Source organism: unidentified bacterial endosymbiont (genome assembly GCF_918797525.1).
Lineage (GTDB): Bacteria > Pseudomonadota > Gammaproteobacteria > Enterobacterales > Enterobacteriaceae > Enterobacter.
The window spans coordinates 685,654-743,324 of sequence record NZ_OU963893.1; the positions used below are offsets into that span (position 1 = coordinate 685,654).

Sequence of the window (57,671 nt, forward strand, 5' to 3'; positions counted from 1 at the left end):
TTCGTCATCGTTAGTAACGGCAATAAAAAGATCAACCTGATCGATATGCTCTTCGGACAGCAATTCTTGATCCGATGCATCGCCATAAAACACGATGGTATTCTGTAACTTTTCAGCGAGTTCAGAGGCACGTTGCTGATCGCGCTCGATCAACTTCACGCTGTAATCTTTTTCCAGACGATGGGCCAGACCTGCGCCGATATTACCGCCCCCGACCAGCATGATGCGTCTATAGGGCTTCTCGAGACGTTGAAGCTCGCTCATAACCGCACGAATATGCTGAGATGCTGCAATAAAGAAGACTTCATCTCCGGCTTCAACAATGGTGGAACCCTGGGGGCGAATAGGCCTGTCGTGACGGAAAATGGCCACGACCCGCGTGTCAATATGCGGCATGTGCTCCCGCATTGTCGACAGGGCGTTACCGATCAATGGACCGCCGTAATACGCTTTAACTACTGCCAGGCTTACTTTCCCCTCAGCAAAGTTCACGACCTGGAGAGCGCCCGGATATTCGATTAGGCGGTAAATACTATCAATGACCAACTGTTCTGGCGCAATAAGATGGTCAATAGGTACGGCTTCTGAGTTGAACAGTTTCTCCGCGTCCCGGACATAGTCTGGTGAACGTATCCGTGCGATCCGGTTTGGCGTGTTGAAAAGCGAGTAGGCAACCTGACATGCAACCATATTGGTTTCGTCGGAACTGGTGACGGCAACCAGCATGTCTGCATCATCGGCGCCAGCCTCACGCAGTACCCGCGGATGTGAACCGTGCCCCTGCACCACGCGGAGGTCAAACTTGTCCTGCAAAACGTGCAACCGATCGCCATTGGTATCGACAATCGTAATATCGTTATTTTCGCCAACAAGATTTTCTGCCAGCGTTCCACCAACCTGTCCTGCGCCCAGAATGATAATTTTCATATCGTGTGACCTGTTCTCAACATCACTCTTTGATTAGCTTAGCGTAAAAGAAGCCATCACCCTCTTCGCTACCCGGTAGGTTTTGTAGGCCTGGTTGTTCCGGCGTTCCCGTATCATGCAGTGCAGCATCAGGCGTACGTTTCAGGAAGGCCGCTATTTGCTGGCTGTTTTCTTCCGGGAGGACGGAACAGGTCGCATAGACCAGCGTTCCGCCTGATTTAAGTTGTGACCAAATGGCGTCGAGAATTTCGGACTGCAGCTGAGCAAGTTCCTTAATATCACGATCGCGGCGTAGCCATTTGATATCGGGATGACGACGAATCACGCCTGTTGCAGAACAGGGAGCATCCAGCAAAATGCGATCGAACTTAGCCTCACCGCACCATTCTGATGGTTTACGCCCATCCCCTTGTTTAACCTGTGCTTTCATACCCAAACGCTTCAGGTTGTCATAAACGCGTGAGAGGCGCTGCTCGTCAACATCCACGGCCATCACGCTTGCCAGTGGCGCAACTTCCAGAATATGCGTCGTTTTGCCGCCAGGTGCAGCGCAGAGATCGAGGATCTGTTCACCATTTTTGGGCTCAAGCCAGGCCATGCAGCCCTGTGCCGAGGCATCCTGTACGGTTACCCACCCCTCTTCAAAACCGGGTAACATGTGTACCGGGGCAGGCGAGGCTAAACGTACGGCATCTGAATAAGCTTCATGCGTGAAACCACTCATACCAGCTTCTTCAAGCAATGCCAGCCAGGCGTCACGCGTATGGTGATTGCGGTTGACGCGAAGCCACATCGGCGGGCGTTGATTATTGGCATCTGCGATCGCTTGCCACTGCTTCGGATACGCTTTTTTAAGGCGGGCAAGAAGCCAGTCAGGATGCAGGAAACGTTTTTCACTCTCAGCGAACTCAGCCTGAAGCTCTTCCTGCTGTCGCTGGAACTGACGCAATACGCCATTGATCAACCCTTTCAGTTGAGGACGCTTAATCGCCACAGCACCTTCTACCGTCTCGGCCAGGACTGCGTGAGGGGGAATGCGCGTATAAAGAAGCTGATAGAAGCCCACCATGATTAAATAATGCACGGTACGCTGTTTACCTGCCATTGGGCGCGACATCAGCTTATTGATCAGCCATTCAAGCTGAGAAAGGGTGCGCAGGACGCCAAAGCACAGCTCCTGAAGCAGAGCTTTGTCCTTATCAGATACTTTTTGCTGCAGGGGGGGCAGGACATTGCTCAGTGACTGCCCTTGCTCAACCACTTTTTCAACGGCCTGAGCCGCCAGACTGCGTAGATTTTGTTTTTTCATAACCGTAAAAATAAAAATGCCCGGAAACTCCGGGCCTTAAGAATGAAAGGGTCAGGCAAGACGGTTGCCAGGGATAAACCATTCACGACGAGAATTTAGCAAATCCTGGGCACTCATCGGTTTCTTACCTGCTGGCTGTAGAGACTCAAGATTTAAAACACCTCCCGCAGTGGCAACCTGGATGCCGTGCTTGCTCGCCTCGAGAATGGTGCCGGGTTCGGCCGTAGTCTTGCTATCAATTACCGAAGCTTTCCAGATTTTTACCGGCTGCTCATCAATTATCATCCAGCTCATTGGCCACGGATTAAAAGCGCGGACACAGCGTTCGAGCTGTGCGGCAGTAAGCGACCAGTCGATCCGGGCTTCTTCTTTGCTCAATTTTTCAGCATAGGTTACCCGCGTTTCATCCTGGACTTCAGGTTTCGCGCTGTTATCAGCGAGCTGTCTTAGTGTTTCAATGAGTCCCTGAGGGCCAAGTCCAGCCAGTTTGTCGTACAGGGTGGCGCTGGTATCGTCTGCAGTGATTGGACAGGCGAGCTTATACAGCATATCGCCCGTGTCTAAGCCTACGTCCATCTTCATGATCGTGACGCCTGTTTCTGCGTCGCCAGCCCACAGCGAGCGCTGAATAGGTGCCGCCCCGCGCCAGCGTGGGAGCAGAGAGCCATGTACGTTGACACAGCCCAGGCGTGGCATATCAAGTACGGCTTTTGGCAAAATTAAGCCATACGCTACCACTACCATCACGTCGGCTTGTAGGTCAGCAACCAACTGCTGATTTTCCTGAGGGCGTAACGATGCTGGCTGAAATACCGGTAATCCATGTTCCTCAGCCAATACTTTTACCGGCCCTGGCATCAGCTTTTTACCGCGACCTGCCGGGCGATCGGGCTGAGTAAATACGCCGACAACCTGGTGACCCGAAGTTAACAGCGCGTCCAGATGACGCGCTGCAAAATCAGGGGTTCCGGCGAAGATAATACGTAGTGTTTTAGACACGTTGATCCTTGTCTCCGGAGGACGTTATGCGCGTGAACGCATACGATCCAGTTTCTCGACTTTCTGACGAATACGCTGCTGCTTCAGGGGAGAGAGGTAATCGATAAACAGTTTACCGACCAGGTGATCCATTTCATGTTGGATACAGATCGCCAGCAGTTCGTCTGCTTCCAGCTCGAACGGTTTGCCGTCACGATCCAGTGCGCGAATCTTCACTTTCTCTGCACGCGGCACGAGAGCTCGTTGCTCTGGGATAGACAGACAGCCTTCCTCAATACCTGTTTCGCCGCTCTTTTCGAGCAGCTCAGGGTTGATCAGCACCAGACGACCTTCACGATTTTCAGAAACGTCGATAACGATAATGCGCTTGTGAATATCCACCTGCGTGGCTGCCAGACCGATACCTTCTTCCGCATACATGGTATCGAACATATCATCGACGATACGCTGAATTTCTGCATTCACTTCATTAACCGGTTCAGCGACGATGCGAAGGCGCTCGTCCGGAATATGTAACACTTGCAAAACTGCCATAAATTTCCAGAGTCGTGTTCAGGAGTTGATAAGAATACTCTCTCTATTCTAGACAAATCCCCTATCGATTGACAGCATCAGTGACCAATCGCAATGATTGCGGAGGCTGCTTATGGCAAGGGAAAGGATGACATCTACTGAGATATGGCTCCGGCTAATGAATATAGGTTCGCTATGTGGTGATGCTATGCTGGAAACGGCTAAGCAGCTGCTTAGTAAGGCCACGATTGATGACGTAGCGACCGCCGAAGCCGGACTCCCGGTAAAGCAGGCGGCGAGATTTTTTGCGCTCGCGGAAAGTGAGCTTGAACGCTGTTTGATGTGGCTTGAACAGCCGGGGAATTATCTGTTAACCGCCGATCAGCCTCTTTATCCCCCTTTACTTCGCACTGTGGTTGATTATCCCGGGGCATTATTTATCAGAGGCAACCCTGATTGCCTTAAGGCGATTCAACTGGCGGTCGTCGGTAGCCGTTCGCCTTCCTGGTATGGGGAACGCTGGGGAAAGATTCTGTGTGAGCAGCTTGCGCAATCAGGGTTCACGATAACCAGCGGGCTGGCGTGCGGCATTGACGGTGTCGCTCACAACGCCGCGTTGACGGCAAAAGGCCGCAGCGTGGCGGTTCTGGGTAATGGGCTTTTTAGCGTCTACCCCCGGCGGCATCAGTCCCTCGCTGAGCGAATTATCGAATCTGATGGCGCGATAGTCTCGGAGTTTTCTCTCGCCACTCAACCCAGACCGGGTAATTTTCCCCGTCGTAATCGAATTATTAGCGGGTTGAGCCAGGGAGTGCTGGTGGTTGAAGCGGCGTTACGCAGTGGCTCGCTTGTTACGGCAAGATGTGCGCTTGAACAGGGACGCGAAGTGTTTGCCTTGCCCGGTCCGATAGGTAACCCTGGATGTGAAGGCCCTCACTGGCTCATTAAGCAAGGCGCCACACCGGTGACGTGCGTAGAAGACATACTTGAAAATTTACAATATGGCTTGCACTGGTTAACAGATGTACCCGAAAAGCGACATTATTCGTCAGATCAGCAGGAGGTGGCATTGCCATTTCCCAAGCTCCTGGCTAACGTAGGAGATGAGGTAACACCTGTTGACGTTGTCGCTGAACGTGCCGGCCAACCTGTGCCAGTAACGGTAGCACAGCTACTTGAACTGGAGTTAGCAGGGTGGATCGCAGCTGTACCCGGCGGCTATGTCCGATTAAGGAGGGCATGCCATGTTCGACGTACTGATGTATTTGTTTGAAACTTACATCCACAACGAAGCAGAAATGCGCGTGGATCAGGACAAATTAACACGTGATCTGACCGATGCAGGATTCGAACGGGAAGATATTTACAATGCGTTGATGTGGTTAGATAAGCTGGCTGATTATCAGGAAGGCCTCGCCGAACCGATGCAGCTCGCTTCTGACCCATTGTCTGTACGCATTTATACAGCTGAAGAGTGTGAAAGGCTGGACGCCAGCTGCCGGGGATTCATCTTATTCCTTGAGCAGATTCAGGTGCTGAACCTCGAAACGAGAGAAATGGTGATAGAGCGCGTCATGGCGCTGGATACGGCAGAGTTTGAACTGGACGATCTTAAATGGGTGATCCTGATGGTTCTGTTTAATATTCCAGGCTGTGAAAATGCCTATCAGCAAATGGAAGAATTACTCTTTGAAGTGAATGAAGGTATGCTGCACTAAATCAATGAGCATCACCAAGAGTTGTTATGGCCAAATCAGTACTGTTCACGGTGCATAAAAACGAGCCCTGCCCACAGTGTGGGGCTGAACTTGTCATTCGGTCCGGGAAACATGGCCCATTTCTCGGTTGTTCATATTATCCGGAATGTGCTTATGTCCGTCCCCTGAAAAGTCAGGCGGACGGGCATATCGTCAAAATTCTGGAGGGGCAGATTTGTCCGCTTTGTGGCAGCGAGTTAGCGCTACGTCAGGGCCGCTTCGGCATGTTCATTGGCTGTAGCCGTTACCCTGAATGCGGACATACAGAACAAATTGATAAGCCCGACGAGACGGCAATTGCTTGTCCTCAGTGCCAGCGGGGGCAACTGGTGCAGCGTCGTTCTCGTTTTGGTAAGACCTTTCACTCCTGCGATCGCTATCCTGAGTGCCAGTTCGTTATCAATTTTAAACCGGTAGCGGGGGAGTGCCCTCATTGCAATTATCCGTTACTTATAGAGAAGAAAACGGCGCAAGGTATTAAACACTTCTGTGCCAGTAAACAATGTGGAAAGCCGGTGTCGGCGGATCAAACCAGTGAATAATTACCTGCAATTAGGATCCATTGCGCATGCTGTGGACGTCCTGAAAAATGAAGAAGTCATCGCCTATCCAACAGAAGCTGTCTTTGGCGTCGGTTGCGACCCTGACAGCGAGACGGCCGTAAGCCGCCTGCTTGCTTTAAAACAGCGGCCTGTTGAAAAAGGGCTCATTTTAATCGCGGCCAGCTACGAACAGCTCAAGCCCTACATTGACGACGCTATGCTCACCTCGCCACAGCGAGACGCTATTTTTAGTGCGTGGCCCGGGCCTGTGACCTTTGTTTTCCCAGCGCAGCCGACGACGCCGCGCTGGTTGACCGGGCGCTTCGATTCCCTCGCGGTTCGCGTTACCGACCATCCGCTGGTGGTGGAGCTCTGTCTTGCGTTTGGTAAACCCCTGGTGTCAACCAGCGCAAACCTGAGCGGATTACCTCCGTGTCGAACGACTGACGAGGTGCAGGCTCAGTTCGGGAGTGATTTTCCGATCGCTGTCGGCGAGACAGGAGGGCGGCTTAAACCGTCGGAAATTCGCGACGCCTTGACCGGGGAACGTTTTCGCCAGGGGTAATATGATGGAAACTTACGCTGTTTTTGGTAATCCGATCGCACACAGCAAGTCGCCCTGGATACATCAGCAATTTGCGCAACAGCTGCAGATTGAACATCCTTATGGTCGTGTGCTGGCGCCTGCAGATGCATTTGTGACTGCGCTGAATACTTTTTTCCAGGGGGGCGGTAAAGGTGCGAATGTTACAGTACCTTTTAAAGAGCAGGCTTTTGAACGGGCGGATGAGTTAACCGAGCGTGCTTCTCTTGCGGGAGCGGTGAATACGCTTAAACGGCTTGAAGATGGTCGGCTTTTGGGTGACAACACCGACGGAATTGGGCTGTTGAGCGATCTGGAAAGGTTGTCCTTTATCAAACCCGGCTTTCGGGTACTACTGATTGGCGCGGGTGGGGCATCACGAGGCGTACTGCTTCCTCTCCTTTCACTGGATTGTGCGGTGACCCTGACCAACCGAACCTTTTCACGAGCGCAAGAGTTGGCAGCACTGTTCGCACATACCGGCAGTGTGAGTGCCGTCGCGCTTGACGATCTTGCCGGTCACGACTTTGATCTTGTCATTAATGCCACGTCCAGCGGTATTGGAGGCGAAGTTCCGGCAATTCCTGCAACGCTTGTTAAAAATCATATTTATTTCTATGACATGTTCTATCAAAAGGGAAAGACGCCTTTTGTCAACTGGTGCGGACAGCATGGCGCAAAGCATCTGGCAGATGGACTGGGAATGCTGGTGGGGCAGGCGGCGCATGCGGTTTTGCTCTGGCATGGTATTTTGCCCGCTGTAGAATCGGTAATCGATAAACTGAAACGGGAACTGAATGCGTGAATCAGGCTATCCATTTTCCCGACAGAGAAAACTGGGATGAGAGTAAACAAGCGGTCTGTTTTCCGGTGCTGGTGCATGGAATGCAACTAACGTGTGCGATTACCGGTGAAACGCTGCTGCGCCGCTTTGGTGGTTCAAACCCGTTAACGGTATTTTGCGAAAATCGCTGGGATCTGGAAGAGGAAGCCAGCGATTTAATTCGCGATCGCCAGGAAGACGCTCAGGGCTGGGTCTGGTTGCCCTGAGCCAGATAGTCGTTTTTCCATTTCACGTAATTGTTCGCTGAGTATTGTAAACCTTCGATTTCCGCTTCATTTAAGGGGCGGATCTGTTTTACCGGGCTGCCTAAATAGAGAAAGCCGCACTCCAGCCTTTTGTTTTGCGGGACAAGGCTCCCGGCACCGATCATTACATCATCTTCAACGATAACACCATCCAGTAAAATGGATCCCATACCAACCAAAACCCGATTTCCGATCGTGCAGCCGTGGAGCATCACTTTGTGACCGACGGTAACATCCTTTCCGATGATCAGGGGATTGCCCTGTGGCTTCATTAAGGATTTGTGTGTCACGTGTAGAACGCTACCATCCTGAATATTAGTGCGTGCGCCCACAGCTACGTAGTTAACATCTCCCCTGATAGCCACCAATGGCCAGATACTCACGTCATCGGCTATTCGGACATCACCAATGACCACAGCGCTGGCGTCGATCATCACGCGATCGCCTTTTTGGGGAAACAGATCTTTATAAGGACGTAATAGTGCAGTCATACCTACCTCGACAGATGAACGCTATATAGAAGACTTTGATCGTATTATGTGGCCGAGGCAAGGCTAAATGCGTCAATAATTAAGCAGATCGGGCGGGATTTCAGCGAAAAGCGCAGAAAATCAACGGTCAGAAAAAAAGATCTAAAAAATGCTTGTGCTAAAAACTGGGATCCCTATAATGCGCCTCCATCGACACGGCAGATGTGAATCACTTCACAAACACCCCGGTCGGTTGAAGAGAAAAAATCCTGAAATAACGGGTTGACTCTGAAAGAGGAAAGCGTAATATACGCCACCTCGCAACGGTGAGCGAAAGCCGCGTTGCACTGCTCTTTAACAATTTATCAGACAATCTGTGTGGGCACTCAAAGTGACATGGATTCTTAACGTCGCAAGACGAAAAATGAATACCAAGTCTCTGAGTGAACATACGTAATTCATTACGAAGTTTAATTCACGAGCATCAAACTTAAATTGAAGAGTTTGATCATGGCTCAGATTGAACGCTGGCGGCAGGCCTAACACATGCAAGTCGAACGGTAGCACAGAGAGCTTGCTCTCGGGTGACGAGTGGCGGACGGGTGAGTAATGTCTGGGAAACTGCCTGATGGAGGGGGATAACTACTGGAAACGGTAGCTAATACCGCATAACGTCGCAAGACCAAAGAGGGGGACCTTCGGGCCTCTTGCCATCGGATGTGCCCAGATGGGATTAGCTTGTTGGTGAGGTAAAGGCTCACCAAGGCGACGATCCCTAGCTGGTCTGAGAGGATGACCAGCCACACTGGAACTGAGACACGGTCCAGACTCCTACGGGAGGCAGCAGTGGGGAATATTGCACAATGGGCGCAAGCCTGATGCAGCCATGCCGCGTGTGTGAAGAAGGCCTTCGGGTTGTAAAGCACTTTCAGCGGGGAGGAAGGCGGTGAGTTTAATAAGCTCACCGATTGACGTTACCCGCAGAAGAAGCACCGGCTAACTCCGTGCCAGCAGCCGCGGTAATACGGAGGGTGCAAGCGTTAATCGGAATTACTGGGCGTAAAGCGCACGCAGGCGGTCTGTCAAGTCGGATGTGAAATCCCCGGGCTCAACCTGGGAACTGCATTCGAAACTGGCAGGCTAGAGTCTTGTAGAGGGGGGTAGAATTCCAGGTGTAGCGGTGAAATGCGTAGAGATCTGGAGGAATACCGGTGGCGAAGGCGGCCCCCTGGACAAAGACTGACGCTCAGGTGCGAAAGCGTGGGGAGCAAACAGGATTAGATACCCTGGTAGTCCACGCCGTAAACGATGTCGACTTGGAGGTTGTGCCCTTGAGGCGTGGCTTCCGGAGCTAACGCGTTAAGTCGACCGCCTGGGGAGTACGGCCGCAAGGTTAAAACTCAAATGAATTGACGGGGGCCCGCACAAGCGGTGGAGCATGTGGTTTAATTCGATGCAACGCGAAGAACCTTACCTGGTCTTGACATCCACAGAATTCAGCAGAGATGCTGAAGTGCCTTCGGGAACTGTGAGACAGGTGCTGCATGGCTGTCGTCAGCTCGTGTTGTGAAATGTTGGGTTAAGTCCCGCAACGAGCGCAACCCTTATCCTTTGTTGCCAGCGGTTAGGCCGGGAACTCAAAGGAGACTGCCAGTGATAAACTGGAGGAAGGTGGGGATGACGTCAAGTCATCATGGCCCTTACGACCAGGGCTACACACGTGCTACAATGGCGCATACAAAGAGAAGCGACCTCGCGAGAGCAAGCGGACCTCATAAAGTGCGTCGTAGTCCGGATTGGAGTCTGCAACTCGACTCCATGAAGTCGGAATCGCTAGTAATCGTGGATCAGAATGCTACGGTGAATACGTTCCCGGGCCTTGTACACACCGCCCGTCACACCATGGGAGTGGGTTGCAAAAGAAGTAGGTAGCTTAACCTTCGGGAGGGCGCTTACCACTTTGTGATTCATGACTGGGGTGAAGTCGTAACAAGGTAACCGTAGGGGAACCTGCGGTTGGATCACCTCCTTACCTTAAAGAACCTGCCTTTGTAGTGCTCACACAGATTGTCTGATGAAAAATAAATAGCAAGGCGTCTTGCGATTGAGACTTTAGTGTCCCCTTCGTCTAGAGGCCCAGGACACCGCCCTTTCACGGCGGTAACAGGGGTTCGAATCCCCTAGGGGACGCCACTTGCTGGGTGTGAGTGAAAGGCACAACCAACCGATATCTCAAAACTGACTCAGTGAGTCACGTTTGAGATAGTTGCTCTTTAAAAATCTGGATCAAGCTGAAAATTGAAACGACACACAGTTATGTGTGTTCGGGTCTCTCAAATTTTCACAATCAGAGGCGAAACAGCTTCGGGTTGTGAGGTTAAGCGACTAAGCGTACACGGTGGATGCCCTGGCAGTCAGAGGCGATGAAGGACGTGCTAATCTGCGATAAGCGCCGGCGAGGTGATATGAACCTTTGACCCGGCGATGTCCGAATGGGGAAACCCAGTGTGATTCGTCACACTATCATTATGTGAATACATAGCGTAATGAAGCGAACCGGGGGAACTGAAACATCTAAGTACCCCGAGGAAAAGAAATCAACCGAGATTCCCCCAGTAGCGGCGAGCGAACGGGGAGCAGCCCGGAGTCTGAATCAGCTTGTGTGTTAGTGGAAGCGTCTGGAAAGTCGCAGGGTACAGGGTGATACTCCCGTACACGAAAGCACACTTGCTGTGAACTCGAAGAGTAGGGCGGGACACGTGGTATCCTGTCTGAATATGGGGGGACCATCCTCCAAGGCTAAATACTCCTGACTGACCGATAGTGAACCAGTACCGTGAGGGAAAGGCGAAAAGAACCCCGGCGAGGGGAGTGAAAAAGAACCTGAAACCGTGTACGTACAAGCAGTGGGAGCCTCTTTATGGGGTGACTGCGTACCTTTTGTATAATGGGTCAGCGACTTATATTCTGTAGCAAGGTTAACCGTATAGGGGAGCCGAAGGGAAACCGAGTCTTAACCGGGCGTTAAGTTGCAGGGTATAGACCCGAAACCCGGTGATCTAGCCATGGGCAGGTTGAAGGTTGGGTAACACTAACTGGAGGACCGAACCGACTAATGTTGAAAAATTAGCGGATGACCTGTGGCTGGGGGTGAAAGGCCAATCAAACCGGGAGATAGCTGGTTCTCCCCGAAAGCTATTTAGGTAGCGCCTCGTGAACTCATCTTCGGGGGTAGAGCACTGTTTCGGCTAGGGGGCCATCCCGGCTTACCAACCCGATGCAAACTACGAATACCGAAGAATGTTATCACGGGAGACACACGGCGGGTGCTAACGTCCGTCGTGAAGAGGGAAACAACCCAGACCGCCAGCTAAGGTCCCAAAGTCATGGTTAAGTGGGAAACGATGTGGGAAGGCCCAGACAGCCAGGATGTTGGCTTAGAAGCAGCCATCATTTAAAGAAAGCGTAATAGCTCACTGGTCGAGTCGGCCTGCGCGGAAGATGTAACGGGGCTAAACCATGCACCGAAGCTGCGGCAGCGACGCGTATGCGTTGTTGGGTAGGGGAGCGTTCTGTAAGCCGTTGAAGGTGGCCTGTGAGGGGTGCTGGAGGTATCAGAAGTGCGAATGCTGACATAAGTAACGATAAAGCGGGTGAAAAGCCCGCTCGCCGGAAGACCAAGGGTTCCTGTCCAACGTTAATCGGGGCAGGGTGAGTCGACCCCTAAGGCGAGGCCGAAAGGCGTAGTCGATGGGAAACAGGTTAATATTCCTGTACTTGGTGTTACTGCGAAGGGGGGACGGAGAAGGCTATGTTAGCCGGGCGACGGTTGTCCCGGTTTAAGCATGCAGGCGGAGGTTCCAGGTAAATCCGGTACCTTATTAACGCTGAGGTGTGATGACGAGGCACTACGGTGCTGAAGTAACAAATGCCCTGCTTCCAGGAAAAGCCTCTAAGCATCAGGTAACACGAAATCGTACCCCAAACCGACACAGGTGGTCAGGTAGAGAATACCAAGGCGCTTGAGAGAACTCGGGTGAAGGAACTAGGCAAAATGGTGCCGTAACTTCGGGAGAAGGCACGCTGGCGCGTAGGTGAAGTGACTTGCTCACGGAGCTGAAGCCAGTCGAAGATACCAGCTGGCTGCAACTGTTTATTAAAAACACAGCACTGTGCAAACACGAAAGTGGACGTATACGGTGTGACGCCTGCCCGGTGCCGGAAGGTTAATTGATGGGGTTAGCTGTAAGGCGAAGCTCCTGATCGAAGCCCCGGTAAACGGCGGCCGTAACTATAACGGTCCTAAGGTAGCGAAATTCCTTGTCGGGTAAGTTCCGACCTGCACGAATGGCGTAATGATGGCCAGGCTGTCTCCACCCGAGACTCAGTGAAATTGAACTCGCTGTGAAGATGCAGTGTACCCGCGGCAAGACGGAAAGACCCCGTGAACCTTTACTATAGCTTGACACTGAACACTGGTCCTTGATGTGCAGGATAGGTGGGAGGCTTTGAAGCGTGGACGCCAGTCTGCGTGGAGCCATCCTTGAAATACCACCCTTTAATGGCTGGTGTTCTAACGTAGACCCGTAATCCGGGTTGCGGACAGTGTCTGGTGGGTAGTTTGACTGGGGCGGTCTCCTCCCAAAGAGTAACGGAGGAGCACGAAGGTCAGCTAATCCTGGTCGGACATCAGGAGGTTAGTGCAATGGCATAAGCTGGCTTGACTGCGAGCGTGACGGCGCGAGCAGGTGCGAAAGCAGGTCATAGTGATCCGGTGGTTCTGAATGGAAGGGCCATCGCTCAACGGATAAAAGGTACTCCGGGGATAACAGGCTGATACCGCCCAAGAGTTCATATCGACGGCGGTGTTTGGCACCTCGATGTCGGCTCATCACATCCTGGGGCTGAAGTAGGTCCCAAGGGTACGGCTGTTCGCCGTTTAAAGTGGTACGCGAGCTGGGTTTAGAACGTCGTGAGACAGTTCGGTCCCTATCTGCCGTGGGCGCTGGAGAATTGAGGGGGGCTGCTCCTAGTACGAGAGGACCGGAGTGGACGCATCACTGGTGTTCGGGTTGTCATGCCAATGGCACTGCCCGGTAGCTAAATGCGGAAAAGATAAGTGCTGAAAGCATCTAAGCACGAAACTTGCCCCGAGATGAGTTCTCCCTGACTCTCTGAGAGTCCTGAAGGAACGTTGAAGACGACGACGTTGATAGGTCGGGTGTGTAAGCGTAGCGATACGTTGAGCTAACCGATACTAATGAACCGTGAGGCTTAACCTTACAACGCCGAAGCTGTTTTGGCGGAGAGAGAGATTTTCAGCCTGATACAGATAAAGAATTTGCCTGGCGGCTGTAGCGCGGTGGTCCCACCTGACCCCATGCCGAACTCAGAAGTGAAACGCCGTAGCGCCGATGGTAGTGTGGGGTCTCCCCATGTGAGAGTAGGGAACTGCCAGGCATCAAATTTAGCGTGCTGATATGGCTCAGTTGGTAGAGCGCACCCTTGGTAAGGGTGAGGTCCCCAGTTCGACTCTGGGTATCAGCACCACTTTATACTTAGGTTAAAGTTCGGCAAGAAGTAAAAGAATTTGTCTGGCGGCTTTAGCGCGGTGGTCCCACCTGACCCCATGCCGAACTCAGAAGTGAAACGCCGTAGCGCCGATGGTAGTGTGGGGTCTCCCCATGTGAGAGTAGGGAACTGCCAGACATCAAACAAGTAGAAAGGCCATCCGAAAGGATGGCCTTTTTGCGTTTTAAAGCGTATCAACGTTCAGGCGCTGGTAAACCCGGCGCTGCCGGGCAGAGAAAATGACTAGTGAATGACCTGCGACAGGAATGCCTGCGTACGTTCTGATTTTGGATGGGCGAAAAATTCATTCGGTGGTGCTTGCTCAACAATCTCACCTCGATCCATAAAGATCACTCTATCAGCCACGGTCCTGGCGAAACCCATCTCATGCGTAACACAAAGCATCGTCATTCCGGATTGCGCCAGCCCAATCATGGTATCCAGAACCTCTTTGACCATTTCCGGATCCAGTGCAGATGTCGGTTCATCAAACAGCATAATTTTCGGTTTCATGCACAGTGAACGGGCGATAGCAACACGCTGCTGTTGACCGCCTGATATCTGACCCGGAAATTTATTGGCATGTTCGGCGATACGCACACGTTCGAGGTAGTGCATCGCCAAAGCCTCAGCTTCTTTCTTCGGTATCTTTTGCACCCAAACTGGCGCCAGTGTACAGTTCTGCAGGACGGTCAGGTGCGGGAATAAATTAAAGTGCTGAAACACCATCCCCACTCCCTGACGCACACGTTCAATATTACGAATATCTTCATTCAGCTCGATACCATCAACAACGATGCGACCTTGTTGATGTTCCTCAAGGTGGTTAATACAGCGTATTGTCGTCGATTTTCCCGATCCTGAAGGGCCGCAAAGTACGATTCGTTCACCCTGTTTGACCTTGAGATTGATGTCTTTCAGGACGTGAAACTGTCCATACCATTTATTGACGTTTTCCAGCGTAATCATCGTGTCGGCAGGTGTCATTGTAATCTGGCTCATAATTTCCTCAGTGCGGCGTACGTCCGGTGTTAAAGCGCTTTTCCAGATGTTGGCTATAGCGCGACATGCTAAAACAGAAGATCCAGTAGATCAGGGCGGCGAAAACGTATCCCTCGGTAGACATACCCAACCAGACGGGATCAACGGTCGCCTGCTGCACGCTGCTAAAGAGATCAAACAATCCGATGATGATCACAAGGCTAGTATCTTTAAAGAGAGCAATGATAGTGTTAACAAGCCCAGGGATGACCAACTTGAGTGCTTGCGGGAGTATCACCAACCCCTGCGTTTTCCAATAGCCGAGAGCCAGTGATTCCGCTGCTTCGTACTGACCTTTAGGCAATGCCTGCAGGCCGCCGCGCACAACCTCCGCAACGTAAGCAGACTGAAATAAAATCACCCCGACCAGAGCCCGGATCAGTTTGTCTATAGTTGTGCCTTCCGTCATAAACAGTGGCAGCATGACAGACGACATAAATAGCACGGTGATAAGCGGTACGCCCCGCCAGAATTCAATGAAAATGACGGAAAGTATACGAACAACCGGCAATTTTGAACGTCGGCCAAGCGCGAGCAAAATCCCCCACGGCAGAGCACCGGCGATCCCGACCGATGCGATAATCAGCGTCAGCGTCAATCCCCCCCACTGACGAGTTTCAACCCGTTCCAGCCCAAAAAAACCGCCATACAACAACACCCATACGATAATGGGATAGACGACAGCCCAGCAGGCAATGTAACGCCCACGTTGAGGAAGTTTTTTCCAGAACATGACGAAAATGGAGGCCAGGCCAATGGCCAGCGCCAGATTAATCCGCCAGCGCTGTTCGTGAGGGTATAAGCCGTACATAAACTGACCAAATCGTTGGTGGATAAACACCCAGCAAGCGCCTGCTTTTGTGCAGTCTGCGCGAGTTGAGCCTACCCAGTTAGCCTGTAAGATTGCCCAGTTGAGCAGTGGCGGTATCAGCTCCCACATGAGCCACAGGCAGGCAATGGTCAGCAGGCTGTTACTCCAGCTGGAGAACAGATTCTTACGCGCCCAGAGAATGAAACGTCCACCCATCGAGCTGGCAGGACGCGGGGCGTGCGACACTATCGCTTTTGACATCAGAATTCCTTAGCGCTCAACCAGTGCGATACGCCGGTTATAAAGGTTCATTAACAATGAGATCGCCAGGCTGATAATTAAATAAACAGACATCGTGATAGCAATAGTTTCAATGGCTTGCCCAGTCTGATTAAGCACAGTACCGGCGAAAAGGGATACCATGTCGGGGTAACCGATGGCGGCGGCCAGCGATGAATTTTTGACAATGTTGAGGTACTGGCTGGTCAGTGGTGGAATGATGACCCGCAAAGCCTGCGGGATGATCACCTGACGAAGCGTCACCGTGTTGGGCAAACCGAGCGAACGGGCAGCCTCATGTTGTCCAAAGGGTACAGCCTGGATCCCGGAGCGGATGATTTCCGCAATAAATGCCGAGGTATAAATTGACAGTGCCAGCGTCAGCGAGGCCAGTTCCGGGATTAAAACCATTCCTCCCTGGAAGTTGAACCCCTGCAGATGTGGAATATCCCAGTGAAACGCTGCACCAAGCAGCCAGTGCGCCAGTATCGGCAGGCCGACGAAAAGTAGGACTGCGATCGGCCATGTCTTACGCAACTGACCTGTTTTAATTTGATATTTACGGTTATAGAGAAATAACCCTGCAGAGAGAGCAAGAGCGATCGCAAGAGCAGCGACAAACGCTAAAACGCCTTCGGCTATTTGTGCAGAGGGTATATATAAGCCGCGGTTACTCAGGAAAAAAAGATTCAAACGCTTCGACTGCCTGGCGTGGGCCTGGAAGATTACGCAGTACGGCGAAATACCAGAAGAAAATCTGCAACAACGGCGGAATATTGCGAAACATCTCTATATAAAGGGTGGAGAGTTTTCTAAGCAGCCAGTTTTCTGAGAGCCTGGCAAGCCCAATAAAAAATCCCAGTACAGAAGCGAAAACAATACAGAGAACGGAAACCAACAGAGTATTAAGTAAACCAACCAAAAATACGCGACCGTAGGTATCTCCTTCCTGATAATCAATGAGATGCTGAACAATACCAAAACCCGCGCTGCGATCCAGGAAGGCAAACCCGGAAGTGATCCCACGATTGTTCAGGTTAGTAACGGTGTTATGAATTAGATAAACGGCGATAATCACAATTGCGAGGATAGCAATAATCTGGAATAACCAGGCGCGGACCGCGGGGTGAGAAAAGGATATCGTGCCTTTTATGGCAGAGCGGCGATGGAACATAAACAAACCTCGGTAACCATGTCTCTGGACTGGGCACTGAATGTACAGTGCCCGTTACAGCAAATACTTAACGTACTGGCGGTGCGTACTGAATGCCGCCGTTGTTCCAGAGATTATTTTGACCGCGTGTGATCTTCAGCGGGCTTTCCGATCCAACGTTGCGCTCAAAGATCTCGGCGTAATTACCCACCTGTTTGACAATGTTGTACGCCCATCTGTTGTCCAGCTTCAGATCCTTGCCGAAATCACCCTCTTTACCCAGCAGGTGGGCCATATCCGGCGTGGATGGGTTGGCGGCCTTTTCATCAACGTTTTTCGAGCTGATACCCATCTCTTCGGCATTCAGCATAGCGAACAGCGTCCAGCGAACAATGGAGAACCACTCATCATCGCCGCGCCGTACGACAGGTCCCAGAGGTTCTTTGGAAATCACTTCAGGCAGGACAATCCATTCGGCAGGGTTGCTCAACTTGATACGCAGGGCGTAAAGCTGTGACTGATCTGACGCCAGCGTATCGCAACGTCCAGATTCCAGCGCTTTTGCCGATTCATCAGAGCGATCGAAGGTGACCGGGGTATACTTCATCTTGTTCGCTTTGAAGTAATCTGCGACGTTGAGTTCAGTATCGGTGCCAGCCTGAATACAAACGGTCGCACCGTCCAGTTCTTTGGCGCTTTTCAGACCGGCTTTATTGTGGGTGAGGAAACCGATACCGTCGTAATAGGTCACGCCAGTAAATGACATCCCCATGCCTGCGTCACGGGAAGAGGTCCAGGTGGTGTTGCGTGAGAGCATATCAACTTCGCCGGACTGGAGAGCAGTAAAACGTTCCTTCGCCGTTAGTGGAGTATATTTTACTTTACTGTCATCCCCGAAAATGGCGGCAGCGACGCCACGGCAGACATCAACATCAATACCGCTAAATTTGCCGTTAGCATCGGCATAAGAGAAGCCAGGCAAACCGTCGCTAATACCGCATTGCACAAAACCCTTCTTTTTAACGGCATCCAGCGTCGTCCCCGCATGGGCTGAACCGGCTACAGCAAACAACATGCCCGCGGCGGTCAGGCTGGCTATCATCGTCTTTTTCATTCTGCATCCTGTGTGGCGAAATTTATCGTTATAGAGGCGTTTTTAAACGCTTTTACCTGTCTGTGGCTTTGGCCAACGTTCATAAAGCAAACGTAATGCCAGGTTTCGCGCTCGACAAAATAACGGACAATTGAGCGCATAAGCTGAGTGTAGACAGGGTTAAAAAAATTGAATGCCCTTAAAGAGTGCGAAACTCCAACCTGCGCCACAAATTAGAGCAAAAGTTCATTAAGGATGGGAAAAGTAGAAAGGAGTCAACGGCGAGAAAAATGCTTTATTATTCTTTCAGGGAATAGAATGTTAATTAGGAATAAAAGCGCGGCCAGCGCCGCGCTTTCAAAAGAAATCCGACTAAAAGATATTATTTAGTCAGGGCAACAATGCCCAGCGTCAAACCCGCTATTGCGGCTGCGCCTCCTGCGATAGCACCGGCAGTTTCCCAGTTATCCTGGGTGGTGCCCTTCATGCAGGTATTCGTATGAACCAGACGGCCCTGATCGTCGTATACCGGTACACATGGCGAGTCGTGCGCGCATCCAGCAAGCAGCGCCGCGAGTAATGCAACGGAAATGAATCTTTTCATAATGTTACCTCAATATTATTTCTTATCCGCCATCAAGCCAGGAGAGCCATTAACGAACTGGAGGCTATTTTACCACCGGGGGAAGCCCGCGCTGCAGGAGGAATAATCTCAAATTATTTTGATTGTAAAAATCGTGGAGAAAGTGCGCTATGCCAAGGAGTTTATGAAGAAAATGTGAAGTTACGGATGGGGCGATTTTTACGCGAGGAAAATAAATTATCTTAATTGATGCCGTCAGCAGGCTAATTTACTGATGTATGAAAAAAGAGAGGCACCAAAGGTGCCTCCCCGGTATTAATCCTTATGACTTGTAAACCGTCTGCGGACAACCACAAAAAAGACGGGCACAAAGAAAATAGCCAGAAGGGTTGCGGATAGCATCCCGCCCATTACGCCCGTTCCAACGGCATTTTGCGCACCGCTCCCGGCGCCACTGCTAATGACCAGCGGCATGACGCCAAGAATAAAGGCCAAGGAAGTCATCAGGATAGGACGAAGGCGCATACGCGAGGCTTCCAGCGTGGCTTCGATGATCCCTTTACCCTCTTTCTCCATCAGATCTTTAGCAAATTCAACGATCAGGATAGCGTTTTTGGCCGATAGACCAATTGTTGTCAACAGGCCGACCTGGAAATAGACGTCATTATTTAAGCCGCGAAGAGATGCTGCGAGTAGCGCCCCAATGACTCCCAACGGCACTACCAGCATCACTGAGAATGGAATAGACCAGCTTTCATAAAGAGCTGCCAGACACAGGAACACCACAATCAGTGAAATCGCGTACAGGGCGGGAGCCTGGTTACCGGAAAGACGTTCCTGGTAAGACATTCCCGTCCAGTCATAGCCGATGCCGGTAGGCAGTTTTGAGGCGAGACTTTCCATCATGGCCATCGCTTCACCGGTACTTTTACCGGGTGCCGATTCCCCCAGGATCTCCATTGACGGCATCCCGTTATAACGTTCCAGACGAGGTGAGCCATATACCCATTGCGCGCTGCTAAAGGCTGAGAAAGGCACCATTTCACCGTTCGCACTTCGGACATAGAGATTGTTAATGTCTCCTGGCAACATACGGAAAGGTGCGTCGGCCTGTACGTAAACTTTCTTCACTCGGCCATGATCGATAAAGTCATTCACATAGGTCCCGCCAAGTGCCGTCGAGATCGTTTGATTGACGTCAGAGAGGCTGACGCCCAAGGCCTGAACTTTCTCTTGATCGACATTCAGTTTGAACTGAGGAGTATCTTCCAGACCGTTAGGGCGCACACGTACCAGTAAATCGGGATGTGCTTTAACCATCCCGAGCAGTTGATTACGCGCCTGAGTCAGCTGTGCATGCCCCAGGTTTGCTTGATCAATAAGCTCAAAGTCGAAGCCTGTCGCCGTACCCAGCTCGATAATGGCAGGCAGGTTAAACGGAAACACGAGGCCATCTTTAATCTGACTGAATGCCTTCGTCGCACGGCCAACAATTGACTCAACGCTGTTAACCGCACTAGGACGCTCTTCCCAGGGTTTCAGGCTTACAAATGCAATACCGGAGTTCTGGCCCTGGCCGCTAAAACTAAACCCATTAACGGTAAAGACGGATTCCACATTGGCCTTCTCTTTGTTCAGGTAATATTCCTGAACCTGATCGAGCACATGCTGAGTACGCGTTTGTGTCGCACCCGCAGGGAGCTGAACCATGGTCATAAATACCCCCTGATCCTCTTCGGGCAGGAAGGCGGTGGGCAAACGCATGAACAGTACCGCCATACCAGCAACAATAATGACGTAAACGACCAGATAGCGACCGGTCTTGCGTAAAATACCGCTCACGCTGTTGCTGTAATGTTCCACACTCTTATCAAAGAGCCCATTAAACCAGCCAAAGAAACCGCCTTTTTTCTCGTGATGTTCACTGGCCGCGGGTTTGAGGAGTGTTGCACAGAGGGCAGGGGTCAGGATCAGTGCAACCAGAACGGATAGTGCCATGGCCGAAACGATGGTCAGCGAGAACTGGCGATAGATTGCCCCTGTCGACCCACCAAAAAAGGCCATTGGAATAAAGACCGCCGAAAGCACCATGGCGATACCTACCAGTGCGCCCTGGATTTGTTCCATCGACTTCTGCGTCGCCTCTTTTGGCGGCAGTTTGTCTTCGACCATCACGCGTTCGACGTTTTCGACAACCACGATGGCATCATCGACCAGCAGGCCTATCGCCAGCACCATGCCAAACATCGTCAGGGTGTTGATTGAGAAACCGAACGCGGAAAGCACCGCAAAAGTACCCAGCAGGACCACCGGAACCGCGATGGTGGGAATGAGCGTAGCCCGCAGGTTTTGCAGGAACAGGTACATTACCAGGAAGACGAGAATAATCGCTTCAAAGAGTGTCTTGACCACTTCGTGAATAGAGATCTTCACGAACGGCGTGGTGTCGTACGGATAGACCACCTTCAAGCCTTGCGGGAAGAATTGTTGCAGTTGCGCCAGTTTGGTCTTGATGGCGGTAGCCGTATCCAGCGCGTTGGCGCCAGTTGCCAACTTAATCCCCAGACCGGTTGCCGCCTGTCCGTTAATTTTGGTGACCATATTGTAGTTTTCACCACCAAGCTCAATGCGGGCCACATCTTTCAGATGCACCATTGAGCCATCCTGGTTCACCTTCAGCGTTACGCGGCCAAACTCTTCAGGGGATTTCAGACGCGTTTGCGCAATAATAGAGGCGTTTAGCTGCTGACCAGGAACAGAAGGCGTTCCTCCTAGCTGTCCTGCGGCAATCTGGTCGTTCTGTGTTTTCAGCGCAGTGATCACATCCAGAGGCGTTAGCTGATATTTATTCATCGCATTGCTGTCGAGCCAGATACGCATCGCATATTGGGCGCCAAACAGCTGAACATCCCCCACACCGGAAGTTCGACTAATCGCATCTTTCACGTTGGAGGCGACATAGTCAGAAATATCATCCTGAGTGAGGTTTTTATTATCGGAAACAAAGCCTGCAACCAGCAGGAAGCTGCTGCTAGATTTCTCAACCCCAATCCCCTGCTGCTGCACCTCTTGCGGCAGCAGCGGCATGGCGAGCTGAAGTTTGTTCTGCACCTGTACCTGTGCAATGTCCGGATCAGTGCCTGACTGGAAGGTCAGCGTAATGGTGACACTACCTGCAGAGTCGCTGGTGGACGACATATACATGAGGTTATCGATACCATTCATGTTCTGCTCGATAACCTGCGTCACCGTATCCTGTACCGTCTGGGCATCAGCGCCAGGGTAGGTTGCGGTTATGGCAACGGCAGGGGGCGCAATCGTGGGATACTGCGCTACGGGCAGTTTAAGAATGGCCAGCCCGCCCGCAATCATCAGGATGATGGCGAGTACCCAGGCAAAAACCGGCCTCTGTATAAAGAAATTAGCCATGTAGTCGTCCCTTAACTGGCTGGATTTGCGGCGGTATCAGGAATGGCGACAACGGTAGCGCCAGCTTTGGCTTTTTGTAAGCCGCTGACAATAACGCGGTCACCGTTTTTCAGCCCTTCAGTCACCAGCCAGCGATCGCCAATAGCCTGTGGTGCAACGACTGTACGCGACTCAACTTGATTTTTATCGTTAACCACCAGCACCGTTGCATCGCCGCGCGGTGTACGGGTTACGCCCTGCTGTGGAATCAAAATGGCACCAGGCTGGGTACCCTGATCAATGCGAGCGCGCACGAACATGCCTGGCAGCAGCATATGTTGAGGGTTCGGGAAAATCGCGCGTAAGGTTATTGAACCGGTGCTTTCGTCGACCGAAACATCAGAGAACTGCAGCGTGCCCTTGAGTGGGTAGGGCTGACCATTCTCCATTAAAAGCTCGACGGTGCTGGGGGTGTCGCCCTTTTGCAGGCTGGTCTGCTTCAGGCGCATGAAATCATTGCTGGACTGGGTGACATCAACATAAATTGGATCAAGCTGCTGTACCGTTGCCAGCGCAGTTGCTTGCCCACTGGTGACCAGTGCTCCTTCGGTAACGCTGGATTTGCCTATGCGTCCATCAACAGGTGAGGTAACTTTGGTGTAGGCCAGGTTAATCCGGGCAGTCTCAACGCCGGCCTGTGCGGAAACGACGCTGGCATCAGCCTGTTGCGCCGTGGCTACGGCCTGATCGTATTCTTGTTTACTGACATACTGCGTGCCAACCAGGGGGATATAACGCTTCACCGTAAGATGTGCAATCCTGGCGGCTGCCTGAGCCTTCAGCAGCTCGGCCCTGGCGTTATCATAGGCCGCCTGGTACGTTGCGGGATCGATCTGATAAAGGGAGTCGCCCGCTTTCACGTCGCTACCTTCAGTAAAATTGCGATGCAATATTATGCCGCTAACCTGGGGGCGAACCTCTGCAACGCGATAGGCATCCGTTCTGCCTGGAAGTTCTGTCGTGACCGTCAGCGGAGCGCTTTTCACAATATGCACGCTGACCTGAGGGGCTTGCGGTTGTGGCTGCTGGTTATTTTGCCCATCGCATCCGGTGAGCAGTGCGGCGCAGACAACAAAACCGGCTACGGGCAAGAGTCTGAGATGATTCGTCATTATTGTTCCTTTAAATACCCATAAACCGATATTTTCATTGATCGGTAGCAGGGGCAGGGGGCAAAACAAAATGTAGCTGTACATAGTAATGATGTTATTTGATGATTTTTAATTTATCCGTGCGAATGGAAGTGCCTGGGAGTAAAAATCAGAATCAGACTCTATTCATTCTGAGATATACGTCGTCTGTTTTTATTCAATAAATGCGAATAAATGATACTATTCATTCATTTTGTGAATTAAATACATAAAACATATTTAGATAATTTATAAATTCAGCGAATAGACTTTTTTTGTACAAAATTAACAGCGTATTTTAGAGATAATGTTGTTCACCCGTCTCAACGGTATCTTTTGATAATGCATTCCCCTTGTGAGTAACGAGTAGCGGTCTATGGCACGCAAAAAGAAAGAAGAGGCTCAGAAAACACGGCAACAGTTGATCGAGGCCGCCATCGAACAGTTTGCTACGCGTGGCGTGGCGAACACTACGCTTACGGACATCGCTGATGCAGCGAAGGTCACTCGCGGGGCGGTTTACTGGCATTTTTGCAGTAAATCGCAACTATTTAATGCCATCTGGGAACAGCAGTTACCGCTACGCGAAATCATACGCGACAGACTGTCTCTTTCGGAAAATGATGATCCGTTATTAATTCTACGTGAGCAATTTATTACTGCATTGCAATATATTGCTCGTGAGCCTCGTCAGTGCGCGTTGTTACAAATTCTGTATCATAAATGTGAATTTAATAGCGATATGATTGCAGAGTGTGAAATCAGAAAACGTATCGGTTTCAATTACGCGCTGTTACGCGCCACCCTGGAAAGATGTATTGCGGCCAATGTCATTTCGACGCAAGTCAATATTGACCTGACATTGATCGTCTTCCATGGTTTTTTTAGCGGGATAATTAAAAACTGGCTAATGAATAGCGACAGTTTCAATCTTTATCAGCAGGCCCCCGCTCTGGTCGATAACATTCTGGCTACACTACCCTTAAAGCGCGTATCGCCGGGGTTGGGCGGAAAGAATGATGACCACAAAAGAGAAGACGACGAGAATGAGGTCTGTATTGGCTAACCAGCCTGGTTGAAACGCATGGGAGGTTAGCAAGGATTGGCGTGATGTTCGCGGCTTACTCAAGCGCGGAGCAATTGACGAGCTTTAACGGATTCACGGAATTCATATTGCGACACTTATCGGTTTCGGTGCTCATGAGCTCAATCCATTGCATCAGTAGCGCATCGAAAATGAAAACTGAGATAGCAAATACAACCAGCCACCAGTATTTACGAATCATTGTGTCGTTCCAGGAAAAGATAAGCCGTAAGGTGGTGGAAATATACACGAAAAGTAGCGGTTTTAAAGCGCGAAAGTGAAGGTTTACAAAGCATTGACGATGGCAGATGCGGGCAATAAAAAAGGCGCTTCCCCATGCCGGTTAGCGCCTTTTTAAACAAGCAGTTAGCTAATCGAAATTAGTTCATGCCGTATTTTTTCAATTTCTTACGCAGAGTACCACGGTTGATACCCATCATCAGCGCAGCGCGGGTTTGGTTACCGCGGGTGTATTGCATCACCATGTCCAACAGTGGCTGTTCAACTTCAGCCAATACCAGCTCATACAGGTCATTAACATCCTGACCGTTCAGTTGAGCAAAATAGTTCTTCAGTGCCTGTTTAACCGAGTCACGCAGGGGCTTTTGAGTTACCTGGTCCTGAGAGTTAACGGTAGATACGGTCAGTACGTCAGAATTTACGCGTTGTTCGAACATAGTTCTGTCAGCTCTTTATTTCATTACGCAAGATTTTCGAAGTATGCCTCCAACGCCTCCAGCTGTACGCTGGCATCCTCTATGGCGTTGAATGTGCGCCGAAACTGGTCATTTGGAGCGTACTCCTGGAGATACCAGGATACGTGTTTACGCGCAATTCGGTACCCTTTTGCCTGACCATAGAAGCCATGCAATTCCCGAACATGCGAACAAAGCAAGCGCTTAACCTCTGCCATAGGCAGGGGAGCAAGCAGCTCTCCAGTGTCCAGATAGTGCTGGATTTCCCGAAAGATCCAGGGTCTTCCCTGAGCTGCACGTCCTATCATCAGAGCATCAGCTCCCGTATAGTCGAGCACAGCTCTGGCTTTAAGCGGGTCAGTAATGTCGCCATTCGCGATAACCGGAATGGAAACTTTCTGCTTAACTGTCCGAATGCTGTCGTATTCAGCTTCACCATTGAACAAACAGGCGCGTGTGCGTCCATGAATGGTCAGGGCCTGAATGCCACAGTCTTCAGCCAGTTGGGCAATCTCTACACAGTTACGGTGTTCCGGCGACCAACCCGTGCGAATCTTCAACGTAACAGGAACGTCCACCGCGCTGACAACCGCCGTCAGGATTGACTGCACCTGGCCGGGGTATTGCAGAAGGGCTGAACCTGCAAGCTTGCGATTCACTTTTTTGGCCGGGCAACCCATATTGATATCAATAATCTGGGCACCACTTTCCACGTTGATACGCGCGGCATCCGCCATCTCTTCAGGCACGCTTCCGGCGATTTGCACGGTGCGAATACCTGGCTCATCAACGTGCACCATCCGCAAGCGGGACTTATCGCTTTCCCAAACCTGCGGGTTAGACGACATCATCTCGGATACGGTTAAACCGGCTCCCATCTCGTAACACAGCGTCCTGAACGGCCGGTCTGTAATACCTGCCATTGGGGCTGCAATCAGGCGATTTCTGAGCTGGTGGTGTCCGATGCGCATGAGTTAAGAAATGACCATACTGTGACTGCAAGGCGGCGTATATTACGCATTTTTTGCACGAGATGAAAGGCCAAACTTTGAACAATCCTCTGTTGTAGATCAAAGAATCGCCGCTCAGTCTTATCTATTCAAATAATCTATGATTAAAATCATCGGCTTACGTTCGTGTGGTTATTTTATGTGCGCTTACAATTTCCCAAAACTTATCATCATTTCTGAGTAAATGAATCACCTGGGCGGGATAATCTGCTGTTTTTAGCAGCAGATTTGCCTCCTTCTTTGAGATCTGGCTCGCATTTTAGAACAAGATCTTCGGTGGAGGAGGCCGGCATTTTGTGTTGCAGAGGGAAGCGCTGGCATGGTCTGGAAACATACCAAAAACTTACTTTTTACGACCAGTAATGCGACACCACTCTTCTTTCTCGATGACCGGGTCAAGTGCGAAGAGGTCGGCGTAAGCTTCACAGACACTATCAGCCTGGCTTGCCAGAATACCGGAAAGGCCCAACAGACCGCCCTCAACGGGCAGCACGCTGATTAAAGGAGCCAGTTCACGTAACGGGCCGGCCAGGATGTTTGCCACCACGACATCGGCTTTCATGGACTCTGGCTGCGTGTCCGGCAGATAAAGCTCAAGCCGATCGGACACACCGTTACGTTCGGCGTTATCGCGGCTTGCCTGAATCGCCTGTGGATCGATATCGATCCCGATGGCTTTTGCGGCACCCAGCTTCAGCGCGGCAATAGCGAGGATCCCGGAACCGCACCCGAAATCGATCACCGTCTTGCCGTCCAGATCCAGACCATCCAGCCACTGCAAACAGAGTGATGTGGTGGGATGGGTGCCGGTACCAAACGCCAGACCCGGATCAAGCATCACGTTAACCGCATTTTCATCCGGCACGTCACGCCAGCTCGGGCAGATCCACAGACGGTTACCGAACTGCATCGGGTGGAAGTTATCCATCCATTCGCGTTCCCAGTCTTTATCTTCCAGCTGTTCGATTTTGTGCACAAAACCCACGCCCAGCAGGGGATGGTTTTCCAGAACGGCTACCACCTCTTTCATGTTGGTTTCTGCATCGAACAGGCCGATAACGTCTGTATCACCCCACAGGCGGGTCTCGCCCGGCAGTGGCTCAAAGACCGGCGTGTCATGCGTGTCCTGAAAGGTGATAGAGACCGAGCCGGCCTCTATCAGCGCATCACTCAGCTCTTCGGCGTTAGCGCCGGTTGTGTTCAGTTTTAGTTGGATCCACGGCATGGCAAACTCTTTATTTATCAGTAGAAATGATAGCGGGCTGTGGGACGGGCTGACCGAAACGGTTCCCCACCACAAACGCCAGTAAACTTAGCAGTAACGACGGCACAATCGGATGAAAGCCCAGGTACTGGATCTTGAACGTAGCGAGCACAGCATAAAGCACTCCGCCAACAATCATGCCGCTTAACGCGCCCGCAGCGTTGGCGCGCTCCCAGTAAAGCCCCAATACCAACGGCCACAGGAACACGGCTTCGAGGCCACCAAACGCCAGCAGGTTAAGCCAGATGATCATCTCCGGTGGGCGCCAGGCGGCAAGCAGCAGCAATGCGCCGAGAACCAAAGTAATCACTGCAGACATGCGCTTAAGCCGTCGTTCATTTTCAACCTGCTCGGGGCGCAGGTTCAGATAGAGATCTTTAATGATCGTCGCGGAACTTTGCAGGAGCTGAGCGTTGATTGTCGACATAATGGCAGCCATTGGTGCGGCAAGGAAAATCCCGGCCGCAAACGGCGGAAGCACTTTGACCATCAGGGTTGGGATCACCAGGTCCGGCACGGTAAGGTCCGGAATAACCGCACGGCCTAATGCCCCCGCCAGATGCATACCAAACATCAGGATCGCCACCACGATAGTCCCGATTATAATACCCCTGTGCACGGCTTTGCTGTCTTTGTAAGAGATACATCGCACGGCGGTATGCGGCAGGCCAATCACCCCGAAGCACACCAGCACCCAGAACGAGGTCATAAAGGCGGGTGAAAGAATGTCATCCGCCCCCTGCGGAGAAACCAGTTTTGGGTCAATGGCTCCGAGGGTTTCGACGGCATGACCTAGCCCACCCGCAGCGTGAACAATCCCTACCAGCAGCACGATAGTGCCAATGAGCATGACCATGCCCTGCATCGTATCGTTCAGTACGCTGGCCCGGAATCCGCCGAAGGCGGTATACAGCGCGATACTCACCCCAAAAATAAGCAGGCCCGTCACGTAGGGGATCCCGGCAGCCGTTTCCAGTAAGCGAGCCCCGCCGATAAACTGTACCGTCATTGCACCAATAAAGGCCACCAGCAGGCTCAGGCTCGCCAGCCACACCAGCACGCGGCTTTGATAGCGAGCAAACAGCATATCGTTCAACGTCACGGCATTATAACGGCGGGCCAGAATGGCAAACTTTTTACCCAATATACCCAGAGAGAGCCAGACGGCAGGCAGTTGGATCATCGCCAGCAGCACCCAGCCTAAGCCGTATTTATAGGCAGCACCGGGGCCGCCGATAAATGAACTGGCGCTGATGTAGGTCGCGGTAAGCGTCATGGCAAGCACGACGCCGCCCATCGAGCGGCTGCCGAGAAAATACTCATTCAGGAAAGAGCCGGTCGTCCTTTTACGCATGGCATAAACTGACAGACCAAACACGATTAATAAGTAAGCAATAAGCGGCAGAATGACTTCAAGCTGCATCATCATCCTCCAGGGGAATAGCGCGATAGATAAATTTCACCATCGCCCAGCACAATACAATAAACACCAGCGGGACCAGCAGGCAGGCCATTTCAAACCAGTGCGGCAGGCCGGTGATACCGATGGCGGAATCAGGTAAGTAAGCAGTTACTAACCATGCGACGAGATAGAGAAGGGTCAGCCACAGCGCCCAGCGCGCTTCTTTATGGGCCTGAACAAAACGCTTGTCCATTTGTTGTCCCTTGTGGATGAAGAAAGCGAGGATTGTACATGATGGGGCATCGCTCTCCCCAGAAATAAAAAAGGCCGGATCATCCGGCCTTTTCGCGTTAATGCAGTCTTACTTCTCGTGCAGACCGAGTTTTTTCTCCAGATAGTGGATGTTAGTTCCACCGTTCTGGAAGTGCTCGTCGCTCATGATGCGCATCTGCAGATCAACGTTTGTTTTGATCCCGTCGATGATCAGCTCCTGCAGGGCGTTCTTCATGCGGGCAATCGCCACGTCACGGTTTTCGCCGTAGCAGATAAGCTTACCGATCATTGAGTCATAGTACGGCGGTACGGTGTAACCGGCGTAGATATGAGACTCCCAGCGTACACCAAAGCCACCCGGCGCGTGGAAACGCGTGATTTTACCCGGGCTTGGCAGGAAGGTGTTCGGGTCTTCGGCGTTAATACGGCACTCTACCGCATGGCCTTTTACCACAACTTCTTCCTGTTTGATGGACAGAGGTTGACCGGCTGCGATACGCAACTGTTCTTTAATCAGGTCAACGCCGGTGATCATTTCGGTAACCGGGTGTTCAACCTGAATGCGGGTGTTCATCTCAATGAAATAGAACTCGCCGTTTTCAAACAGAAACTCAAATGTACCTGCCCCGCGATAGCCGATATCGACGCAGGCTTTGGAGCAACGCTCGCCGATGTAACGACGCAGTTCCGGGGTAATGCCCGGGGCTGGGGCTTCTTCAACCACTTTCTGGTGACGACGCTGCATGGAGCAGTCACGCTCTGCCAGATAGATAGCATTACCCTGACCGTCAGCCAGCACCTGAATTTCGATGTGGCGTGGGTTTTCCAGATATTTTTCCATGTACACCATGTCATTGCTGAACGCGGCTTTCGCTTCAGCTTTGGTCATGGAGATGGACTGAGCCAGTTCAGCATCGCTACGCACTACGCGCATACCGCGACCGCCGCCGCCGCCGGACGCCTTGATGATAACCGGGTAGCCAATGCGTTTAGCATGCGCGCGGTTAGCATCCATGTCGTCGGTCAGAGGGCCGTCAGAGCCGGGTACGGTTGGCACGCCGGCTTTTTTCATGGCGGTAATTGCAGACACCTTATCGCCCATCAGGCGGATGGTGTCGGCTTTAGGGCCGATGAAAATAAAGCCAGAGCGTTCAACCTGCTCAGCAAAGTTGGCGTTCTCAGAGAGGAAGCCATAACCCGGGTGAATAGCCACCGCGCCGGTGATTTCAGCGGCGCTGATGATAGCCGGGATATTCAGATAACTTTTCACGGAGGGAGCCGGGCCAATACAGACCGTCTCATCCGCCAGCAATACGTGTTTTAAATCGCGATCCGCGCTTGAATGCACAGCAACGGTCTTAATGCCCAGCTCTTTACAGGCACGAAGGATACGCAGTGCAATCTCGCCGCGGTTGGCGATAACAATTTTATCCAGCATGTTCGCCTCGTTACTCGATGACGACCAGCGGCTCGTCAAACTCTACCGGCTGACCACTTTCGACCAGAATCGCTTTTACAGTACCTGATTTGTCTGCTTCGATCTGGTTCATCATTTTCATGGCTTCAACGATACACAGGGTATCGCCGACATTGACTTTCTGACCGACTTCGATGAACGCTTTCGCGTCCGGGCTCGGGGTGCGGTAGAACGTCCCAACCATTGGGGAACGTACGATGTGACCACTGATTTCTGCAGCTGCTGCAGGTGCGGCTTCTGCTGCAGGTGCAACGGCAGCGGCAAGCGCTGGTTGTTGCTGCATCATCGGCGCAGCGTAAGCCTGCTGCATGACCGGGAAGCTAGCGGCTGGGGCTGCACGGCTGATGCGTACAGACTCTTCGCCTTCAGAAATTTCCAGTTCGGAGATGCCTGATTCTTCAACCAGCTCGATCAGTTTTTTAATCTTACGAATATCCATGAGTGGGTTCCGTACTCTTGTTTAGTGTGATTGTGACAAGCGTTTTACCGCTGTCTGTAAAGCGTATGAATAACCGTCTGCGCCCAATCCACAGATAACGCCAGCGGCGATATCTGACAGATAAGAATGGTGGCGGAACGGCTCACGGGCATGCACGTTACTCAGGTGGATCTCGATAAACGGGATACTCACCGCGAGCAGTGCATCGCGAATCGCAACACTGGTGTGCGTAAACGCGGCCGGATTGATCAGGATATAGTCCACAGTGTCTTTAGCCTGATGAATACGGTCGATGATTGCGTACTCCGCATTAGACTGAAAATGGTCCAAATCCACATCGAGTGACGCTGCTTCCGTGCCTAAACGGTTAACAATTTCACTCAATGTCAGCGTGCCGTACTTCTCTGGCTCACGGGTGCCGAGCATGTTCAGGTTCGGTCCGTTTAAAACTAAGATTTGGTACTTATCAGCCATTGTGCTGCTATCTCCTGCGATTCTCCGGTAAAAAACAAAATATACCTTCGAAGCGCGATTGTCACCTTTTCAGAGGTCTAAAACCTCCGTCAGGAAAACCAGGGTCGCACATTATAACGATTTCGTAGCATTTGGCAGCTAAATACTGGTCTTATCAGGGAAGATTATCAACCACGATCCGAAAAAGAACTGCGGTTGATAAGTAATCTGCGGGAAAACGCACAGTTTCGCGAACTATCGCAACCACTGGCGAAACTTCTTATAACGCCACGCTAAAAGCGCCACAGCCAGTAGCGCGTAGAGGATTGGCTGCGGGGATAAAATTTTCACCGACCACAAATAATGCACGGGCGCGAGGATCGCCACCAGATAAACAGCGTTGTGCAACAATTGCCAGCGCCTGCCCAGTTTTCGCTGGGCATATTGCGTGGACGTCAGCGTTAACGCCAGTAAGATCAGCCAGCCTACGATACCCAGGGTCAGATAAGGGCGTGTTACCAGTTCGCGACCCAGCAACGCCATATTGTTAATCCCCAGCTCCAGCAGCGCATAGCTGGTAAGGTGTAAGGTCGCCCAGGTAAAACACCACAGCCCCAAAAGACGGCGGGTGCGTATCAATAATGGCTGTTTAGCGTAGCGTGCTAACGGTGAGACCAGCAAGGTTGCCAGTAAAAATTTCAGAGCCATCCTACCGGTAAAATGCTGGATATCTTTTGCCGGGTCGGCGCTAAAAAAGCCCTGACTGGCGGCCCAGAACAGCCAAATAAAAGGCAGCAGCCCGGCCAAATGCAGTAGCACCTTTAGCCAGGCGATCTGCTTAGTGGTTAAACGCACTTAAAAATTCTCCCGTAAGTTAAGCCCACGGTAGAGAGAGGCCACTTCATCCGCATAACCGTTAAACAGCAGCGTTGGCTGACGCTTCACGTCCAGCGCGCCGCCGGAACCGATAAAGCGTTCCGTGGCTTGCGACCAGCGGGGGTGATCAACATGCGGGTTCACGTTGGCGAAGAAACCGTACTCGCCCGGCGCGGCGAGGTTCCAGGTGGTCGGCGGACGCTCACGGGTGAGTTTAATGCTGACGATGGATTTAATACCCTTGAAGCCATATTTCCACGGCACGGTTAAGCGGATGGGGGCGCCGTTTTGCGGTGGAAGGGCTTTGCCGTAAACGCCCACGGTCAGAAGCGTCAGGGGATGCATCGCTTCGTCGAGGCGTAATCCTTCAACATAAGGATAGTCCAGCCCGCCGCCGATAAATCGGTCTTTCTGGCCCGGCATCTCGTCCGGGGCATAGCGCGTCTGGAAGGAGACATACTTCGCGTTGCTGGTGGGCTCAACCATCGCCAGCAGCTTATGCAGCGGAAACCCCACCCAGGGTATCACCATCGACCAGGCTTCTACGCAACGCATGCGATAGATGCGCTCTTCAAGCGGGAAGCGGGTCGTAAGGTCGTGGTGATCCAGGGTCAGCGGTTTTGCGACTTCGCCGTCAATTTTCAGCGTCCAGGGATTGGTTTTCATGCTGCCTGCGTTGGCGGCAGGGTCGGCTTTATCAAGTCCGAATTCATAGAAGTTGTTATAGCCGGTGACTTTATCTTCCGGCGTCAGCGCCAGGCTGTTTTGCCATTGAGCGGGTTTCGTAAAGGTGAGTGGCGCACCGGAAGGGGCTTTCGGGCGGTCATTGCCTTTAAACCAGTCGAGCAGGTCGGCATGAGCCGCAGGGGTAAGCGTCAGGGCGGTGGCGCTGATGCCAAGCATTTTCAGGATCTGGCGGCGCTGTAACATAAAGACAGATTCCGCCGTTACGTCGGCTTCCGTCAGTTTTCGGGTTTTCATGGCATCCTCCGGCATGCGTTTTTATAAGCATGACGGAGGAGAGGGATTCACGCGAATATGTCACGAAAATTTGAACATTAGGCAATTTTCACCAGCGCGCGCCCGTGGAACTGGTTGTCCATAATTTTACGGGCATACTCGGGTGCCTGGCTGAGGGTAATCTCCGTTGCGCTGTGGGTGAAAAATGATTCTGGCAGGTCGCGCGCCAGACGCTCCCAGGCCTCTGTGCGTCGGGCCGCCGGAGTCATGACGGAATCAACACCCTGCAGACGCACGTTGCGCAGGATAAAGGGCATGACGGTGGTCGGCAGGGCGAATCCACCCGCCAGACCGCAGGCCGCCACGCAGCCACCGTAGTTCATCTGCGCCAGGACTTTCGCCAGCACCTTGTCGCCGACGGTATCAACCGCACCTGCCCAGAGCTGTTTCTCCAGCGGACGCGTTTCGGCAAACTCCTCGCGACCCAGAATTCGGTTAGCGCCGAGCTGCCGTAAATAATCATGGGTACTTTCACGGCCAGAGACCGCAACGACCTGATAACCCCGCTTATGCAGCAACGTCACCGCCGTGCTGCCAACGCCGCCGCTGGCGCCGGTCACCACAATCTCGCCGGACTCGGGGCGAATACCGGCATCTTCCAGCGCCATCACGCACAGCATGGCGGTAAAACCTGCGGTGCCAACGATCATCGCGTTACGTCCATCCATGCCTTTCGGCATCGGTACCAGCCAGTCGCCCTTCACGCGCGCCTGTGTTGCCAGCCCGCCCCAGTGATTTTCTCCCACGCCCCAACCGGTGAGCAGCACCTGTTGTCCGGCGTGGAAGCGAGGATCTTCGCTGGTATGAACCCGGCCCGCAAAATCAATACCTGGAATCATCGGGAAATTTCGGATGATTTTACCTTTGCCCGTAATCGCAAGGGCATCTTTATAATTCAGACTGGACCAGTCGATGTCGACGGTGACCTGGCCTTCGGGCAGTTGGCTCTCCTCTAAGGCTTGCACCGAGGCAACGGTTTTGCCGTCCTGCTGTTCTAAGATCAAAGCCTGCATATAAGGTCCTCGCTACGCGGATGATTGGAAAATAATTTCTGAAGACTATACTCGCTCAATGAAACGCCATGCCGATTTAACGCAATAAATTGCCAGATACACCAGGTTTGGTAGTATGCCGCATCTAAAATGCAAGTTAGCGCTCACTTGCTGCCCCTTCAACCCACGGAGTAATCTCAAGGATGCGATTAACCACGAAGTTCTCAGCTTTTATCACACTGCTGACCGGACTCACCATTTTTGTCACGCTGCTTGGCTGCTCTCTGAGCTTTTATAACGCCATCCAGGATAAACTGGTCAATCGGGTACATTCTGTTGCGTCCGTTATTGATACTCGCCTTATTACGACCCCGCTCCCGGCACTGTCTCAAGAGCTGGATGAGCTGATGGTACCTGTTGATATTGTTGAGATCGACATTAAGCAGGGAAAGCATCAGGTCTTCAAACATGTACGTCAGAGTAGCTATCGTCCTGCAGGGGCGGTGAATCAATATCGGGAAATGACGATCCACTCCCTTAAAAACCCTGGGATGACGATCCGGATTGTCTACCTGGACCCGATTACCAGTTACCTCCACTCGATGTTGACTACCGCTCCACTCACTGTCGCTGTCGCGTTTATCGTCCTGATAATCTTTCTCGCGGTCCGCTGGCTGCGCCGTCAGCTCTCCGGCCAGGAGCTGCTGGAAACGCGTTCTGTTCGGATCCTCAACGGCGAACGTGGTCCGCAGGTCCGTGGTACGGTCTATGAATGGCCCTCGCGCACCAGCAGCGCGCTGGATGTATTACTCTCTGAAATCCAGTTTGCCAGTGACCAGCGCAGCCGCATGGATTCGCTGATCCGTTCCTACGCCGCGCAGGATAACAAAACCGGCCTCAATAACCGGTTGTTCTTTGATAATCAACTGGCTACCTTGCTGGACGACCCGGAAAAGGTCGGGGCGCACGGCGTGGTGATGATGATCCGTCTTCCTGATTTTGATCTGCTTCACGACACCTGGGGTAAGCGCGCGGTGGAAGAGAATCTCTTTACGCTTATCAACCTGCTATCGACCTTTATTATGCGCTACCCGGGTTCGCTGCTGGCCCGTTACCATCGAAGCGATTTTGCCGTGCTGTTACCCCATCGCACGCTTAAGGAGTCGGAAAGTATCGCCAGCCAGCTGCTCAAGGCCGTGGATGGGTTGCCGCAAAGCAAAATGCTCGACAGAGATGATATGGTGCATATCGGTATCTGCGCCTGGCGCGGGGGGCAGCCGACGGAACAGGTAATGGAACATGCCGAGGCGGCAACCCGCAATGCCGTATTGCAAGGGGCGAACGGCTGGGCGGTATACGATGATACGCTGCCGGAAAAAGGGCGCGGCAACGTGCGCTGGCGAACGCTGATTGAGCAAATGCTGAGTCGCGGCGGGCCGCGTATTTACCAAAAGCCCGCGGTTATGAAAAACGGCAATGTTCATCACCGTGAGCTGATGTGTCGTATTTTCGACGGTACGGAAGAGGTTATTTCAGCGGAATATCTCCCGATGGTGATGCAGTTTGGCCTTTCCGAAGAGTATGACCGCCAGCAAATTACGCGGCTAATTCCGTTTTTATCGTACTGGCCGGAAGAAAATTTAGCCTTGCAGGTCACCGTTGAGTCGTTAATTCGCCCCCGTTTCCAGCGCTGGCTACGCGATACGTTAATGCAATGTGAAAAATCGCAACGCAAACACATTATTTTTGAACTTGCTGAGGCAGATGTAGGTCAACACATCAACCGGTTACGTCCGGTGGTACGTTTGATCAACGCGTTGGGCGCGCGAGTGGCGGTCACGCAGGCGGGCTTGACGCTGGTCAGTACCCGCTGGATTAAGGAACTGGATGTTGAGTTATTAAAGCTGCATCCAGGGCTTATCAGAAATATCGAAAAACGCACGGAAAATCAGCTGCTGGTGCAGAGTCTGGTGGAGGCATGCAAGGGAACACAAACGCAGGTATTTGCCGCGGGCGTGCGCTCCAGAGGCGAATGGCAGATGTTGGTAGATCGCGGGGTGAAGGGGGGGCAAGGCGATTTTTTTGCTTCCTCTCAGCCGCTTGACACGAATGTGAAAAAATATTTGCAAAGATACTCTGTTTGACCTGCCGTTTACTTTGTTTTCACGTAGAATATCGCGCCTGTAGCTTTGAGTATGACGAGCAAAAAAGCCAGTAAACGACCTTTAACGGGTTACAAATGAAAGTGAGGAACGTTACTGTTAACACAGCCCTGACGAACTCAGGGGATGCATTTGTAACAAAGGAAACGGACTGCACAAATTTTCACCGTAGCAGATGATTTTTGCGCCTTGTCGCTGCTGCGTGTGGTTGGTAAAGTAAGCGGATTTTGTTTTCCGCCCCAGCTTTCAGGATTATCCCTTAGTATGTTGAAAAAATTTCGTGGCATGTTTTCCAATGACCTGTCCATTGACCTGGGTACCGCGAATACCCTTATCTATGTAAAAGGACAAGGCATCGTATTGAATGAGCCTTCCGTTGTGGCCATTCGTCAGGATCGTGCTGGCTCGCCGAAAAGCGTTGCTGCAGTAGGTCATGACGCGAAGCAGATGCTGGGTCGTACCCCTGGCAACATCGCCGCCATCCGCCCAATGAAAGACGGCGTTATCGCCGATTTCTTCGTGACTGAAAAAATGCTTCAGCACTTCATCAAGCAGGTTCACAGCAACAGCTTCATGCGTCCAAGCCCGCGTGTTCTGGTGTGTGTGCCGGTTGGCGCAACCCAGGTAGAACGTCGCGCAATCCGCGAATCCGCTCAGGGTGCGGGCGCACGTGAAGTCTTTCTGATTGAAGAGCCGATGGCTGCGGCTATCGGTGCTGGTCTGCCTGTCTCAGAAGCTACCGGTTCTATGGTTGTTGATATCGGTGGCGGCACCACTGAAGTTGCGGTTATCTCCCTGAACGGCGTGGTTTATTCCTCCTCCGTGCGTATCGGTGGTGACCGTTTCGACGAAGCCATCATTAATTACGTTCGCCGTAACTACGGCTCTCTGATCGGTGAAGCGACCGCAGAGCGTATCAAGCACGAAATCGGTTCTGCTTATCCGGGTGATGAAGTCCGTGAAATCGAAGTTCGCGGCCGTAACCTGGCTGAAGGGGTACCACGCGGTTTTACGCTGAACTCCAACGAAATTCTGGAAGCGCTGCAAGAGCCGCTGACCGGTATCGTGAGCGCGGTAATGGTTGCCCTGGAGCAGTGTCCGCCAGAGCTGGCGTCCGACATCTCCGAGCGCGGTATGGTTCTGACCGGTGGTGGTGCGCTGCTGCGTAACCTCGACCGCCTGTTAATGGAAGAGACAGGAATTCCGGTCGTAGTTGCAGAAGATCCACTGACTTGCGTCGCCCGTGGTGGTGGCAAGGCGCTGGAAATGATCGACATGCACGGCGGCGACTTGTTCAGCGAAGAGTAGTCATTGTGAAAGGGTAGCGCATCGCTACCCTTTCTCTCTGACGCGAGAATACGCATAGCCTATGAAGCCAATTTTTAGCCGTGGCCCATCGCTACAGTTTCGCCTCATTCTGGCGGTTCTGGTTGCGCTTGGGGTCATTATTGCCGATAGCCGCCTAGGTACGTTCAGCCAGATCAGAACGTACATGGACACCGCCGTCAGTCCTTTCTACTTTGTCTCGAATGGTCCCCGTGCACTGCTCGACTCCGTTTCACAAACGCTGTCTTCGCGTGACCAACTGGAACTCGAAAACCGGGCTTTGCGCCAGGAACTGCTGCTGAAAAACAGCGAATTACTGATGCTGGGCCAGTATAAACAGGAGAACGCCCGTCTGCGTGAACTGCTCGGCTCACCGCTGCGTCAGGACGAGCAGAAAATGGTCACGCAGGTCATCTCCACCGTAAACGATCCTTACAGCGATCAGGTGGTGATCGATAAAGGCAGCGTAAACGGTGTGTATGAAGGTCAGCCTGTTATCAGCGATAAAGGCGTGGTAGGCCAGGTTGTTGCTGTCGCCAAACTGACCAGCCGCGTTTTACTGATCTGCGATGCCACCCATGCCCTGCCGATTCAGGTACTGCGTAACGACATTCGCGTCATTGCGGCCGGTAATGGCTGCACGGACGATCTGCAGCTGGAACACCTGCCAGCCAATACGGACATCCGTGTGGGTGACGTACTGGTCACATCTGGATTGGGTGGACGTTTCCCTGAGGGATATCCGGTTGCGGTTGTCTCTTCAGTGAAGCTTGATACTCAGCGTGCGTATACCGTGATTCAGGCACGTCCAACGGCGGGATTACAGCGTCTGCGCTACCTCCTGCTGCTTTGGGGGGCCGATCGTAACGGTTCCAATCCGATGACGCCTGAAGAGGTTCATCGCGTGGCGAATGAGCGTTTGATGCAAATGATGCCGCAGGTTCTGCCAGCACCGGACGCCATGGGTCCGCCTGCGCCCGTACCGGCGCCTGCCACGGGACTCACTCAGCCCTCTTCAGGAGGGCAGTAGTGGCAAGTTATCGTAGCCAGGGGCGCTGGGTTATCTGGCTCTCGTTTCTCATCGCACTGTTACTGCAAGTCATGCCCTGGCCGGACGACATTCTCGTTTTCCGGCCAAACTGGGTATTGCTCATTTTGCTCTACTGGATCCTTGCCCTGCCGCACCGCGTAAATGTCGGCACAGGTTTTGTGATGGGTGCCATACTGGATCTCATCAGTGGCTCGACGCTTGGCGTGCGAGCCTTATCCATGAGTATTATTGCGTACCTCGTCGCACTTAAATTCCAGCTCTTTCGCAACCTCGCGCTCTGGCAACAGGCCCTGGTGGTGATGTTGTTATCGCTTGCTGCGGATATCGTTGTTTTCTGGGCAGAGTTTTTAGTGATCAACGTCTCTTTCCGACCGGAAGTGTTCTGGAGTAGTGTAGTAAACGGCGTGCTCTGGCCATGGCTGTTCCTGCTGATGCGTAAGGTACGCCAGCAGTTTGCTGTGCAGTAATAAGGTTTCTATGACGTCTCTCTATTTAGCGTCCGGTTCTCCGCGTCGTCAGGAGTTGCTCACTCAACTGGGTGTCTCTTTCGAACGTATCGTGACCGGCATTGAAGAAAAACGTGCTGAGGGTGAAAGCGCCCGGCAGTACGTTTCCCGCCTCGCGCGCGCGAAAGCGCAGGCTGGCGTGGCGCAAACGCCGCGTGATCTCCCGGTGCTGGGGGCCGATACCATCGTTATTCTTAACGGTGAAGTGCTCGAGAAACCGCGTGACGCAGACCATGCGGCGCAGATGCTGCGCAGCATGTCCGGGAAAATGCACCAGGTAATGACCGCCGTCGCGCTGGCGGATAGCCAGCACGTACTGGATTGCCTGGTCGAGACAGACGTGACGTTCAGAGTGATAACCGATGACGAGATTGCCGCTTATATCGCCAGCGGTGAACCGATGGATAAAGCAGGTGCATACGGTATTCAAGGGTTGGGTGGCTGTTTTGTCAGGAAGATAAATGGCAGCTATCACGCCGTAGTCGGCTTACCGCTGGTAGAAACGTATGAGTTGCTAAGCAATTTTAACTCACTGCGTGAGGGAAGGGATAATTATGACGGCTGAATTGTTGGTAAACGTAACGCCCTCGGAAACTCGTGTGGCCTATATTGACGGTGGCATTCTTCAGGAAATCCATATTGAACGTGAAGCGCGGCGCGGGATCGTAGGCAACATCTACAAAGGTCGCGTTAGTCGTGTACTTCCGGGCATGCAGGCGGCTTTTGTCGATATTGGGCTCGATAAGGCGGCATTTTTACATGCCTCCGACATCATGCCGCATACCGAGTGCGTTGCAGGTGAAGAGCAAAAGCAGTTTGCCGTGCGCGATATTTCTGAGCTGGTGCGTCAGGGCCAGGATCTAATGGTCCAGGTGGTGAAAGATCCTCTCGGCACCAAAGGCGCCCGTTTGACGACCGACATTACGTTACCTTCCCGATATCTGGTCTTTATGCCGGGCGCGTCCCACGTGGGGGTTTCGCAGCGTATCGAAAGCGAAAACGAGCGCGAACGCCTGAAAAACGTGGTCAACGCCTACTGCGATGAGCAGGGCGGATTTATCATCCGTACCGCCGCTGAAGGGATCAGCGAAGAGGATCTGGCCTCCGATGCAGCCTACCTGAAGCGCGTCTGGACGAAGGTGATGGAGCGTAAAAAACGCAATCACACCCGTTATCAACTTTATGGCGAGCTGGCGCTGGCGCAGCGCGTATTGCGTGATTTTGCCGATGCGCAGCTTGACAGGATCCGCGTGGACTCGCGTCTGACGTATGAAGCGCTGCTGGAATTCACCGCAGAATATATCCCGGAAATGCCCGGCCTGCTGGAGCATTACTCCGGCCGTCAGCCGATCTTCGATCTCTATGATGTGGAAAACGAAATCCAGCGCGCGCTGGAGCGTAAGGTTGAGCTGAAATCCGGCGGTTATCTGATCATCGATCAGACCGAAGCGATGACCACCGTGGATATCAACACCGGGGCATTTGTCGGCCATCGCAACCTTGATGACACCATCTTCAACACCAACATTGAAGCGACGCAGGCCATCGCGCGTCAGCTTAGACTGCGCAATCTGGGCGGCATTATCATCATCGACTTTATCGATATGAATAATGAAGACCACCGTCGCCGCGTCTTGCATTCGTTAGAGCAGGCGCTGGGTAAAGATCGTGTGAAGACCAGCATCAACGGTTTCTCCCAACTGGGTCTGGTTGAAATGACGCGTAAGCGCACCCGCGAAAGCGTGGAGCATGTGCTGTGCAACGAGTGCCCAACCTGCCATGGCCGCGGCACGGTAAAGACGGTTGAGACCGTCTGCTACGAAATCATGCGTGAAATTGTTCGTGTCCATCATGCTTACGATTCCGATCGTTTTCTGGTCTATGCTTCCCCTTCGGTGGCTGAAGCACTTAAAGGCGAAGAGTCGCATGCGCTGGCAGAAGTGGAAATCTTTGTCGGCAAACAGGTTAAAGTGCAGATTGAACCGCTCTATAACCAGGAGCAATTTGACGTCGTCATGATGTAAAACGCAGTACGCTGCGAGATCAAAGCTGACAAGGAGAGATGCGTGAGGCGATTGCCGGGGATTTTACTGCTTACAGGGGCAACGCTTGTTGTGATTGTCGCGTTGCTCGTGAGCGGGCTGCGCCTCGTGTTACCGCATCTGGACAGCTGGCGTCCGCAGGTACTGGCAAAAATTGAGTCCGCCACCGGCGTGCCGGTAGACGTGAGCCAAATCAGCGCCAGCTGGCAAAACTTTGGCCCGACGCTGGATGTACGGGAAATCAATGCCAGCCTGAAAGATGGCGGCCATCTGAAAATCAAACGCGTAACGCTGGCGCTGGACGTCTGGCAGAGTTTACTGCATATGCGCTGGCAGTTTCGCGATCTCACTTTTCATCAACTCCAGTTTCTGACCAATACCCCGCTGCGCAACAGTGACAGCGACCAGGGAATGGAAACCAACCGCATCAGCGATCTTTTCCTGCGCCAGTTCGATCATTTCGATCTGCGCGATAGCGAAGTGAGCTTCATTACCCTTTCCGGCCAGCGCGCCGAGTTGGCGATCCCACAGTTAACATGGGTCAACGGTAAAGGCCGTCATCGTGCCGAGGGGCAGGTGAATCTTTCCAGCCTGAACGGTCAGCATGGCGTCATGCAGGTGCGAATGGATCTGCGCGACGACGACGGTTTATTAAACAACGGGAAGGTGTGGCTACAGGCTGATGATGTGGATGTGAAGCCGTGGCTGGGAAACTGGTTGCAGCAAAACATGCAGCTGGAAACCGCCCGTTTCAGTCTTGAAGGCTGGTTGACCCTGACGAAAGGGGAATTGGCCAGCGGCGATATCAGGTTAAAACAGGGTGGCGCCAGCTGGAAAGATGAAAATACGCAGCATCAGCTTTCCGTGGACAACCTCACTGCCCATGTGACGCAAGAGAAAGAGGGCTGGCAGTTTGCCATTCCGGATACGCGTATCACCATGGACAACAAGCCCTGGCCGCGCGGTGCGCTGACCCTGGCCTGGATGCCTGAGCAGGATGTCGGCGGCACGAACGGTAAACGCAGCGATGAGTTACGCATCCGCGCCAGCAATCTGGATCTGACCGCGATAGAAGGCCTGCGTTCGATGGCAGCGAAGCTCTCGCCACAGTTGGGGGAAATTTGGCTGGCGACGCAGCCACGCGGAAATATTGACACCCTGGCGCTGGATATCCCGCTGCAGGCGACGGAGAAAACCCGCTTCCAGGCGACATGGAAAGATCTGGCCTGGAAACAGTGGAAGCTTCTGCCGGGAGCGGAGAACTTCAGCGGCAAGCTGGAAGGCAGCGTTGAAAACGGTAGACTGACGGTGGATATGCATGACGCCAAAATGCCCTACGAAACCGTCTTCCGTGCACCGCTGGAGATTGAAAAAGGCAGTGCTGTGCTTAACTGGCTGCAGAACGACAAAGGCTTTCAGCTTGATGGCCGTCAAATTGATGTAAAAGCCAAGGCGGTGCATGCTCGTGGCGATTTTCGCTATCTGCAGCCGGAAGGCGAAGAGCCGTGGCTGGGCATTCTCGCCGGGATCAGTACTGATGATGGCTCTCAGGCCTGGCGCTACTTCCCGGAAAATCTGATGGGTAAAGCGCTGGTTGATTACCTGAGCGGCGCCGTCCTGGGCGGCCAGGCCGATAACGCGACTCTGGTTTACGGCGGCAACCCGCATCTGTTCCCGTACAAACATAATGAAGGTCAGTTCCAGGTGCTGGTGCCTCTGCGCAACGCCACTTTTGCTTTCCAGCCGGATTGGCCTGCGCTAAAAAATCTCAATATCGAACTCAACTTTATCAATGACGGGTTATGGATGAAGTCGGACAGCGTGGCCCTTGGCGGCGTGACGGCCAGCAACCTGACGGCAAATATCCCGGATTACTCAAAAGAGAAATTGCTTATCGATGCGGATATCAACGGCCCGGGTGGGGCGGTGGGTCCGTACTTTGAGGATACGCCGCTGAAAGAGTCGCTAGCCGCTACGCTTGAGCAGTTGCAGCTTGATGGCGATGTGAATGCTCGCTTACATCTGGACATCCCGCTGGATGGCGAGCTGACGACTGCGAAAGGCGATGTCCGTCTCAATGACAACAGTCTGTACATCAAACCGCTTGAAAGCACTCTCAAGAACCTCAGCGGGCAGTTCAGCTTTGTGAACGGCAATCTGAAGAGTGGGCCGCTTACGGCTAACTGGTTTAACCAGCCCGTCAATATCAACTTCACCACCACTGAGGGTGATAAGGCCTATCAGGTGGCGGTCAACATGGACGCTGACTGGCAGCCTTCGCGCATGGGTGTGCTGCCGAAACCGATAGAGGAGTCGGTCAAGGGGGCCGTCTCCTGGAAGGGCAAGGTGGGTATTGAACTGCCTTATCATGCCAGTGCGCGCTACAACGTTGATATTACTGGCGATCTAAAAAACCTGAGCAGTCAGCTTCCTGCCCCGCTTGATAAAAAAGCCGGACAGGCGCTACCGGTGACGCTAAACGTCGATGGCGACCTGAACAGCTTCGCACTGACCGGTCATGCGGGCGGCGCCAATCACTTTAACAGCCGCTGGCTGCTTAACCGTAAGCTAACGCTCGACCGTGCCATCTGGACGACGGACAGTCGCACCACGCCTCCGCTGCCAGAGCTGGCGGGTATTGAGCTTAATCTTCCGCCGATGGACGGTGCGCAGTGGCTGGCGCTGTTCCAGAAAGGCGTTGGGCAAAACGTTGACGATGCCGCGCAATTCCCGCAGACCATCATCGTGCGCACGCCCGCCCTGACGCTGGGCGGGCAGCAGTGGAATAACCTCAGCATTGTTTCCCGGCCGACGGGTAACGGCGCCAACGTCGAAGCTCAGGGGCGAGAAATCAACGCTACGCTGACGATGCGTGACAATGCACCGTGGCAGGCGGCGATCCGTTATCTCTATTACAACCCGACAACGGCTGCGCCTGAAGAGAAGCAGGCGAGCGCTTCCCGCGTGAACTTCAGCGGCTGGCCCGATCTACAGCTGCGCTGTACAGAGTGCTGGCTGTGGGGGCAAAAATATGGCCGTATTGACGGCGACATCGCCATTAAGGGCAACACCCTGAGCCTCACTGGTGGGCTGCTGGATACCGGCTTTGGCCGTCTCACGGCGGCGGGTGAATGGGTTAACAAACCGGGCGAGCAGCGAACATCGTTGAAGGGTGACATTAAGGGCAAAAAACTCGATGCGGCAGCCAATTTCTTTGGCATTAGCACTCCGCTGCTTGGCTCGTCCTTCGACGTGAATTACGATCTGCACTGGCGCGCCGAGCCGTGGAAGCCCGATGAAGCCTCGCTTAACGGCATTCTGAAAACCTACTTCGGTAAAGGTGAAATTGCCGATGTGAGCACCGGTCATGCCGGGCAGATACTACGCCTGCTGAGTTTCGATGCCCTGCTGCGCAAGTTGCGCTTTGACTTCAGCGATACGTTCAGCGAAGGGTTCTATTATGACTCCATTCGCAGCACGGCATGGATCAAGGACGGCATTATGCATACGGACGACACGCTGGTGGACGGCCTGGAAGCCGATATCGCAATGAAAGGTTCGGTGGATCTAGTGCGCCGTGAGCTGAATATGGAAGCCGTCGTGGCGCCGGAAATCTCCGCCACGGTGGGCGTTGCAGCGGCCTTCGTGGTGAACCCGATAGTCGGTGCAGCCGTCTTTGCCGCCAGTAGGGTACTGGGACCGCTGTGGAGCAAAGTCTCTATTCTGCGCTACCGGATCACCGGTCCGATTGATAAGCCGCAGATCAACGAAGTGCTGCGCCAGCCGCGCAAAGATGCACAGCAATGATTTGACGTGGGCAGGTAATTGCCTCACTCTCAATAAATACGATCTTTATACCGCCCCGGGCGGCAACGAACGAGTAGCAATACGATGAGTCTGAACCTGGTAAGTGAACATTTGCTGGCAGCGAACGGCCTGAGCCATCAGGACCTGTTCTCCATTCTTGGTCAATTGACCGAACGTCGTCTCGACTATGGCGATCTCTATTTCCAGTCGAGCTATCACGAATCCTGGGTTTTAGAAGACAGCATCATCAAAGATGGCTCTTATAACATCGACCAGGGCGTGGGTGTGCGAGCCGTGAGCGGTGAAAAAACCGGCTTTGCCTATGCTGACCAGATTAGCCTGGCCGCGCTGGAGCAAAGCGCGCAGGCCGCAAGAACTATCGTGCGTGATTCAGGCGATGGCCGGGTGAAAACGCTGGGCGAAGTGCAGCATACTGCGCTCTATACCAGCCTTGACCCGCTGCAGAGCATGAGCCGTGAAGAGAAGCTGGATATTCTGCGCCGCGTGGATAAAGTCGCGCGTGCGGCCGACAAGCGCGTGCAAGAAGTCTCTGCCAGCCTGAGCGGCGTATATGAACTGATTCTGGTGGCCGCGACGGACGGTACCCTGGCGGCGGATGTGCGACCTCTGGTTCGTCTCTCCATCAGCGTACAGGTAGAAGAGGATGGCAAGCGCGAGCGCGGCTCAAGCGGCGGCGGCGGTCGTTTCGGCTATGACTGGTTCTTGGGCGACGTTGACGGCGACGCTCGCGCTGACGCGTGGGCAAAAGAAGCTGTGCGTATGGCGATGGTGAATCTTTCTGCCGTAGCGGCCCCGGCGGGCACCTTCCCGGTGGTGCTGGGCGCTGGCTGGCCGGGCGTGCTGCTACACGAAGCGGTGGGTCACGGCCTGGAAGGGGACTTTAACCGTCGCGGAACCTCTGTGTTCAGCGGGCAGGTGGGGCAACTCGTCTCTTCTGAGCTTTGCACCGTGGTGGATGATGGCACCATGCTCGACCGTCGTGGCTCTATTTCTATCGATGATGAAGGGACGCCGGGCCAGTACAATGTCCTTATCGAAAACGGTGTGCTGAAAGGCTACATGCAGGACAAACTCAACGCGCGCCTGATGGGCGTAGCGCCGACGGGCAACGGTCGCCGTGAATCCTACGCGCACCTGCCGATGCCGCGCATGACCAATACCTATATGCTGCCAGGTCAATCTACGCCGCAGGAGATAATCGACTCAGTCGATTACGGTATCTTCGCGCCGAACTTTGGCGGCGGTCAGGTGGACATCACCTCCGGTAAGTTTGTCTTCTCTACCTCTGAAGCGTATCTCATTGAGAAAGGCAAAGTGACCAAAGCGGTTAAAGGCGCAACGCTTATTGGCTCTGGTATTGAAGCCATGCAGCAGATTTCAATGGTCGGTAACGATCTCAAGCTGGATAACGGCGTGGGCGTATGCGGTAAAGAAGGGCAGAGCCTGCCGGTTGGCGTGGGTCAACCGACGCTGAAAGTCGACAGCCTGACGGTGGGCGGGACGGCGTAATTTTTCCCCTCACCCTGACCCTCTCCTCAATCGGGGAGAGGGGACGGCCCGGTGCGGTCTTTTACTCTTTTCTTCTTCCCCGCATTCCCTGAAACAACTCCGCCACCTCGACAAAATACTCGGTCAAATAGTTAATACACACCTGAACTTTAAGCGGTAGTTTGTCCTTTTCGGTGTACAGAGCGTAGACCGGACGCGGGTCGGACTGGTAGCGCGGGAACAGGATCTCCAGCTCACCGCTGTTGATCTCATTGATCACCCACATCAGCGGGACATAAGCGATCCCTGCGCTGGCAACCAGCCAGCGGGAGATGGTCATGGGATCGTTAGTCACGAACCGGCCGACCGGCAGCAGTTTGGTCGAAAGTCCTTCCGGCGCGATCAGCTCAAATTCGTTATCCGGGCGAACGCTGTACTCCAGCCAGGAGTGATTGCTTAAATCGGCGGGTTTTTCCGGCACACCGTACTGGGCGAGATAGTTTTTTGAGGCGCAAACCACCATCGGCATACTGCCCAGCCGACGGGAAAAGAGGCTGGAATCCTGCAGAGCGCCGACGCGGATCACGACATCCAGCCCATCGGCAATTAGATCCGGGGCCGGAATACCGGTCACCAGGTTGACGGTTAATCCCGGATATTCCTTGAGCATGTCCGCCGTCATGGCAGCGAGAACATTTTGTGCCATAGTTGAAGAACAGCCGATACGCAGCGTACCGATCGGCGTGTTGTTAAAGGCATACAGCTGCTCGTGAACATCCTGCACTTCATGCAGCATGCGCCGACAGCCCTGATAATAAATTTTGCCCGCCTCCGTCAGCCCGATACTGCGGGTACTGCGGTTGAGCAGCTTAACCTGAAGCTCATCTTCCAGCTTAGATACCGTCTGGCTGATGGACGATACGCTCATCTGTAATTGACGTGCGGCGGCGGTAAATGAGCCGAGTTCAACCACTTTGGCGAAAACCGACATGCGCTTTAAACGTTCCATTGTTAACTCTGGCTTAAAAGTGATTTAGATCACATATTATAGATAACAGCATAACAGTTACGTTAATATATTATTAATTACATAATGCCCGTGCCACTCTTGCCCCAGCTTTTCTTACTCTTCTGCGGCGGCGCGCGCTTAGAAATTCTGTAACCTGCACTCTCTCTAATCAAGGTCAACATGAGTCTGTTTCCCGTTATCGTGGTGTTCGGTCTGTCGTTCCCACCGATATTCTTCGAGCTTCTTTTATCACTGGCGATCTTCTGGCTGGTGCGCAAGGTGCTGGTTCCTACCGGAATCTATGATTTCGTGTGGCACCCTGCACTGTTTAATACCGCGCTGTATTGCTGCCTGTTCTATCTCGTATCGCGCATGTTTGTTTGAGGTTGATGTGAAAACGCTAACAAGAAAAATCTCCCGCACTGCCATAACCATGGCGCTGGTTATCCTCGCGTTCATCGCTATTTTTCGCGCCTGGGTCTATTACACTGAATCACCGTGGACGCGCGATGCGCGTTTCAGTGCGGACGTGGTGGCGATTGCCCCCGATGTCGCCGGGCTTATCACGGAGGTCAACGTCCACGATAACCAACTGGTGAAAAAAGACCAGATACTGTTTACCGTTGATCGGCCTCGCTATCAAAAAGCGTTAGAGGAAGCACAAGCGGACGTCGCCTATTACCAGGCGCTGGCCACTGAAAAGCGCCGTGAGGCCGGTCGCCGCAATCAGTTAGGCGTGCAGGCGATGTCCCGCGAAGAGATTGACCAGTCCAACAACGTGCTGCAGACCGTACTGCACCAGTTAGCCAAAGCAGAAGCCACGCGCGATCTGGCGAGGCTTGATCTGGAACGTACCGTGATCCGCGCCCCTTCCGATGGCTGGGTGACCAACCTGAACGTCTACGCCGGGGAATTTATTACCCGCGGATCCACCGCCGTCGCGCTGGTGAAACAAAACTCCTTCTACGTGCTCGCCTATATGGAAGAGACCAAACTTGAAGGCGTACGTCCAGGATTTCGGGCTGAAATCACGCCGCTTGGCAGTAACCGAGTGATCAAAGGTACTGTAGATAGCGTTGCTGCCGGCGTAACAAACTCCAGCAGCAGCAACGATTCAAAAGGGATGGCGACCGTCGACTCCAACCTTGAATGGGTACGTCTGGCGCAGCGTGTGCCGGTACGCATCCATCTGGATGAGCAGCAGGGCAACCTGTGGCCAGCGGGGACCACGGCCACCGTGGTTATTACCGGCGAAAAAGATCGCGATGCCAGCCAGGACTCCTTCTTCCGTAAACTCGCCCATCGTCTGCGCGAGTTTGGTTAATCGTTATGGGTATTTTTGCCATCGCCAGCCAGCACATCCGCTTCGCCGTGAAGCTGGCCTGTGCCATTGTGCTGGCGCTGTTTGTCGGCTTTCACTTTCAACTGGAAACTCCCCGTTGGGCGGTGCTGACGGCAGCCATCGTCGCGGCAGGCCCGGCCTTTGCTGCGGGGGGGGAACCTTACTCCGGGGCAATCCGTTACCGGGGAATGCTGCGTATCGTCGGGACGTTTATCGGCTGTATTGCTGCCCTCACCATTATTATTCTGATGATCCGCACGCCGCTGCTGATGCTGATGGTGTGCTGTATCTGGGCGGGTTTCTGTACCTGGATCTCTTCTCTGGTAAAAGTAGAGAACTCCTACGCCTGGGGGCTTGCTGGCTATACGGCGCTGATCATTATTATCACCATTCAGGCCGAACCGCTGCTTGCTCCGCAATTTGCGGTGGAGCGTTGCAGCGAGATTGTCATCGGCATCGTCTGTGCCATTGTGGCTGACCTGCTGTTTTCTCCCCGATCGATTAAGCAGGAAGTGGATCTCGAACTGGATGCGCTCATCGTTGCCCAGTACAAGCTGATGCAGCTTTGCATCACGCATGGTGAAAGGGAAGAGGTCGATAAAGCCTGGAGCGGTTTGGTACGTCGCACGCAGGCGCTGGAAGGGATGCGTAGCAATCTCAACATGGAATCATCGCGTTGGGCTCGCGCCAACCGCCGCCTGAAAGCCATTAATACGGTCTCGCTAACGTTGATCACCCAGGCGTGTGAAACCTACCTGATTCAGAACACCCGGCCTGAAGTGGTGACGGATACCTTCCGCGAACGGTTTGAAGAGCCGGTAGAAACGGTGCAGGACGTGCATAAGCAGCTTAAGCGCATGCGCAGGGTGATTGCCTGGACGGGGGAGCGAGACACGCCGGAGACCATTTACACCTGGGTAGGGGCGGCGACGCGTTACCTGCTGTTAAAACGTGGGGTGATCGGCAATACCAAAATTAGCGCTGTGGAAGAAGAAATATTGCAAGGCGAGGTGGTGATCAAAGCAGAGTCTGCGGAGCGCCATCATGCGATGGTCAACTTCTGGCGTACTACGCTTGCCTGTATGCTCGGCACGCTGTTCTGGCTATGGACCGGCTGGACCTCCGGTAGCGGCGCGATGGTCATGATTGCGGTCGTTACCGCGCTGGCAATGCGTCTGCCGAACCCGCGTATGGTTGCCATCGACTTCCTGTACGGGACCCTAGCCGCGCTGCCGATTGGCGCCCTCTATTTCCTGGTCATATTACCCTCCACGCAGCAGAGCATGCTGTTGCTCTGTATAAGCCTTGCGGTGATGGCGTTCTTTATCGGGATAGAGGTGCAAAAGCGCCGTTTGGGATCGCTGGGTGCTCTTGCCAGTACAATCAACATCCTGGTGCTGGATAACCCAATGACCTTCCATTTCAGCCAGTTTCTCGACAGCGCGCTGGGCCAACTGGTGGGATGCTTCCTGGCGATGATGGTTATCCTGCTGGTACGCGATAACTCTCAGGCGCGTACCGGACGCGTGCTGTTGAACCAGTTCGTTTCGGCTGCTGTATCCGCGCTGACCACCAACACCGCCCGACGCAAAGAGAACCATTTGCCCGCGCTGTATCAACAGCTTTTTTTACTGCTCAATAAGTTCCCTGGAGATGTTGCTCGCTTCCGTCTGGCGCTAACGTTGATTATCGCCCACCAGCGCCTGCGTAACGCCCCGGTGCCAATTAACGACGATTTGTCCGCGTTTCACCGCCAGCTACGCCGCACGGCCGACCATGTGATCTCTGCCGCCAGCGATGACAAACGCCGCCGCTACTTCACGCAGTTACTGGAAGAGCTGGATATTTACCAGGAGAAACTCAAGATCTGGCAAGCGTCGCCCCAGGTGACTGAGCCGGTGGCGCGGCTGGTGTTCATGCTACACCGCTACCAGAATGCCCTCACGCAGAGCTGATTACCGTTAAAACCGATGCCGAAAGCGTCGGTTTTTTTGTGGCTATACTTAATTCTGCAGGCTCTAACATTCAGAAAGGGAGGACGCATGACGACCCAGTCTATACAGGACAATACGCTTTTTCAGACCGGCTACCTGGTCAACGGCATCTGGAAAACACTGGACACCACTTTTGATGTACTGAACCCGGCAACCGGTGAGGTTGTCGCCAGAGTGGCGAAAGCGGGTAAAGCGGAAACCGAAGAGGCTATTGCCGCCGCGACAAGGGCCTTCCCGGCATGGCGCGCCAAAACCGCGAAAGAGCGTTCGGCAATCCTCTATCGCTGGTATGAACTGATAATTGAGAATAAAAGCTGGCTCGGCAGGCTAATGACCACTGAACAGGGCAAGCCGCTGAAAGAAGCCGAAGGAGAGGTTGAGTATGCAGCCAGCTTTATTCAGTGGTTTGCCGAGCAGAGTAAACGCGCCAATGGCGAAATTATTCCCCCTGTTAAACCCGGCTCCCGTATTCTGGCAACCCGTGAACCCATTGGCGTGGTCGCAGCAATAACGCCGTGGAACTTCCCGATGGCGATGCTCACCCGCAAGCTCGGTCCGGCTCTCGCAGCAGGGTGTACCGGGGTCATTAAGCCGGCAAACAATACGCCGCTCAGTGCCTTTGCATTATTGACGCTGGCAAAACAGGCCGGTGTACCCGATGGGGTCCTTAACGCTGTTGCCGGAAGCACGCAGGAAATCAGCGATGCGATTATGGCCAGCCATGAGGTGCGTAAAATTTCGTTTACCGGGTCGACTTCTGTCGGCAAAACGTTGATGCGTAACGCCGCAGAGACGATGAAAAAAGTCTCCATGGAGCTGGGGGGAAATGCGCCGTATATCGTGTTTGAGGACGCAGACATCGAAGCTGCGGTTAAAGGCGCGATAGCCAATAAATTCCGTAATGCCGGGCAGGTCTGCGTGAGCGTTAATCGCTTTTATATCCAGGAAACCGTTTACGACAGGTTTGTAAATCAACTCGCCGATGCGGTCAACGCCCTGAAGGTGGGTAATGGTCTGGAAGAGGGTGTCGTCGTGGGGCCACTGATTGAACCCGCTGCGCTCGAGAAAGTGCGCGAGCACGTCGAAGATGCCGTTTCCCGTGGCGCAACCGTGCTGGCAGGCGGTAAAGCCCACCCGCTGGGCGGTAATTTCTGGCAGCCAACCGTGCTTGGCGACTGTCATGAAGGCATGAAGCTGGCGGAAGAAGAGACGTTTGGCCCTGTTGCGGCCTGCTTCCGCTTCACCTCCGAAGATGAAGTGATCCAGCGGGCGAATAATACGCCATACGGTCTGGCGGCGTACTTCTATACCCAGAATCTGTCGCGGGTGTTCCGCGTCTCGCAGGCCATTGAGAGCGGGATGATTGGCATTAACGAGTGTGCAGTATCAACGGAGTTGGGGCCGTTTGGCGGTGTCAAAGAGTCTGGTCTGGGCCGGGAGGGCTCGGTATTGGGACTTGAAGAATTTATGGAAGTCAAAACCCTGCATATCGGGGGATTATAATAGACAGGGCGGCATCTGCCGCCCGCCTTGATTGGGTGGCTGGCAATGAAAATTTATACCTTTGATTTTGACGAGATCGACAGTCAGGAGGCGTTCTATCGTGAATTTATTCGCGTGTTCGGCCTTGAGAAGGAGAGCGTCAGTAATCTGGATACGCTATGGGATGTGGTCACCGGCAGCCAACTGCCGTTACCGCTGGAGATTGAATTTATCCATCTGCCAGATAAGCTGCGCAGACGGTTTGGGGCCTTGATTTTACTGTTTGACGAAGCGGAAGAGGAGCTGGAAGGACAGTTGCGTTTCAATGCCCGTCATGAATAAAAAAGCCCCTGACGAAAGGTCAGGGGCAAGTCGTATGATGAGATACGACGAGGGTTTATTTGTACAGCTCTGCGGTTGCGTGCCAGTGGTCGCCCGTACGCGCTTCGATGATGCGATAAGACGACGCACCCTGTTCTTCCGCTTTTTTGTTCAGCATTTCATGCATGTCCATCGGAGAGGTGCCAATCGCGCCGACAGATACGGTGCCGATCGCCTGACGAGTTTGCGCCTGATCGGCATTAATGGCGTCAGCGGCAAAAGCACCGAATGACAGGACAGACAGAACGCTCAGTGCTGCTAAAGTTGTTTTGATTTTCATGATGCTTACCTCATCGAATTTTTACTGGGGTCTCTGTTTTGTGACCCTCATCACAAAATCAAGTATACACTAATAACGGAAAATATTAATACCATGCTAATTGTTTCGCATGGAATTACGCATTAACGAGCATAATCTTTATAACCAAAAAGCATAATAAAGGGTGTTTTTCGCCATTATTGCAGGATATCTCTAAGAAAATCATATGGATATCTTCTTTTGATTTTTTGTGCGATTTTTTAGGTTAACATTCATTGGGTGAATGTTAATGAGTAGTAAAAAGCACTATTTGTTAAAGTAAGAGGAGAATAAGAGAGGGGAAAACGGTGCCGGGAAAGAACGATCCCCGCAGTAGAGGTGCGGGGAGAAAGGATTACAATTCCTGTTCGAAAAGAACCAGAATCGCTTCGTAGAGATCTTTAACGGAGAAACCATTAGCGGGGGTAGTAAAGATTGTGTCGTCACCGGCAATAGTACCGAGAATACCTTCCGCTTTACCTAATGAGTCCAGCAGGCGGGCAATCAGCTGCGCTGCGCCCGGGCTGGTATGGATAACCACAACGGCGTCGTTGTAATCGATATCCAGCACCAGGTTCTTCAACGGGCTGGAGGTTGTCGGCACGCCAAGTTCAGCAGGCAAGCAATAGACCATCTCCATTTTGGCGTTGCGCGTTCGGACAGCGCCAAATTTGGTTAACATGCGGGAGACTTTCGACTGGTTGATGTTATCAAAGCCCTGTTCCTGCAACGCCAGAACAATTTCTCCCTGAGAACTGAATTTCTCTTCTTTGAGGAGCGCCTTAAACGCCCTCACTAACTCTTCTTGCTTAGACGAGCTTCGCATAAATCACCCGGAATATGACGATAGAAACACATTATTATGCATGTAGATGAATTTTTATGCAAATATTCTGCCGGACATGAGGCTGAAATAATGTTATGAAAGAGAACGATTTTATCAGATTTCGTTATCGGAAAACATGCCTGGGTCACGCCGCGCAAATAAGCTTAAAAGTAAATTAAATGTTATAAAATTGATGTTGTTTAGGTGGCGTGGCAGGGTGTATTGTAACTCCCTCTTAACGCGTTGCTCTTTGATGTCAGATAGCATTCTGAGGTCAGAGAAAAGCGCGCGACCTCAAATTCTTTAGCTACGAAAATTGTAATTATTTACCTGCTGAATTAAGGTCGCCGCAACGGAGTTTTAGATACATAAAGTTAACCATAATAAGGAGTTTAGGATGAAAGTTGCAGTCCTCGGCGCGGCTGGCGGTATCGGCCAGGCGCTTGCCCTACTACTGAAAACCCAACTGCCTTCAGGCTCAGAACTCTCCCTGTACGATATTGCGCCGGTAACCCCTGGCGTGGCGGTTGACCTGAGCCACATCCCGACAGCTGTGAAAATCAAAGGCTTCTCCGGTGAAGACGCTCGTCCTGCGCTGCAGGGGGCGGACGTTGTACTGATCTCCGCCGGTGTGGCACGCAAGCCGGGCATGGATCGCTCAGATCTGTTCAACGTCAACGCCGGTATCGTTAAAAACCTGGTGCAGCAGATTGCAGAAATCTGCCCGAAAGCGTGCATCGGTATTATTACCAACCCGGTGAACACCACCGTTGCTATTGCGGCAGAAGTGCTGAAGAAAGCGGGTGTTTACGACAAGAATAAACTGTTCGGCGTGACCACGCTGGATATCATCCGTTCCAACACTTTTGTGGCTGAGCTGAAAGGTAAACAGCCGACAGAAGTCAACGTGCCGGTTATCGGCGGCCACTCTGGTGTGACTATTCTGCCTCTGCTGTCGCAGATCCCGGGCGTGAGCTTCACCGAGCAGGAAGTTGCCGATCTGACCAGACGTATTCAGAATGCGGGCACCGAAGTGGTGGAAGCGAAGGCGGGTGGCGGGTCTGCAACCCTGTCTATGGGTCAGGCGGCTGCACGTTTTGGTTTGTCTCTGGTTCGCGCTCTGCAGGGCGAGAAAGGCGTTGTCGAATGCGCCTATGTGGAAGGCGACGGCGAACACGCACGCTTCTTCTCACAGCCGCTGCTGCTGGGCAAAAACGGTGTCGAAGAACGTCAGTCAATTGGCAAGCTGAGCGCGTTTGAACACAACGCGATGGAAGGCATGCTGGATACGCTGAAGAAAGATATCACGCTTGGCGAAGAATTCGTGAATAAGTAACATTGCATGAAAAGAGAAGCCGGAGCCTGGTTCCGGCTTTTTTATAGCTATCTCCCGCCCCTGAATGACTCACCCGTCTGGTAAATCTGCTAAACTCCCCCGCGTCTTGAGCGGCAACAGACGAGGACGTTGTGAAAAAAATTGAAAGAAAGCAGACCAGGGACCACATTACTCAGATGATCCGTTACGAGATCCTCTCCGGGGGGTTGAAACCCGGTGAAGAGCTTGCACAGGAAAGCATTGCTGAGCAACTGGGGCTTTCCCGTATGCCGGTTCGTGAAGCGTTACAGGCCCTTGAGCAGGAAGGGTTTCTGGTGCGTTTGCCAAACCGCCATATGCAGGTCGCAAGGCTGGAGCCTGACCAAGTCAGCCATATTTTCCGGGCAATTGCGGTGATGGCGACGGAGCTTTTTTTAATGGTGCCCGCGGCGGCAGGCGAGTCGCTAGGCGCGCGAGCGCGCGAGCTGGGGCATCCTGGCGAAAGCTCCCGTGAGCTTGCGTTCCACCAGGCGCTAATTTGTTATATTGATAATCGCTATCTGGAAAAGATTTATCAGCAATTTTTGGATGGTTATATCGGCTATGTCATTCTGTATTTGAAAGAGGATAATCAGGAGTCGGCGCAGATACTCAGCACTCTGATGGACGCTATTCGTCAGGGCGATCGCGTTGAAATCGCGCAGGAAACGCAGCGTTATTTCCTCTCTCTGGCAGAAATAATGCGTCAACACATGAAGGATTGGGAAAGTGCAGAAGCCTCGATTAGGGAAAATTAAGCTTCTTTCAGCGAAAGAGCAGGTCGCAGCAGTATTGCGTAAAGCTATATTGTCGCGAGATTTAGTTGAAGGGCAAGAAATTACTCTTGAAGGGATCGCCAGCATGATCGGCGTATCCAGCATGCCCGTGCGTGAAGCGTTTCAGATACTGGCCGCGGACGGGCTGATTAAGGTCCGGCCCAATAAGGGGGCGGTCGTTCTGGGTATAAACGAACAAACGATTCGCGAGCATTATGAGATTCGCGCGCTGTTGGAGAGTGAAGCGGTTGCTAAAGCGTCTCGTCCCGGAACGGACATTTCGCGAATTGCCGAAGTGCACTACTCGGCGGAAAAAGCGCTGGCAGACAATAATGCTACCGAATATTCTGACCTGAATCAGGCTTTTCATATGGAGATATGGAACGTGGCCGGGAACGGGAAAATGAAGCTACTGCTCAGCAATATGTGGAACGGGCTTTCAATGGGACATAAGGTCACCGAGGAAGAGTATGCAACCATTTCATTACGCGAGCACAAGGGAATTTTACAGGCTCTGGAGCAACACGATGAAGCGCTGGCGCGCCTGCGTATGCGTGAACATATCATCCGTTCGATGGAGAATATGCTGACGCGCTACGTCGCCGAACCTGGCACTTGACGTCTCCGCCTGTACGTTCGCGACAGGCGCTTATTTATTCTTTATTTCAATTAATTACGCCAAGTAACTTCATCTGCGAGATTTTGATAACGATCTCAATCCTGACGTTTTTCTGAAAAACGCGTTGACTTACTCTTTGCATGGGAATAATTTTCATCCCGTCAATATTGGATACAATATCATATATCATTGATAGGATAATTATAACTATGGAACCCATTACCATCACCCTATGTTTACTGGTATTCGCTATAGCAATGTTTGTATGGGAGAAAATACCGCTCGCGGTAACCTCCATGGTGGTTTGTGTCACTCTCGTTCTTACCGGGGTGCTTGACCTGAAGCAGGCGTTTGCCGGCTTTATCGACGCCAATGTCATCCTTTTTGTCGCCATGTTTATCGTTGGTGGTGCGTTATTTGAAACCGGAATGGCGAACAAAGTCGGCGGTGTGATTACGCTTTTTGCCAAAACCGAAAAACAGCTGATCTTCACCATCATGGTGATAGTCGGCGGGATGTCCGGTTTTCTCTCTAATACCGGTACCGCGGCGGTGCTGATTCCGGTGGTAATCGGCGTGGCGGCGAAATCTGGTTTTGCCCGTTCCCGCCTGCTGATGCCGCTGGTTTTCGCCGCTGCGCTCGGCGGCAACCTGTCGCTGATTGGCGCACCGGGCAACCTGATTGCGCAATCGGCATTGCAAAATATCGGCAGCGGTTTTGGCTTCTTTGAATATGCCAAAGTGGGTCTGCCGATGCTGGTGTGCGGCATCATTTACTTCCTGACGATTGGCTATAAGTTCCTGCCCAATAACGCCAATAGGGGTGAAGTTGGCAGCGTTGGTGAACAGCGCGATTACAGCCATGTCCCACGCTGGAAGCAGATC

At 52.8% G+C, this 57,671-nt stretch carries 50 protein-coding genes, 2 tRNA genes, 4 rRNA genes and 1 pseudogene (2 of these 57 only partly in view); 30 read left to right on the top strand and 27 right to left on the bottom strand.

What is annotated here, in order from left to right; all coding sequences use genetic code 11:
• The 4 genes in view from trkA to def are tightly spaced (at most 51 nt apart) and all read right to left on the bottom strand, a layout consistent with a single transcriptional unit that may run on beyond the window.
• A protein-coding gene (gene trkA / locus NL510_RS03255) for a Trk system potassium transporter TrkA (protein ID WP_253381544.1) crosses the window boundary here: on the bottom strand, nt 1–927 show its 5' portion. It extends 450 nt beyond the left edge of the window; only the first 927 of its 1,377 coding nucleotides appear in the window; its start codon is at nt 925–927; the stop codon falls past the left edge of the window.
• Between the two features lie 22 nt (nt 928–949).
• Nucleotides 950–2,236, bottom strand: coding sequence for a 16S rRNA (cytosine(967)-C(5))-methyltransferase RsmB (rsmB, locus tag NL510_RS03260; protein WP_253381546.1), 1,287 nt, complete (start codon nt 2,234–2,236; stop codon nt 950–952).
• Nucleotides 2,237–2,287: 51 nt separating this feature from the next.
• Nucleotides 2,288–3,235 carry a methionyl-tRNA formyltransferase gene (gene fmt / locus NL510_RS03265; RefSeq protein WP_253381548.1) on the bottom strand — a complete coding sequence of 316 codons (948 nt, stop codon included), beginning with the start codon at nt 3,233–3,235 and terminating at the stop codon, nt 2,288–2,290.
• 24 nt (nt 3,236–3,259) lie between these two features.
• Entirely contained in the window at nt 3,260–3,769 is a 510-nt protein-coding gene (gene def, locus NL510_RS03270; protein ID WP_253381550.1) for a peptide deformylase, read from the bottom strand.
• Nucleotides 3,770–3,896: 127 nt separating this feature from the next.
• On the opposite strand from def, the gene dprA reads away from it, so the two are divergent.
• The 6 genes from dprA to NL510_RS03300 are packed head-to-tail and all read left to right on the top strand — an operon-like array spanning nt 3,897 to nt 7,680.
• Nucleotides 3,897–5,021, top strand: a complete 1,125-nt coding sequence (gene dprA, locus NL510_RS03275; RefSeq protein ID WP_253381552.1) for a DNA-protecting protein DprA — start codon at nt 3,897–3,899, stop codon at nt 5,019–5,021.
• Nucleotides 4,993–5,466 carry a DUF494 family protein Smg gene (gene smg / locus NL510_RS03280; protein ID WP_253381554.1) on the top strand — a complete coding sequence of 158 codons (474 nt, stop codon included), beginning with the start codon at nt 4,993–4,995 and terminating at the stop codon, nt 5,464–5,466. The genes dprA and smg overlap by 29 nt, the downstream gene beginning before the upstream one ends.
• Before the next feature lie 26 nt (nt 5,467–5,492).
• Complete coding sequence (locus tag NL510_RS03285; protein WP_253381556.1) at nt 5,493–6,047, top strand: DNA topoisomerase family protein; 555 nt, start codon at nt 5,493–5,495, stop codon at nt 6,045–6,047.
• On the top strand, nt 6,040–6,612 hold the full coding sequence (gene tsaC / locus NL510_RS03290) for an L-threonylcarbamoyladenylate synthase type 1 TsaC (protein WP_253384730.1): 573 nt from the start codon (nt 6,040–6,042) through the stop codon (nt 6,610–6,612). The genes NL510_RS03285 and tsaC overlap by 8 nt, the downstream gene beginning before the upstream one ends.
• Nucleotides 6,613–6,616: 4 nt before the next feature.
• Nucleotides 6,617–7,435 (top strand): shikimate dehydrogenase, encoded by an 819-nt coding sequence (aroE, locus tag NL510_RS03295; protein ID WP_253384732.1) that lies wholly within the window; start codon nt 6,617–6,619, stop codon nt 7,433–7,435.
• Nucleotides 7,432–7,680: a DUF1488 family protein gene (locus tag NL510_RS03300; protein ID WP_253381558.1), complete on the top strand. Its 249-nt coding sequence runs from the start codon at nt 7,432–7,434 to the stop codon at nt 7,678–7,680. The genes aroE and NL510_RS03300 overlap by 4 nt, the downstream gene beginning before the upstream one ends.
• On the opposite strand, the gene NL510_RS03305 is transcribed toward NL510_RS03300, so the two are convergent.
• Nucleotides 7,656–8,210 (bottom strand): gamma carbonic anhydrase family protein, encoded by a 555-nt coding sequence (locus NL510_RS03305; RefSeq protein WP_253381560.1) that lies wholly within the window; start codon nt 8,208–8,210, stop codon nt 7,656–7,658. The genes NL510_RS03300 and NL510_RS03305 overlap by 25 nt on opposite strands.
• 471 nt (nt 8,211–8,681) lie before the next feature.
• Here NL510_RS03305 and NL510_RS03310 point away from each other — a divergent pair.
• The 6 genes from NL510_RS03310 (at nt 8,682) to rrf (NL510_RS03335) (ending at nt 13,898) form a co-directional block, all read left to right on the top strand.
• Nucleotides 8,682–10,221 (top strand): 16S ribosomal RNA (locus NL510_RS03310).
• 85 nt (nt 10,222–10,306) lie between these two features.
• A tRNA-Glu gene (locus NL510_RS03315) sits at nt 10,307–10,382 on the top strand.
• A gap of 182 nt (nt 10,383–10,564) precedes the next feature.
• Nucleotides 10,565–13,471: ribosomal RNA gene (locus tag NL510_RS03320) — 23S ribosomal RNA — on the top strand.
• Between the two features lie 62 nt (nt 13,472–13,533).
• Nucleotides 13,534–13,649: ribosomal RNA gene (gene rrf, locus NL510_RS03325) — 5S ribosomal RNA — on the top strand.
• 14 nt (nt 13,650–13,663) lie between these two features.
• A tRNA-Thr gene (locus NL510_RS03330) sits at nt 13,664–13,739 on the top strand.
• Between the two features lie 43 nt (nt 13,740–13,782).
• Nucleotides 13,783–13,898 (top strand): 5S ribosomal RNA (rrf, locus tag NL510_RS03335).
• Together the 16S, 23S and 5S rRNA genes with 2 tRNA genes alongside form the textbook arrangement of a ribosomal RNA operon.
• Nucleotides 13,899–14,003: 105 nt before the next feature.
• Here the strand turns inward: rrf (NL510_RS03335) and NL510_RS03340 are convergent.
• The 7 genes and pseudogenes from NL510_RS03340 to NL510_RS03370 all read right to left on the bottom strand — a co-directional run bounded on the left by NL510_RS03340 (nt 14,004) and on the right by NL510_RS03370 (nt 23,300).
• On the bottom strand, nt 14,004–14,762 hold the full coding sequence (locus tag NL510_RS03340; protein WP_253381562.1) for an amino acid ABC transporter ATP-binding protein: 759 nt from the start codon (nt 14,760–14,762) through the stop codon (nt 14,004–14,006).
• 7 nt (nt 14,763–14,769) lie between these two features.
• A complete protein-coding gene (locus tag NL510_RS03345) occupies nt 14,770–15,873 on the bottom strand; it encodes an amino acid ABC transporter permease (RefSeq protein ID WP_253381564.1) in 1,104 nt (367 codons plus the stop codon).
• Nucleotides 15,874–15,882: 9 nt separating this feature from the next.
• A pseudogene (locus NL510_RS03350) lies at nt 15,883–17,065 on the bottom strand (amino acid ABC transporter permease).
• A gap of 67 nt (nt 17,066–17,132) precedes the next feature.
• Nucleotides 17,133–18,158: an amino acid ABC transporter substrate-binding protein gene (locus tag NL510_RS03355; RefSeq protein ID WP_253381566.1), complete on the bottom strand. Its 1,026-nt coding sequence runs from the start codon at nt 18,156–18,158 to the stop codon at nt 17,133–17,135.
• A gap of 361 nt (nt 18,159–18,519) precedes the next feature.
• Entirely contained in the window at nt 18,520–18,741 is a 222-nt protein-coding gene (locus tag NL510_RS03360) for a lipoprotein (protein WP_006178893.1), read from the bottom strand.
• Nucleotides 18,742–19,035: 294 nt separating this feature from the next.
• A complete protein-coding gene (locus NL510_RS03365) occupies nt 19,036–22,149 on the bottom strand; it encodes an efflux RND transporter permease subunit (RefSeq protein WP_253381568.1) in 3,114 nt (1,037 codons plus the stop codon).
• A gap of 11 nt (nt 22,150–22,160) precedes the next feature.
• Nucleotides 22,161–23,300 (bottom strand): efflux RND transporter periplasmic adaptor subunit, encoded by a 1,140-nt coding sequence (locus NL510_RS03370; protein ID WP_253381570.1) that lies wholly within the window; start codon nt 23,298–23,300, stop codon nt 22,161–22,163.
• A gap of 394 nt (nt 23,301–23,694) precedes the next feature.
• On the opposite strand from NL510_RS03370, the gene envR reads away from it, so the two are divergent.
• Nucleotides 23,695–24,384, top strand: a complete 690-nt coding sequence (envR, locus tag NL510_RS03375) for an acrEF/envCD operon transcriptional regulator (RefSeq protein WP_253381572.1) — start codon at nt 23,695–23,697, stop codon at nt 24,382–24,384.
• A 55-nt stretch (nt 24,385–24,439) separates the two neighbouring features.
• Here the strand turns inward: envR and NL510_RS03380 are convergent, their stop codons facing one another.
• From NL510_RS03380 to acuI, 12 genes are all read right to left on the bottom strand, one after another.
• Nucleotides 24,440–24,604 carry a DUF2556 family protein gene (locus NL510_RS03380; protein ID WP_253381575.1) on the bottom strand — a complete coding sequence of 55 codons (165 nt, stop codon included), beginning with the start codon at nt 24,602–24,604 and terminating at the stop codon, nt 24,440–24,442.
• A 178-nt stretch (nt 24,605–24,782) separates the two neighbouring features.
• Nucleotides 24,783–25,079, bottom strand: a complete 297-nt coding sequence (gene fis / locus NL510_RS03385) for a DNA-binding transcriptional regulator Fis (RefSeq protein WP_000462905.1) — start codon at nt 25,077–25,079, stop codon at nt 24,783–24,785.
• A 23-nt stretch (nt 25,080–25,102) separates the two neighbouring features.
• Nucleotides 25,103–26,068 carry a tRNA dihydrouridine synthase DusB gene (dusB, locus tag NL510_RS03390; RefSeq protein ID WP_253381577.1) on the bottom strand — a complete coding sequence of 322 codons (966 nt, stop codon included), beginning with the start codon at nt 26,066–26,068 and terminating at the stop codon, nt 25,103–25,105.
• Nucleotides 26,069–26,450: 382 nt separating this feature from the next.
• The gene (gene prmA / locus NL510_RS03395; protein WP_253381579.1) at nt 26,451–27,332 is read right to left on the bottom strand and encodes a 50S ribosomal protein L11 methyltransferase; all 882 of its coding nucleotides are present in this window, start codon (nt 27,330–27,332) and stop codon (nt 26,451–26,453) included.
• A gap of 10 nt (nt 27,333–27,342) precedes the next feature.
• Nucleotides 27,343–28,794, bottom strand: a complete 1,452-nt coding sequence (gene panF / locus NL510_RS03400; RefSeq protein WP_253384734.1) for a sodium/pantothenate symporter — start codon at nt 28,792–28,794, stop codon at nt 27,343–27,345.
• Nucleotides 28,784–29,026, bottom strand: coding sequence for a YhdT family protein (locus NL510_RS03405; RefSeq protein WP_253381581.1), 243 nt, complete (start codon nt 29,024–29,026; stop codon nt 28,784–28,786). Before NL510_RS03405 ends, panF begins: the two co-directional genes overlap by 11 nt.
• Before the next feature lie 108 nt (nt 29,027–29,134).
• Nucleotides 29,135–30,484: an acetyl-CoA carboxylase biotin carboxylase subunit gene (accC, locus tag NL510_RS03410; protein WP_010436177.1), complete on the bottom strand. Its 1,350-nt coding sequence runs from the start codon at nt 30,482–30,484 to the stop codon at nt 29,135–29,137.
• A gap of 10 nt (nt 30,485–30,494) precedes the next feature.
• Nucleotides 30,495–30,962 (bottom strand): acetyl-CoA carboxylase biotin carboxyl carrier protein, encoded by a 468-nt coding sequence (gene accB, locus NL510_RS03415; protein ID WP_131635254.1) that lies wholly within the window; start codon nt 30,960–30,962, stop codon nt 30,495–30,497.
• A gap of 21 nt (nt 30,963–30,983) precedes the next feature.
• Nucleotides 30,984–31,436, bottom strand: coding sequence for a type II 3-dehydroquinate dehydratase (gene aroQ, locus NL510_RS03420; protein WP_253381583.1), 453 nt, complete (start codon nt 31,434–31,436; stop codon nt 30,984–30,986).
• A gap of 234 nt (nt 31,437–31,670) precedes the next feature.
• Complete coding sequence (gene msrQ, locus NL510_RS03425) at nt 31,671–32,270, bottom strand: protein-methionine-sulfoxide reductase heme-binding subunit MsrQ (protein ID WP_253381585.1); 600 nt, start codon at nt 32,268–32,270, stop codon at nt 31,671–31,673.
• The gene (msrP, locus tag NL510_RS03430) at nt 32,271–33,272 is read right to left on the bottom strand and encodes a protein-methionine-sulfoxide reductase catalytic subunit MsrP (protein WP_253381587.1); all 1,002 of its coding nucleotides are present in this window, start codon (nt 33,270–33,272) and stop codon (nt 32,271–32,273) included.
• A 77-nt stretch (nt 33,273–33,349) separates the two neighbouring features.
• On the bottom strand, nt 33,350–34,324 hold the full coding sequence (gene acuI / locus NL510_RS03435; protein ID WP_253381589.1) for an acrylyl-CoA reductase (NADPH): 975 nt from the start codon (nt 34,322–34,324) through the stop codon (nt 33,350–33,352).
• A gap of 182 nt (nt 34,325–34,506) precedes the next feature.
• On the opposite strand from acuI, the gene csrD reads away from it, so the two are divergent.
• The 8 genes from csrD to tldD all read left to right on the top strand — a co-directional run bounded on the left by csrD (nt 34,507) and on the right by tldD (nt 46,727).
• Complete coding sequence (gene csrD / locus NL510_RS03440) at nt 34,507–36,447, top strand: RNase E specificity factor CsrD (RefSeq protein ID WP_253381591.1); 1,941 nt, start codon at nt 34,507–34,509, stop codon at nt 36,445–36,447.
• Between the two features lie 282 nt (nt 36,448–36,729).
• Complete coding sequence (gene mreB / locus NL510_RS03445) at nt 36,730–37,773, top strand: rod shape-determining protein MreB (protein WP_000913396.1); 1,044 nt, start codon at nt 36,730–36,732, stop codon at nt 37,771–37,773.
• A gap of 61 nt (nt 37,774–37,834) precedes the next feature.
• A complete protein-coding gene (gene mreC, locus NL510_RS03450) occupies nt 37,835–38,821 on the top strand; it encodes a rod shape-determining protein MreC (RefSeq protein ID WP_253381593.1) in 987 nt (328 codons plus the stop codon).
• Nucleotides 38,821–39,309: a rod shape-determining protein MreD gene (gene mreD / locus NL510_RS03455; RefSeq protein WP_023309399.1), complete on the top strand. Its 489-nt coding sequence runs from the start codon at nt 38,821–38,823 to the stop codon at nt 39,307–39,309. The genes mreC and mreD overlap by 1 nt, the downstream gene beginning before the upstream one ends.
• A 10-nt stretch (nt 39,310–39,319) precedes the next feature.
• The gene (locus tag NL510_RS03460) at nt 39,320–39,913 is read left to right on the top strand and encodes a Maf family protein (RefSeq protein ID WP_253381594.1); all 594 of its coding nucleotides are present in this window, start codon (nt 39,320–39,322) and stop codon (nt 39,911–39,913) included.
• Nucleotides 39,903–41,372, top strand: coding sequence for a ribonuclease G (gene rng / locus NL510_RS03465; RefSeq protein ID WP_253381597.1), 1,470 nt, complete (start codon nt 39,903–39,905; stop codon nt 41,370–41,372). The genes NL510_RS03460 and rng overlap by 11 nt, the downstream gene beginning before the upstream one ends.
• A 42-nt stretch (nt 41,373–41,414) precedes the next feature.
• On the top strand, nt 41,415–45,197 hold the full coding sequence (gene yhdP / locus NL510_RS03470) for an AsmA2 domain-containing protein YhdP (RefSeq protein WP_253381599.1): 3,783 nt from the start codon (nt 41,415–41,417) through the stop codon (nt 45,195–45,197).
• Nucleotides 45,198–45,281: 84 nt separating this feature from the next.
• Nucleotides 45,282–46,727 (top strand): metalloprotease TldD, encoded by a 1,446-nt coding sequence (gene tldD / locus NL510_RS03475; protein ID WP_253381600.1) that lies wholly within the window; start codon nt 45,282–45,284, stop codon nt 46,725–46,727.
• A gap of 61 nt (nt 46,728–46,788) precedes the next feature.
• Here the strand turns inward: tldD and aaeR are convergent, their stop codons facing one another.
• Nucleotides 46,789–47,715, bottom strand: coding sequence for an HTH-type transcriptional activator AaeR (gene aaeR, locus NL510_RS03480; protein ID WP_253381602.1), 927 nt, complete (start codon nt 47,713–47,715; stop codon nt 46,789–46,791).
• 180 nt (nt 47,716–47,895) lie between these two features.
• Here aaeR and aaeX point away from each other — a divergent pair, with 180 nt between their 5' ends.
• From aaeX to NL510_RS03505, 5 genes are all read left to right on the top strand, one after another.
• Nucleotides 47,896–48,099 (top strand): p-hydroxybenzoic acid efflux pump operon protein AaeX, encoded by a 204-nt coding sequence (aaeX, locus tag NL510_RS03485; RefSeq protein ID WP_253381604.1) that lies wholly within the window; start codon nt 47,896–47,898, stop codon nt 48,097–48,099.
• A gap of 7 nt (nt 48,100–48,106) precedes the next feature.
• Nucleotides 48,107–49,039: a p-hydroxybenzoic acid efflux pump subunit AaeA gene (aaeA, locus tag NL510_RS03490; RefSeq protein WP_253381607.1), complete on the top strand. Its 933-nt coding sequence runs from the start codon at nt 48,107–48,109 to the stop codon at nt 49,037–49,039.
• Nucleotides 49,040–49,044: 5 nt separating this feature from the next.
• Complete coding sequence (gene aaeB / locus NL510_RS03495; protein ID WP_253381609.1) at nt 49,045–51,012, top strand: p-hydroxybenzoic acid efflux pump subunit AaeB; 1,968 nt, start codon at nt 49,045–49,047, stop codon at nt 51,010–51,012.
• Nucleotides 51,013–51,099: 87 nt separating this feature from the next.
• The gene (locus NL510_RS03500) at nt 51,100–52,554 is read left to right on the top strand and encodes an NAD-dependent succinate-semialdehyde dehydrogenase (protein WP_253381610.1); all 1,455 of its coding nucleotides are present in this window, start codon (nt 51,100–51,102) and stop codon (nt 52,552–52,554) included.
• A 45-nt stretch (nt 52,555–52,599) separates the two neighbouring features.
• Complete coding sequence (locus tag NL510_RS03505) at nt 52,600–52,875, top strand: barstar family protein (protein WP_253381613.1); 276 nt, start codon at nt 52,600–52,602, stop codon at nt 52,873–52,875.
• A gap of 55 nt (nt 52,876–52,930) precedes the next feature.
• On the opposite strand, the gene yhcN is transcribed toward NL510_RS03505, so the two are convergent.
• Both yhcN and argR read right to left on the bottom strand, forming a co-directional pair.
• Nucleotides 52,931–53,194, bottom strand: coding sequence for a peroxide/acid stress response protein YhcN (yhcN, locus tag NL510_RS03510; RefSeq protein WP_253381615.1), 264 nt, complete (start codon nt 53,192–53,194; stop codon nt 52,931–52,933).
• Nucleotides 53,195–53,567: 373 nt separating this feature from the next.
• Nucleotides 53,568–54,038, bottom strand: a complete 471-nt coding sequence (argR, locus tag NL510_RS03515; RefSeq protein WP_253381617.1) for a transcriptional regulator ArgR — start codon at nt 54,036–54,038, stop codon at nt 53,568–53,570.
• Between the two features lie 397 nt (nt 54,039–54,435).
• Here argR and mdh point away from each other — a divergent pair, with 397 nt between their 5' ends.
• The 4 genes from mdh to NL510_RS03540 form a co-directional block, all read left to right on the top strand.
• Nucleotides 54,436–55,374 (top strand): malate dehydrogenase, encoded by a 939-nt coding sequence (mdh, locus tag NL510_RS03525; protein WP_253381621.1) that lies wholly within the window; start codon nt 54,436–54,438, stop codon nt 55,372–55,374.
• Nucleotides 55,375–55,505: 131 nt separating this feature from the next.
• The gene (locus NL510_RS03530; protein ID WP_253381623.1) at nt 55,506–56,150 is read left to right on the top strand and encodes a GntR family transcriptional regulator; all 645 of its coding nucleotides are present in this window, start codon (nt 55,506–55,508) and stop codon (nt 56,148–56,150) included.
• Nucleotides 56,122–56,787: a GntR family transcriptional regulator gene (locus NL510_RS03535; RefSeq protein WP_253381624.1), complete on the top strand. Its 666-nt coding sequence runs from the start codon at nt 56,122–56,124 to the stop codon at nt 56,785–56,787. Before NL510_RS03530 ends, NL510_RS03535 begins: the two co-directional genes overlap by 29 nt.
• 209 nt (nt 56,788–56,996) lie before the next feature.
• Nucleotides 56,997–57,671 carry the 5' portion of an SLC13 family permease gene (locus tag NL510_RS03540; RefSeq protein ID WP_253381626.1) on the top strand. It continues 594 nt past the right edge of the window, so only the first 675 of its 1,269 coding nucleotides appear in the window; it begins with the start codon at nt 56,997–56,999; its stop codon lies beyond the right edge, outside the window.

What these genes read in the sequence shown, in the direction of transcription:
- rsmB (WP_253381546.1), bottom strand. Translation starts at nt 2,236, where the DNA reads ATGAAAAAACAAAATCTACGCAGTCTGGCGGCTCAGGCCGTTGAAAAA.
- def (WP_253381550.1), bottom strand. Translation starts at nt 3,769, where the DNA reads ATGGCAGTTTTGCAAGTGTTACATATTCCGGACGAGCGCCTTCGCATC.
- dprA (WP_253381552.1), top strand. Translation starts at nt 3,897, where the DNA reads ATGACATCTACTGAGATATGGCTCCGGCTAATGAATATAGGTTCGCTA.
- smg (WP_253381554.1), top strand. Translation starts at nt 4,993, where the DNA reads ATGTTCGACGTACTGATGTATTTGTTTGAAACTTACATCCACAACGAA.
- NL510_RS03285 (WP_253381556.1), top strand. Translation starts at nt 5,493, where the DNA reads ATGGCCAAATCAGTACTGTTCACGGTGCATAAAAACGAGCCCTGCCCA.
- aroE (WP_253384732.1), top strand. Translation starts at nt 6,617, where the DNA reads ATGGAAACTTACGCTGTTTTTGGTAATCCGATCGCACACAGCAAGTCG.
- NL510_RS03305 (WP_253381560.1), bottom strand. Translation starts at nt 8,210, where the DNA reads ATGACTGCACTATTACGTCCTTATAAAGATCTGTTTCCCCAAAAAGGC.
- NL510_RS03340 (WP_253381562.1), bottom strand. Translation starts at nt 14,762, where the DNA reads ATGAGCCAGATTACAATGACACCTGCCGACACGATGATTACGCTGGAA.
- NL510_RS03345 (WP_253381564.1), bottom strand. Translation starts at nt 15,873, where the DNA reads ATGTCAAAAGCGATAGTGTCGCACGCCCCGCGTCCTGCCAGCTCGATG.
- NL510_RS03355 (WP_253381566.1), bottom strand. Translation starts at nt 18,158, where the DNA reads ATGAAAAAGACGATGATAGCCAGCCTGACCGCCGCGGGCATGTTGTTT.
- NL510_RS03360 (WP_006178893.1), bottom strand. Translation starts at nt 18,741, where the DNA reads ATGAAAAGATTCATTTCCGTTGCATTACTCGCGGCGCTGCTTGCTGGA.
- NL510_RS03365 (WP_253381568.1), bottom strand. Translation starts at nt 22,149, where the DNA reads ATGGCTAATTTCTTTATACAGAGGCCGGTTTTTGCCTGGGTACTCGCC.
- NL510_RS03370 (WP_253381570.1), bottom strand. Translation starts at nt 23,300, where the DNA reads ATGACGAATCATCTCAGACTCTTGCCCGTAGCCGGTTTTGTTGTCTGC.
- envR (WP_253381572.1), top strand. Translation starts at nt 23,695, where the DNA reads ATGGCACGCAAAAAGAAAGAAGAGGCTCAGAAAACACGGCAACAGTTG.
- NL510_RS03380 (WP_253381575.1), bottom strand. Translation starts at nt 24,604, where the DNA reads ATGATTCGTAAATACTGGTGGCTGGTTGTATTTGCTATCTCAGTTTTC.
- fis (WP_000462905.1), bottom strand. Translation starts at nt 25,079, where the DNA reads ATGTTCGAACAACGCGTAAATTCTGACGTACTGACCGTATCTACCGTT.
- dusB (WP_253381577.1), bottom strand. Translation starts at nt 26,068, where the DNA reads ATGCGCATCGGACACCACCAGCTCAGAAATCGCCTGATTGCAGCCCCA.
- prmA (WP_253381579.1), bottom strand. Translation starts at nt 27,332, where the DNA reads ATGCCGTGGATCCAACTAAAACTGAACACAACCGGCGCTAACGCCGAA.
- panF (WP_253384734.1), bottom strand. Translation starts at nt 28,794, where the DNA reads ATGCAGCTTGAAGTCATTCTGCCGCTTATTGCTTACTTATTAATCGTG.
- NL510_RS03405 (WP_253381581.1), bottom strand. Translation starts at nt 29,026, where the DNA reads ATGGACAAGCGTTTTGTTCAGGCCCATAAAGAAGCGCGCTGGGCGCTG.
- accC (WP_010436177.1), bottom strand. Translation starts at nt 30,484, where the DNA reads ATGCTGGATAAAATTGTTATCGCCAACCGCGGCGAGATTGCACTGCGT.
- accB (WP_131635254.1), bottom strand. Translation starts at nt 30,962, where the DNA reads ATGGATATTCGTAAGATTAAAAAACTGATCGAGCTGGTTGAAGAATCA.
- aroQ (WP_253381583.1), bottom strand. Translation starts at nt 31,436, where the DNA reads ATGGCTGATAAGTACCAAATCTTAGTTTTAAACGGACCGAACCTGAAC.
- msrP (WP_253381587.1), bottom strand. Translation starts at nt 33,272, where the DNA reads ATGAAAACCCGAAAACTGACGGAAGCCGACGTAACGGCGGAATCTGTC.
- acuI (WP_253381589.1), bottom strand. Translation starts at nt 34,324, where the DNA reads ATGCAGGCTTTGATCTTAGAACAGCAGGACGGCAAAACCGTTGCCTCG.
- csrD (WP_253381591.1), top strand. Translation starts at nt 34,507, where the DNA reads ATGCGATTAACCACGAAGTTCTCAGCTTTTATCACACTGCTGACCGGA.
- mreB (WP_000913396.1), top strand. Translation starts at nt 36,730, where the DNA reads ATGTTGAAAAAATTTCGTGGCATGTTTTCCAATGACCTGTCCATTGAC.
- mreC (WP_253381593.1), top strand. Translation starts at nt 37,835, where the DNA reads ATGAAGCCAATTTTTAGCCGTGGCCCATCGCTACAGTTTCGCCTCATT.
- NL510_RS03460 (WP_253381594.1), top strand. Translation starts at nt 39,320, where the DNA reads ATGACGTCTCTCTATTTAGCGTCCGGTTCTCCGCGTCGTCAGGAGTTG.
- rng (WP_253381597.1), top strand. Translation starts at nt 39,903, where the DNA reads ATGACGGCTGAATTGTTGGTAAACGTAACGCCCTCGGAAACTCGTGTG.
- tldD (WP_253381600.1), top strand. Translation starts at nt 45,282, where the DNA reads ATGAGTCTGAACCTGGTAAGTGAACATTTGCTGGCAGCGAACGGCCTG.
- aaeR (WP_253381602.1), bottom strand. Translation starts at nt 47,715, where the DNA reads ATGGAACGTTTAAAGCGCATGTCGGTTTTCGCCAAAGTGGTTGAACTC.
- aaeX (WP_253381604.1), top strand. Translation starts at nt 47,896, where the DNA reads ATGAGTCTGTTTCCCGTTATCGTGGTGTTCGGTCTGTCGTTCCCACCG.
- aaeB (WP_253381609.1), top strand. Translation starts at nt 49,045, where the DNA reads ATGGGTATTTTTGCCATCGCCAGCCAGCACATCCGCTTCGCCGTGAAG.
- NL510_RS03500 (WP_253381610.1), top strand. Translation starts at nt 51,100, where the DNA reads ATGACGACCCAGTCTATACAGGACAATACGCTTTTTCAGACCGGCTAC.
- NL510_RS03505 (WP_253381613.1), top strand. Translation starts at nt 52,600, where the DNA reads ATGAAAATTTATACCTTTGATTTTGACGAGATCGACAGTCAGGAGGCG.
- yhcN (WP_253381615.1), bottom strand. Translation starts at nt 53,194, where the DNA reads ATGAAAATCAAAACAACTTTAGCAGCACTGAGCGTTCTGTCTGTCCTG.
- argR (WP_253381617.1), bottom strand. Translation starts at nt 54,038, where the DNA reads ATGCGAAGCTCGTCTAAGCAAGAAGAGTTAGTGAGGGCGTTTAAGGCG.
- mdh (WP_253381621.1), top strand. Translation starts at nt 54,436, where the DNA reads ATGAAAGTTGCAGTCCTCGGCGCGGCTGGCGGTATCGGCCAGGCGCTT.